The sequence below is a fragment of the Chitinophaga tropicalis genome (genome assembly GCF_009758205.1).
Lineage (GTDB): Bacteria > Bacteroidota > Bacteroidia > Chitinophagales > Chitinophagaceae > Chitinophaga > Chitinophaga tropicalis.
In genome coordinates, this window is the sequence record NZ_WRXN01000004.1 from 346029 (window position 1) to 403699 (window position 57671).

The 57671-nt window shown below is 46.4% G+C and carries 38 protein-coding genes (2 of these 38 cut by a window edge); 18 read left to right on the top strand and 20 right to left on the bottom strand.

Translation table 11 applies throughout. The features are described 5' to 3' along the window. Positions 1-3211: the 5' portion of a SusC/RagA family TonB-linked outer membrane protein gene (locus tag GO493_RS11805; protein WP_157306363.1), read on the bottom strand. The gene continues 68 nt to the left of window position 1, outside the view; 3211 of the gene's 3279 nt are visible here — the first part of the coding sequence; the start codon lies at positions 3209-3211; the stop codon falls past the left edge of the window. 518 nt (positions 3212-3729) lie between these two features. Here GO493_RS11805 and GO493_RS11810 point away from each other — a divergent pair. From GO493_RS11810 to GO493_RS11820, 3 genes are all read left to right on the top strand, one after another. Further along, positions 3730-4143, top strand: coding sequence for an OsmC family protein (locus GO493_RS11810; RefSeq protein ID WP_157306364.1), 414 nt, complete (start codon positions 3730-3732; stop codon positions 4141-4143). Positions 4144-4512: 369 nt separating this feature from the next. Beyond that, the gene (locus GO493_RS11815) at positions 4513-4731 is read left to right on the top strand and encodes a YgaP family membrane protein (RefSeq protein WP_157306365.1); all 219 of its coding nucleotides are present in this window, start codon (positions 4513-4515) and stop codon (positions 4729-4731) included. Between the two features lie 60 nt (positions 4732-4791). Then, complete coding sequence (locus GO493_RS11820) at positions 4792-6729, top strand: glycoside hydrolase family 97 protein (RefSeq protein WP_157306366.1); 1938 nt, start codon at positions 4792-4794, stop codon at positions 6727-6729. A gap of 6 nt (positions 6730-6735) precedes the next feature. Here GO493_RS11820 and GO493_RS11825 read toward each other — a convergent pair whose 3' ends face one another. The 4 genes from GO493_RS11825 to GO493_RS11840 all read right to left on the bottom strand — a co-directional run bounded on the left by GO493_RS11825 (position 6736) and on the right by GO493_RS11840 (position 10732). Continuing rightward, the gene (locus GO493_RS11825; protein ID WP_157306367.1) at positions 6736-7206 is read right to left on the bottom strand and encodes a hypothetical protein; all 471 of its coding nucleotides are present in this window, start codon (positions 7204-7206) and stop codon (positions 6736-6738) included. A 7-nt stretch (positions 7207-7213) separates the two neighbouring features. Continuing rightward, a complete protein-coding gene (locus tag GO493_RS11830) occupies positions 7214-7594 on the bottom strand; it encodes an SRPBCC domain-containing protein (protein ID WP_157306368.1) in 381 nt (126 codons plus the stop codon). 110 nt (positions 7595-7704) lie between these two features. Further along, a complete protein-coding gene (locus GO493_RS11835) occupies positions 7705-10023 on the bottom strand; it encodes a family 20 glycosylhydrolase (RefSeq protein WP_157306369.1) in 2319 nt (772 codons plus the stop codon). Between the two features lie 76 nt (positions 10024-10099). Continuing rightward, positions 10100-10732, bottom strand: coding sequence for a pseudouridine synthase (locus GO493_RS11840; protein ID WP_157306370.1), 633 nt, complete (start codon positions 10730-10732; stop codon positions 10100-10102). A gap of 86 nt (positions 10733-10818) precedes the next feature. Between GO493_RS11840 and GO493_RS11845 the strand changes: the two genes are divergently transcribed. From GO493_RS11845 to GO493_RS11865, 5 genes are all read left to right on the top strand, one after another. Further along, positions 10819-13233 carry a glycoside hydrolase family 127 protein gene (locus GO493_RS11845; protein WP_157306371.1) on the top strand — a complete coding sequence of 805 codons (2415 nt, stop codon included), beginning with the start codon at positions 10819-10821 and terminating at the stop codon, positions 13231-13233. A 4-nt stretch (positions 13234-13237) separates the two neighbouring features. Beyond that, complete coding sequence (locus GO493_RS11850; RefSeq protein WP_157306372.1) at positions 13238-14686, top strand: M61 family metallopeptidase; 1449 nt, start codon at positions 13238-13240, stop codon at positions 14684-14686. Between the two features lie 644 nt (positions 14687-15330). Then, positions 15331-16260 carry a hypothetical protein gene (locus tag GO493_RS11855; protein WP_157306373.1) on the top strand — a complete coding sequence of 310 codons (930 nt, stop codon included), beginning with the start codon at positions 15331-15333 and terminating at the stop codon, positions 16258-16260. 156 nt (positions 16261-16416) lie between these two features. Next, positions 16417-17238, top strand: coding sequence for an MBL fold metallo-hydrolase (locus tag GO493_RS11860; protein ID WP_157306374.1), 822 nt, complete (start codon positions 16417-16419; stop codon positions 17236-17238). A gap of 310 nt (positions 17239-17548) precedes the next feature. Continuing rightward, the gene (locus GO493_RS11865) at positions 17549-18838 is read left to right on the top strand and encodes an acetyl-CoA hydrolase/transferase family protein (RefSeq protein WP_157306375.1); all 1290 of its coding nucleotides are present in this window, start codon (positions 17549-17551) and stop codon (positions 18836-18838) included. 101 nt (positions 18839-18939) lie between these two features. On the opposite strand, the gene GO493_RS11870 is transcribed toward GO493_RS11865, so the two are convergent. Then, on the bottom strand, positions 18940-19347 hold the full coding sequence (locus GO493_RS11870; RefSeq protein WP_157306376.1) for a winged helix-turn-helix transcriptional regulator: 408 nt from the start codon (positions 19345-19347) through the stop codon (positions 18940-18942). 100 nt (positions 19348-19447) lie between these two features. On the opposite strand from GO493_RS11870, the gene GO493_RS11875 reads away from it, so the two are divergent. Then, positions 19448-20146, top strand: coding sequence for a DsbA family oxidoreductase (locus GO493_RS11875; RefSeq protein ID WP_232538818.1), 699 nt, complete (start codon positions 19448-19450; stop codon positions 20144-20146). A 113-nt stretch (positions 20147-20259) separates the two neighbouring features. Here GO493_RS11875 and GO493_RS11880 read toward each other — a convergent pair whose 3' ends face one another. Genes GO493_RS11880 through GO493_RS11895 form a run of 4 tightly spaced genes read right to left on the bottom strand, consistent with a single transcriptional unit; the run spans position 20260 to position 25220 of the window. Next, positions 20260-20760 (bottom strand): RNA polymerase sigma-70 factor, encoded by a 501-nt coding sequence (locus tag GO493_RS11880; RefSeq protein ID WP_157306377.1) that lies wholly within the window; start codon positions 20758-20760, stop codon positions 20260-20262. 2 nt (positions 20761-20762) lie between these two features. Next, positions 20763-21683 carry a DUF4249 family protein gene (locus GO493_RS11885; protein ID WP_157306378.1) on the bottom strand — a complete coding sequence of 307 codons (921 nt, stop codon included), beginning with the start codon at positions 21681-21683 and terminating at the stop codon, positions 20763-20765. A 10-nt stretch (positions 21684-21693) separates the two neighbouring features. Beyond that, positions 21694-24276 (bottom strand): TonB-dependent receptor, encoded by a 2583-nt coding sequence (locus tag GO493_RS11890; RefSeq protein ID WP_157306379.1) that lies wholly within the window; start codon positions 24274-24276, stop codon positions 21694-21696. Positions 24277-24278: 2 nt separating this feature from the next. Continuing rightward, positions 24279-25220 carry a FecR family protein gene (locus GO493_RS11895; protein WP_157306380.1) on the bottom strand — a complete coding sequence of 314 codons (942 nt, stop codon included), beginning with the start codon at positions 25218-25220 and terminating at the stop codon, positions 24279-24281. A gap of 286 nt (positions 25221-25506) precedes the next feature. On the opposite strand from GO493_RS11895, the gene GO493_RS11900 reads away from it, so the two are divergent. The 4 genes from GO493_RS11900 to GO493_RS11915 all read left to right on the top strand — a co-directional run bounded on the left by GO493_RS11900 (position 25507) and on the right by GO493_RS11915 (position 33942). Next, complete coding sequence (locus tag GO493_RS11900) at positions 25507-28359, top strand: TIM-barrel domain-containing protein (protein WP_157306381.1); 2853 nt, start codon at positions 25507-25509, stop codon at positions 28357-28359. Positions 28360-28464: 105 nt separating this feature from the next. Further along, positions 28465-31578 carry a SusC/RagA family TonB-linked outer membrane protein gene (locus GO493_RS11905; protein WP_157306382.1) on the top strand — a complete coding sequence of 1038 codons (3114 nt, stop codon included), beginning with the start codon at positions 28465-28467 and terminating at the stop codon, positions 31576-31578. A gap of 11 nt (positions 31579-31589) precedes the next feature. Then, complete coding sequence (locus GO493_RS11910; protein WP_157306383.1) at positions 31590-33155, top strand: RagB/SusD family nutrient uptake outer membrane protein; 1566 nt, start codon at positions 31590-31592, stop codon at positions 33153-33155. A gap of 22 nt (positions 33156-33177) precedes the next feature. Further along, the gene (locus GO493_RS11915) at positions 33178-33942 is read left to right on the top strand and encodes a hypothetical protein (protein ID WP_157306384.1); all 765 of its coding nucleotides are present in this window, start codon (positions 33178-33180) and stop codon (positions 33940-33942) included. Positions 33943-34151: 209 nt separating this feature from the next. Here GO493_RS11915 and GO493_RS11920 read toward each other — a convergent pair whose 3' ends face one another. The 5 genes from GO493_RS11920 to GO493_RS11940 form a co-directional block, all read right to left on the bottom strand. After that, positions 34152-35639, bottom strand: coding sequence for a RagB/SusD family nutrient uptake outer membrane protein (locus GO493_RS11920; protein WP_198315690.1), 1488 nt, complete (start codon positions 35637-35639; stop codon positions 34152-34154). Positions 35640-35650: 11 nt separating this feature from the next. Further along, complete coding sequence (locus GO493_RS11925; RefSeq protein ID WP_157306386.1) at positions 35651-38773, bottom strand: SusC/RagA family TonB-linked outer membrane protein; 3123 nt, start codon at positions 38771-38773, stop codon at positions 35651-35653. Between the two features lie 324 nt (positions 38774-39097). Continuing rightward, the gene (locus tag GO493_RS11930; protein WP_157306387.1) at positions 39098-40639 is read right to left on the bottom strand and encodes a sialate O-acetylesterase; all 1542 of its coding nucleotides are present in this window, start codon (positions 40637-40639) and stop codon (positions 39098-39100) included. 8 nt (positions 40640-40647) lie between these two features. Beyond that, positions 40648-43539, bottom strand: coding sequence for an exo-beta-1,4-galactosidase (locus GO493_RS11935; protein WP_157306388.1), 2892 nt, complete (start codon positions 43537-43539; stop codon positions 40648-40650). A gap of 1 nt (position 43540) precedes the next feature. Beyond that, positions 43541-45850: a glycoside hydrolase family 31 protein gene (locus tag GO493_RS11940; protein ID WP_157306389.1), complete on the bottom strand. Its 2310-nt coding sequence runs from the start codon at positions 45848-45850 to the stop codon at positions 43541-43543. Between the two features lie 286 nt (positions 45851-46136). Between GO493_RS11940 and GO493_RS11945 the strand changes: the two genes are divergently transcribed. Together GO493_RS11945 and GO493_RS11950 are read left to right on the top strand one after the other, a co-directional pair. Further along, positions 46137-50390 (top strand): hybrid sensor histidine kinase/response regulator, encoded by a 4254-nt coding sequence (locus GO493_RS11945; RefSeq protein WP_198315691.1) that lies wholly within the window; start codon positions 46137-46139, stop codon positions 50388-50390. A gap of 122 nt (positions 50391-50512) precedes the next feature. Then, entirely contained in the window at positions 50513-51037 is a 525-nt protein-coding gene (locus GO493_RS11950) for a GNAT family N-acetyltransferase (RefSeq protein WP_157306391.1), read from the top strand. Positions 51038-51043: 6 nt separating this feature from the next. Here GO493_RS11950 and GO493_RS11955 read toward each other — a convergent pair whose 3' ends face one another. The 5 genes from GO493_RS11955 to GO493_RS11975 form a co-directional block, all read right to left on the bottom strand. Beyond that, on the bottom strand, positions 51044-51640 hold the full coding sequence (locus GO493_RS11955; RefSeq protein WP_157306392.1) for a ClpP family protease: 597 nt from the start codon (positions 51638-51640) through the stop codon (positions 51044-51046). Between the two features lie 7 nt (positions 51641-51647). Beyond that, positions 51648-51905 carry a hypothetical protein gene (locus GO493_RS11960; protein WP_157306393.1) on the bottom strand — a complete coding sequence of 86 codons (258 nt, stop codon included), beginning with the start codon at positions 51903-51905 and terminating at the stop codon, positions 51648-51650. After that, positions 51886-52392 carry an RNA polymerase sigma factor gene (locus GO493_RS11965; RefSeq protein WP_157306394.1) on the bottom strand — a complete coding sequence of 169 codons (507 nt, stop codon included), beginning with the start codon at positions 52390-52392 and terminating at the stop codon, positions 51886-51888. Before GO493_RS11965 ends, GO493_RS11960 begins: the two co-directional genes overlap by 20 nt. Before the next feature lie 367 nt (positions 52393-52759). Then, positions 52760-53143 (bottom strand): hypothetical protein, encoded by a 384-nt coding sequence (locus GO493_RS11970; RefSeq protein WP_157306395.1) that lies wholly within the window; start codon positions 53141-53143, stop codon positions 52760-52762. 102 nt (positions 53144-53245) lie between these two features. Then, the gene (locus GO493_RS11975; protein ID WP_157306396.1) at positions 53246-55225 is read right to left on the bottom strand and encodes a glycoside hydrolase family 19 protein; all 1980 of its coding nucleotides are present in this window, start codon (positions 55223-55225) and stop codon (positions 53246-53248) included. A 144-nt stretch (positions 55226-55369) separates the two neighbouring features. Here GO493_RS11975 and GO493_RS11980 point away from each other — a divergent pair, with 144 nt between their 5' ends. The 3 genes from GO493_RS11980 to GO493_RS11990 all read left to right on the top strand — a co-directional run. Next, complete coding sequence (locus tag GO493_RS11980) at positions 55370-56212, top strand: alpha/beta hydrolase (RefSeq protein WP_157306397.1); 843 nt, start codon at positions 55370-55372, stop codon at positions 56210-56212. 114 nt (positions 56213-56326) lie between these two features. Further along, on the top strand, positions 56327-57577 hold the full coding sequence (locus tag GO493_RS11985; RefSeq protein ID WP_157306398.1) for a PAS domain-containing sensor histidine kinase: 1251 nt from the start codon (positions 56327-56329) through the stop codon (positions 57575-57577). Positions 57578-57593: 16 nt separating this feature from the next. Next, positions 57594-57671, top strand: the 5' portion of a protein-coding gene (locus GO493_RS11990; protein ID WP_157306399.1) for a response regulator. The gene runs 981 nt beyond the window's last position; only the first 78 of its 1059 coding nucleotides appear in the window; its start codon is at positions 57594-57596; its stop codon lies off the right edge, out of view.

Here is a 57671-nt window from a genome sequence, read left to right on the forward strand (position 1 = left end):
GGCTGAGCCAGGAAGAACCAACTGCCGCTTCAGGGTCAAGACCGTGAGGCAGTGATTTGTAGACATAGAGGAGGTTGCGGCCAATCAGGGAGAACTGCAGGCCCTGGAAATGTAACTTGCTTACCAGGCTCTTTGGCATGTTGTATGTCAGCGCTACTTCACGTAATTTAACGTAGCTGTTGTTGAATACAGCAGCGGAGTAGTCGCCGTTACCTTCCCATTCGTATCCGTTGAGGTAGTATTGTGCAGCAGAGATCACTTTAGTGTTTGTTGCTCCTGTAGATGTCACACCATCAAGGATCACACCATCATTATGCGTACCATCTGTAGCAGCTACAAAATTGTTGGTCGCTGCATTTACTACGTTGTAGGCAATACCACCATGTGCTGCATCCCTGTATTTAAGAGTGCTTTTGTACATACCTGCACCGATCTGGTAGTAAGTTGGGAGAGAGATCAGTTTACCACCAAAGCGATAGTCGAGTGTGAAATCGAGCGACAGATTCTTGTAAGAAATGGTGTTGGAGAAACCACCTACTATTTTAGGCATGATGTTGCCTGCGTATTTGTAGTCAGATGTGTTGTTATAGTGAATGCCATCATCATTTACCATGAGGTTGCCCTTATCATCTGTAGCACGGGGGTGTACATAGATGTTACCTAATGCGTCTCCTACCTGGGAGCGGATGATCAGGTAGCCACCATCATAAGAAGCGCTGGTCAGGTTGGTTTCGCTTCCGTTCAGGGAAGAGAGCTTGTTCCTGTTCACAGCAAAGTTGAAGCGGGTATTCCACTGGAAATTTTTCAGTGCAACAGGAGTAGCGCTGATAGCAGCTTCATAACCGTAGTTGGAGATATTTCCTGCGTTCACCAGCATGGAAGAAGCACCATTGGAAGCAGCAGTGCTCATGGTGAGTATCTGGTTCATCACCTTGTTGTTATAGTAGCTGAAATCTACGCTTACTTTGTTTTTCAGCAGTCTTGTTTCCACGCCAAACTCCATTTCCCTTTTCTTTTCAGATTTCAGGGCCTCATTACCGAAACCGGAGTTATTAGGCTGCTGGTACAGCAGATTTGACTGATTGTAAGTAACGGTGTACTGGTTGTACAGTACGTTAGACTGGTACAGGTTAGGGTGGTTACCAACAAAACCGTAAGAAGCTCTCAGCTTGGCATAATCTACCGCTTTAGGCATTTTCACTACATCGGAGAGGATGAAGCCTGCGTTAAAGGAAGGATAGAAATAGCTGTTCACTGCAACAGGCAGCGTGCTGGTAGATTCGTAGCGACCAGTACCTTCAATGTACAGGAAGCTCTTATAGTTCAGGTTCAGCATGCCGAAACCTGCCACGTCCATCTGTTCTGCGCGGATGGAAGAAGAGGACAGCGCATTGGCAGAGTTTACGAGGGAGAACCAGTTTTCAGACACCAGGCCACCCTGAGTGGAGATCGTCTGGTATTTGTAAGTTTGCTTACGGCCGGTGAAACCGCCGGTGATAGTCAGGTCCAGATCTTTAGAGAGTTTTGGATTGTAAATGGCCATCGCGTCTCCGTAGAATACGTTGTTGTTCCTTGATTCGACAGCATACATACCTGTATATCCGAGAGCAGCTGGCTGGGTATTGTGCTGTTCATTGGAAGTGCTCAGGCTGGTGAAGTCGCCCCCTACCCTGCCGCGTACACGCAGGTTATCCAGGATAGAAACGTTCAGTGTAGCGCTGTTGATGAAACGGTTTTGTGTTTCGTTATAGCTGTTACGCAGGTTGTCCCAGAGGTAATCCATCAGCTGAGTAGCCCTGATATTGTAGAGGATCTTCTCATCCTGGTCATAGCTGTTGTTATCGTAGGTTACGTATTTATAACCGTCTGTGGTCCTGTACTTCCTCTTGTAGGTGTTCATATCATCCATACGGCTGAAGAAACCATTATAAGAGCCGAAGACATTGGTTACCACATTGGCGCGGTTATGTACGAAGCTGTTGTTGTAAGTGGACACGAGGTCAACGCTCACTTTGTTGCTCAGCTTCAGTGTACCGTTGAAGTTGAAGTTGTTCTTGTACATATTACTGCCCGGCATGATGCTCTTGTAATCTGTGCGGGTAGCTGACAAACGGAAGGAACCTCTGTCAGTTGCATTGGACATTGCCAGGTTCACTATAGAGTTGTGCCCTGTTTCATAAAAGTCTTTATAGTTGTCAGGGTTAGCGGAATATTTCCTGGTGGTACCATCCCAGTAAGATACTTCGCGGCCATCAAACTTAGGACCGAACTGACCATATGCCCTGTAATAAGGACGAACGGAACCATCTGCGTTAGCATACCATCCGTCTGCGGTATAACCGTTGGCAATGTTGGACCCCATGTCATAGCCAGGACCGTAGTCGTTCTGGTAGTCAGGGCTCAATGCCAGTTTTTCCTGTGTATATATATAGCTAAGATCAACGCCGAGGCCCTTGTTCTTAACACCTTTCTTAGTAGTGATCACTACAACACCGTTAGTGGCTTCAGAACCGTAGAGGGCAGTAGCACTGGCCCCTTTCAGGATAGTAAGGGACTCTATGTCCTCCGGGTTGATATCAAGTGCACCATTACCATCAATCCTGTTGTTGGTAGTACCGAAAGAACCCGAAGTAAGGTTGTTGAAGTTCCTGATGGGCACACCATCTACTACATACAAAGGTTGTGTGCTCAGACCTACGGAAGATACACCTCTCACCTGTACGGATACAGCGCTGGAAGCGCCACCGGGAGCAGATACGATCTTAACACCTGCTGCTTTACCATACAATGCCGAAGCGAAGTTGGTACTACCGGTCTGCGTCAGTTCCTTTGCACTTACCGTGCTTACGGCATAACCGAGGGCGCGGGCTTCTTTCTTGATACCCATTGCAGTTACTACTACTTCATTCAGACCCTTGCTGTCAGGTTCCAGTTTGATATTACCTGTTACTGCATCAACCGGTAATTCCTGTTTCAGATAACCGATGTAAGAAATAACCAGAGTAGCATTAGGTGCTACCTGCAATTTGAACGAACCATCAGGATTAGTGGTAGCTCCATGTGTGGTGCCTTTTTCCTGTACGCTTACGCCTACAAGCGGACTACCTTTCTCATCCAGAATGGTTCCTGAAACAGTCTTTTTTTCCTGGGCTATGGCTGAAAAAGCGCATAGGAGGAACAGGACCGTACATACAATAAACGATCTTTGCATTGAATTGCTTGTTTTTGTTGATAATATGTGTGTTTAAGCAAATACCTTCTCCCGGACGTATGCAGGCGCATATATCCATCATCCCCGTAAGTTCTTCTTATGTTGTTGGCTGAATTATGAAATCATCATAAGCTATTATTGTCCGTTTTTTGATAAAATGCCTCCCTTTTTGCACATGACAAATGCGCAATGACGTGGTACTTGAATACTTACAGCTAGATTAAATGATAGGGATAAAGCTCATTATTCATGAGTAATACTACGAGCAACAGTTTCCAGGTTAAATAGTGCGGGATGTGATGAGAATATCACGGGATAAACTTATAGAAAGTTTTAAGAGAAACAAAACATTTTGTTAAAAAGGAGAAAATTAGATTGGTTTATGGGAAGAAAATACAGATTGAAAAAACGGGGAGAAAAGTACAATAAAAGGTACCATTCGTACATTGATACCCCTTCCATACCAGCCTAAATTTGTGTTATCAAATCATTCAAAACACACAATAAAACACAATAGTATGAAACGCACAGCATCCGCTATCTGGAACGGTACCATTAAAGAAGGTAAAGGCGCTATCTCTACACAAAGCACCGTTCTGAATAATACACAATACTCTTTCAACAGCCGTTTTGCAGATGGAATTGGTACTAATCCGGAAGAGCTGATGGCTGCGGCGCATGCCGGTTGTTTTACTATGAAGCTTACTGTAGATCTTGAAGCTGCCGGGTTTAAGGCAGAGACGCTGGAGACGACTGCGGCTATTACGCTGGATAATGGGGTGATCACGCGTTCGGATCTGGTGACGAAGGCAAAGGTACCTGGGATTAGTAATGAGAAGTTTCAGGAAGTTGCGGCTGGTGCGAAGGCTAATTGTCCGGTGAGTAAGGCTTATAACCTGGAAATTACTTTGCAGGCGGAATTGGTGGGATGAGAGGGGTCAACACTTAATCATATATCCTAAATCAGATCCTCTCCGGTTGCCGGAGGGGATTTTCTTTATAGGTAAGAGCTGCTCCCCCACCAGGAATTAGGGACGGGATTTTTTTATAGGTAAGGGCTGCGTCCTTACCGGGAATTAGGGAGAGGATTTTTGTATAGGGAAGGCTGCACCTTTGGGCGGGTAAATGCTAAAATCGTTTTAGCTGAAAAATCTCGTTTTTCTGAGCTTTTTTTCTCGGAAAATTTCTATTTTAGGCTTTCCATTAGAAGAGTTTATGAAAATCAACCCTATGGGTGACAGCGATCAACTATTTCGGGCAGCACTATTTTTAATTTAGAATTCCACAAAACAGCATTTGTTATGAAAAAAAATGTTGGGTTAGCTGACTGTATTATCAGGACCATCATAGCTATAGTAGCTATTTTCCTGAACTATATTATGATCATCACCGGCACAACAGGTACTGTCACGGTGATTGCGTCTGTGGTCCTATTGCTTACCAGTCTCAGTGATTTTTGCCCTATATACGCTATGTTTGGCATCAGCAGCCGGCAGCAGAAGGCTGGCAACCAGGCCTGATATGTTGATAAAAGCATTTTTTATTCAAAAACGTTATCTTACCTCGTAAAATACACGTTTATGAAGGGAATGCTCCCGCTTATCTTCTGTATAGCCGCTACAGGCGTACAGGCCCAGGAACTGAAACTCAGTTCTCCTGATAATAAGATCTCCATTACCATTAATAACAGTGAATCATTACGATATAGCGTAGCATACAATGGCATATCCGTTATTCACCCTTCCCCACTCGGCTTTTCTTTCAGGAATGAGCCTGATATGGGTAAAGGCCTTATCCTCAGAAACAGTAAACAACATACTGTTAATGAAACCTGGCAGCCTGTAGTAAGGGCGAAGCATGAAACTGTTACCAATCATTATAATGAACTGGAAATACAGCTGATCGAGAAAGATAGCCTTAAACGCCGGATAGATGTTTTTTTCCGGGCTTATAATGATGGTATTGCATTCCGGTATCAGCTTTACAGATCTGAAAAGATCGGGCACAGGGAGCTCACCAAAGAGCTGACTGGCTTTTACATGCCTCAAAATGCCAAAGCATGGATAGAGAATTTAAGATCTTATACTACTTCACAGGAAATGGAATTCAGGCCTTTTCCGCTGGACTCTGTACAACAACATACCATTGCAGGGCTTCCTATGCTGATAGAAGTAGATAAGCAACATTATGCAGCTATCACAGAAGCTAATATTGACAACTACCCGGGATTTTACCTGGGCAGGGCAGATAGCGGGACAGATGTGGTACATCTCGCCACAAAGCTGTCTCCCCTTCCGGGCGAAAAAGAAGATGGTATAAAAGCCCGCTTTGCGGATAAACAGCTTACTCCATGGCGGGTAGTGATGCTTGGGTCCAAACCGGTAGATCTGATCACATCAGAGCTTATTCAGAACCTCAATGAGCCCTGCGCCATTGCAGACCCATCCTGGATCAAACCGGGGATAAGCGCCTGGGACCATTGGTGGAGCGGAGAAGTGAAAATGGAAATGCCGGTTATCAAACAATATATAGACCTCGCTTCGCGTATGGGCTGGCCGTATATGCTGATAGACTGGCAATGGTATGGCCCGTTCAATAAGCCTGAAGCAGATATTACTAAACCCGCCCCGCAGATAAATATGAAGGAAATACTGGAATATGCCAGATCAAAGAATGTACGCTGCTGGTTATGGTTGTATAGCTCAGATGTAAACAGGAACAATAACTTTGAAGCAGCTATGGCACTGTATGAGCAATGGGGCATTACAGGTATCAAAATAGATTTTATGGACCGCGATGACCAGGATATGGTGAACTGGTACAGGGAGATCATCAAAGCAGCTGCAGCACATCATCTCATGGTAGACTTTCATGGAGCATATAAGCCGGACGGCATTACAAGAACATGGCCGAATATGATCACCAGAGAAGGGGTGCTGGGAGAAGAATATTCAAAATTTTCTACCAGGATCAACGCTACGCATAACGTTACACTGCCATTTACAAGGATGCTGGCAGGACAGATGGATTATACGCCGGGCGGCTTCCTGAATGTAACAAAGAAAGAATTTAAAAACCAGAACCCTACAATGGTAATGAACACCCGTTGTGCGGAACTGGCTAAGTTCGTGATCTATGAAAGCCCGTTTATGGTGGACTGTGAACATCCGGACCATATCAAAGATCAGCCGGGAGAGGATTTTCTGAAGATAGTGCCTACTGTATGGGATGACAGTAAAGGTATTGATGGTTATCCGGGAGAATTTATAGTAATGGCGAAACGCAAAGGCAATGACTGGTTCATTGCTGCCATGACGAATGAATCAAAGAGAACAGTAAAGATCGTAACGGACTTCTTGCCGGCAGGCAATTATGAAGTGGAAATATGGCAGGATGCCCGTCAGCCGCAACAACTGAAGCATGAGGTTAAAAAGACGATAAAGGCCGGTGCAGGTATAACTATCAGCATGGCTGAAAGTGGTGGTTATGTGGCACGGTTAAGACCTGTACAACAATAAAAGGTTTTATAACCTTTCTATCTGACGGCGGTAATCATACTGCAGGTCTTCATGCTGGCCGTCAATTGCTTTTTCAATCTTCTTTACCTGTTGTATATACAGTTTGGTGAGTGCGAGGCTCTCTCCTACTTTAATATCAGCTTTCTTCACCTTCATGCAGAAGTAGAGTAACAACTCTATTTCTGCCTGTTTGGAACCGGCATATTTAATATGCTTGTTGGTGATACGCAGAATTTTCCTGAGATGTTTCTTTACAAAGTAAACATTCTCTCTTGGCCGGTCTGCAAAAGCTGTGTCCATTTCAGCTTTTACGGCATCGATATATGCCTGCAGGTCGTGCGATTCAAAGATGAGATAAGTGAGCAGCTCTTTATTCTCTTTCTTGAACTTAGCCAGCCGCAGGGTCATTTCTACCAGCTGCGCCGGCGGCAGTTCCTGTAATTCTTTTTTCAGTTCATTGATAGTAGCGGCCTTCATGCAATAACTATTCGGTATAGAAATCTATCAGGGCGCCGAAGTAGGCGTCATTCCATCCATCAACAATATCTTCATAGGCATCGTCGGGGATGTTGGTATGTTTCAGTTCTACGTCTGTTCCTTTTTTGTTAAGGTGCAGAATAATAGTAACGATAGAGGGCTCTTCCTGTTCTCCGAAATACCATTCCTGCACTATTTTCTTATCTTCTACAAATTCCAGGTTCATACCTGCGATGCTGTCACTCCAGAGGGAGAATTCAGTACCGGGTTCTGTAGACATCTCTGCCGGCTCGCCGGTCCACAGTTGTATGGTAAGCGGGTTGGTGAGCGCTTTATAAAGATCTTCCGGAGGAGCCGGAACGATGAAGTGTTTTTTGTAGTCTTTCATGCGGGCAAAGCTAGCTAATTAAAATATTAGCCTGTGTAAAAAAAATCGCTTTTGCCGATGGCAAAAGCGATTTTTTTGTGAGAGGGTTTGACCTCAGGTCAAACGATCTGTTATTTCCTTTTGAACCAGGTATCAGGAATAGCCTGTATCTTTCCTCCATTCACCCGATATTCCAGTTTCAGCGTATAGCCGCCGCCACCTTCAATAAATTTCACTTCAAAGGGATGTAACCCTTTCTGCAGCGCTATCTGGCCGCTTTTCTGAACAGGGGCATGCCATCCATCGTTATCTATCACCTTATCATTTTCTATATAAAGGTTGGCACCATCATCCGCAGTAAGGAAAAAGCTGTAGATAGCTGTCTCCGGTACATCTATATATCCTTTCAGGGTAGCACCAAAAGGTTTGCCGCCTTTACCCATTCCTTCGGGTATCACTACGTTGGGAATCAGAACGGTGCTATCTGCCGCTTCCGTGAGCCTGGTCACGCTCTTAATAGAACTATTATAGTAACCCAGTTGCAGGCCCGGCTGCAGCCCTTCTACGATAACAGGCTTAAAGAAAGACTGCTGGCGGTAGTTAAGGGTATAGATATCGCTGCGGCTGCCGGAAGGGCTGAAAGATGCCAGTTTGATAGTTCCGGGGCCGGGAATGATATAATTAGCAGGCAGCTCAGCAGATGTTGCTGAGGGAGGCGTACCATCTGTAGTATAGCGGATAGTGATGTCCGGAGCTGGTTTTTCCAGTTTCAGGACCGTTTTGCCCACCAGTACGTTATCGTCAGTGAAGCCATCCAGGTCGGGCAGGCGGTAATGTACGTTCAGCTTATCCAGGCGTTTGTACTGGGTGCTTAAGCGGCCGAGGTAACCGTCATAATTCTCTTTATGCGTCCACAGCACTTCCGCCAGGGCGGTCATACGGGGCATGTACATGAAATCAGCCCGTTTCTCTGAAGGGATATATTCTGTCCAGATGTTAGCCTGGGCGCCGATGATGAACTTAGCCTGTTCAGGTGTAAGCCCTTTGGGCACCGGCTCAAAGTGATATACGTTGGAAATGGAATTGCGGTCAGGGATACCGTCGAAGTACAGCGGGTTGCCCGGTGTCATGATCACCTTGTTACCATGCTGAGCAGCGTGCACCGGTGCGTCAGGTACCCAGCTGCGCCAGTACATGAGGATAGCGGTTTCACTGATGCCGCCTTCCAGGATCTCGTCCCAGCCAATGAGCTTTTTGCCTTTGGAGTTGAAGTATTTCTCCATTCTTTTTACGAAATAGCTCTGCAGCTCTTCTACTGTTTTCAGATTGTTGGCTTTCATTACAGAATCGCAGGAAGGGGCTTTGGCCCAGGTGCTCTTTTCTACTTCATCTGCACCCAGGTGGATATATTTTGAAGGGAAAAGGGCAATTATTTCGGAGAATACGTTCTCTGCAAATTCGTAAGTGGTTTCGTTGCAGGGGCAGATAGGCGTCGTGAATAGTGGTCCCCAGGTAGAGCCACCCACGCAACTCAGATAGGGATAGGATTTGATAGCCGCCATCATGTGGCCCGGCATATCAATTTCCGGGATGATCTCTACATGGCGGGCAGCCGCGTAGGCTATCACATCTTTCATCTGTTCCTGTGTATAAAACCCTCCGTAAAGGGTTTTGCCGTTGCGCCGGATGATATGGGATTTATCTATCTCCATATCAGGGTTATCTGCGGCCTTTTTCATGCATACAGAGTCCTGGTTGTTGAACTCGCGCCATGCCCCTTCTTCCGTCAGTTTGGGGTATTTTTTTATTTCTATACGCCAGCCCTGATCGTCAGTCAGGTGCAGGTGGAACTTGTTCATTTTGTAAAGCGCCAGCAGGTCAATGAACTTCTTCAGGTAATCTACAGAGAAGAAGTGACGGGATACGTCCAGGTGCATACCGCGCCAGCCGTATACCGGGTGGTCGGAGATAGCTGCTGCAGGTATCGCTATTTTAGCCAGTTTTGCATTCTTTACTCCTTCTATAGCAGAAGGCATGAGCTGACGGAGGGTCTGAATGGCACGGAAAACGCCGGTACCTGTCTTAGCGGCGATAACCAGTTGTTTTGCTGTGATGTCCAGTGTGTAATCTTCCTCTCCCGCCAGTTGTTCATTCTGTTTCAGAACAATACTGCCTGCAGCGGCGTTGGTGGTGGTAGCCAGTTGTGCCCCCAATCCCTGCCTGATGAGCGCCTGTAACTGTGTTACTTCGTTCGCAAAAAGCTTCTTATTAGCCTGCAGTACCAGCTTTGTTTTGGTGGTGATGACAAATTCACCCTGCCTTGCTTCCAGTTGCTGAGGATAGGGAATGATGCCGTAACGGGGAGATGTTGTTTCCTGCGCACGGGCGGTAGAGATACCCAGCAATGCGCTGAGCAGCAATACGCCGGTAAGCCTGAATGATTTGAACATAATAAATTCTTTAAGCATGATAAGGAAGGGGCAAAATACCCCGAATATCAGCAGTAAACTGATGCCATATTGATCATTACTGGAGTAATATTGACGTTTGCTCCTGCCAGGACGTTATCTTCAGTTTTTCGAAGAAAGCTGTCTCCTCTATTTCCATGACCTGTCCCGGTTGCAGGCTGCCCAGTTCCAGGTCTTCGATAGACACCCGGATGAGCCGGTGGCAATGGTGCCGGATGGCGGCCATCATCTTCCGGATCTGGCGGAATTTGCCTTCGGTCAGCGTAATGAGCAACCAGCTGTGAGCCAGGTCAGGTCTCAGTTCATGAGCGCGGGGAAAGAGGTTTGCAGGCTTTTCTACCAGTTCCACATGACAGGGGGAGGTGATATAGTCCACCCCTCCTTTTATACGGATAGATACGCCGTTACGCAGCTGTTCCAGCGTTTCCTGGCTGACGATGTTCTTTACCTGTACAAGATAAGTACGTTTATGAGGTGTTTCGCTTTCAAACAGCAGCTTTGTAACTTTCTTGTTGGTGGTGAGGATAAGCAGGCCTTCGGAATGATTGTCCAGCCGGCCAACGGCATGTGTTCCTTCGGGGAAGTTATAGTCCAGGTCTCCCAGTAAATTCACCTTATCAGGACTGATAAACTGTGAGACCATATCATATGGTTTATTGATGACAAAATACCGGTGGCCGCTTTCGTTCATATACTGCTATTGAATCTGCTAAGATATGTGCAAATCTGATTAATATCTTTCTAATTTCTTTTATTAACTATGAATAATTTAGCCATATGCAACCACTTCATACAAAAGCGCTGGGCCTGGTACTACTGGCAGGCCTCTGGCAGACAGGAAAGTCGCAGCTGAAAAAAGATTATCCCATACAGCCTGTAGCATTTACCCAGGTAAATGTAACAGACAATTTCTGGGCACCCAAGATCAGAGTGAATGCGGATGTTACTATCCCTTATACGCTGGAGCAATGCCGGAAGACGGGCAGGATAGATAACTTCAAAAGGGCGGCTCATACTATTCCGGGCGATTCCATGACGGAATATACTTTTGACGATACAGACCTGTATAAAGTGATAGAAGGCGCCTCCTATGGCCTGCAGGTGAAAAAGAACCCGGAGCTGGAAAACTACCTGGACACGCTGATATCTATCATTGGCGCGGCACAGGAAAAGGATGGATACCTGTATACTTTCAGGACTGTCAACTCTTCACATCCGCATCCGTGGATAGGTACGAGGCGCTGGGAGGAAGAAGAAGACCTGAGCCATGAGCTATATAACTCCGGTCACCTGTTTGAAGCGGCCGTAGCGCATTACCAGGCGACCGGCAAGCGGAACCTGCTGGACATAGCTATTAAAAATGCAGACCTGCTGGTGAAGACATTCGGGTTTGGAAAAGAGGAGCGATTTCCTGGTCACCAGATAGTGGAAACCGGGCTGACAAAGATGTACAGGGTTACCGGCAAGAAAGAATACCTGGACCTTGCCAAGTTCTTCCTGGATGTACGTGGTCCGGGGAAAAAGCACAGTGGGGAATATAACCAGTCCTATAAAAAAGTAGTGGACCAGCATGAGGCCGTGGGGCATGCAGTGCGCGCTACCTACATGTATACCGGTATGGCTGACGTAGCTGCACTGACGGGCGATCAGCAATACCTTCGTGCTATAGATGATATCTGGCATGACGTGGTGGAAAAGAAACTATATGTTACCGGTGGTATTGGCGCTACCGGGAATGGAGAGGCTTTCGGTAAACCATATGAACTGCCTAATATGTCAGCCTATGCAGAGACCTGCGCCGCTATTGCCAATGTATACTGGAACAGCCGTATGTTCCTCCTGCATGGAGATGCCAAGTACATAGATATACTGGAGCGTACTTTATATAACGGTTTGCTGAGCGGAGTGTCTCTGAGCGGAGACCGTTTCTTCTATCCCAATCCGCTGGCATCTATGGGTCAGCATCAGCGTAGCGCATGGTTCGGCTGCGCCTGTTGTATTTCCAATATGACACGCTTCCTGCCTTCTATGCCAGGATACATTTATGCACAGAATAAGAATGACCTGTATGTGAACCTCTTTGCCGGCAATACGGCCAACATCACATTACCAGCCGGAAAAGTGCAGATAGTACAGCAGACAAATTATCCGTGGGAAGGAAAGGTAAGCATTGCCGTTACACCAGCAAAAGCTACTGCCTTTGCGTTGCATATCCGTATACCGGAATGGGCGGCAGGTAAACCGGTACCTGGCAACCTGTACTTTGATGCAGACAGCAGCGGGAAGAAGAAGATAAATATCCTGCTGAACGGTGAGCCGTTGAAATACCAGTTAGTGAAAGGTTATGCGGTGATACAACGGACCTGGAAAGCGGGAGATAAGATCAGCTTTGAGTTCCCAATGGAGGTGCAGAAAGTGCTTGCCAACAGCGAAGTAAAAAGCGATGTAAACCGTTTTGCGCTGGAGCGTGGGCCTATCATGTACTGCCTGGAAGGACCGGATAACAAGGATGCTACTGTGCAGAATATAGTGGTAAATAAAAATGCGGCGGTGAATGCAGTATACAAACCTGATATGCTGAACGGCGTGACCGTACTGGAAATGCAGGGAACTTCCTCCAGCAGGCAGCTGAACAGCGATAAGCTGATAAACACAACGCAGGAAGTGACCGCTATCCCCTACTATGCCTGGGCTAACCGCGGACCAAGTGAAATGACAGTATGGATACCATACGAAGCATCAGCTTCAAGGCCTAAGCCAGCACCGACCATCGCATCCAAAGCAAAGATCAGCGCTTCTACTCCTAACAGGAGGATGTATATGGCGTTGAACGACCAGTATGAACCAGCTAACTCAAACGATAATACGGGCGTATATCTTCACTGGTGGCCCAAGCATAACACCCTGGAGTGGGTACAGTATGATTTTGACCAGGAATACAGCGTATCATCATCGCAGGTATACTGGTATGATGACAGTCCGTTTGGAGATTGCCGCATACCGGCTTCCTGGAGGATATTGTACAAACAGGGAGATCAGTGGGTGCCGGTGAAAAACACAACTCCTTATCCCGTTTCAAAAGATAAATACGACAGCGTACAGTTTGAACCGGTGAAAACAAAAGCATTACGACTGGAGATACAACTGCCGGTATCCAATGCTTCCGGTATTCATGAATGGATCGTAAAATAAACACATGAAGCGTTACTGTCTCTTATTCCTATGCGGCTTTATCCAGGCTGCCACAGCCCAGGTGCATTATGAACTGGCTGTTGAACCAGCCAAGAAAAATATACATGTTGACCTGCAGGTAAGCGGATTGAAAAAGGATTCGCTTTTGCTGAAGATGCCTACATGGACGCCCGGTTATTACCAGTTCATGAATTATGCAGAGAAGGTATCTGGTTTTGAAGTGGAAGGTGGCGGCGGCTGGCGGCATGCACAGAAGAATACATGGGTGGTTGATTGTAAAGGGAAAAGTACAGTGCATATATCTTACGACGTGAAGGCTGACAGGAACTTTGTAGCAGGCAACTATGTGGATAGTGCGCATGCGTTCATCTCTCCCGCCGGCGTGTGTATGTATACAGAAGGGAAAGTGACGGTGCATGTAAAGCCTTTTCCAGGGTGGAATAAAATAGCCAGCGGAATGGATACGCTGGCAGACGGGAGCTTCCAGGCCGCAGACTTTGATCAGTTATATGACAGCCCGATACTGGCAGGGAAGCTGGAAACGCTTCCCTCCTTTTCTGTACGCGGTGTACCTCATTATTTTACCGGGTATAACCTGGATGAATTTGACAAGGTGAAATTTACCGGTGATATGAAGAGGATAGTGGAAAGCGCTGTCAATATTATAGGTGATATTCCCTACAAACATTACACGTTCTTAAGCATAGGCCCGGGTATGGGAGGTATTGAGCATCTCAACTCTACTGCCGTATCTTTCTCCGGCGAAGCCCTGGAAGATCCTACCGGCAGGTTACAGATGTACAGTTTCCTGGCGCATGAATATTTTCACCATTACAATGTAAAGCGGATACGTCCTGTTGAGCTGGGACCGTTCGATTATGAGAATGGCAGCAGGACTGAAATGCTGTGGATGTCTGAAGGGTTTACTGTTTATTACGAATATCTTATAGTACGGAGGGCGGGGTTGAGTACCTCTGAGGAATGCCTGCAGCAGTTAAAGCATAACATTGTTGCACACGAGAGGAGGCCGGGGAAGGCTTATCAGTCGCTCGTACAATCCAGCTGGAATACATGGTCAGACGGTCCTTTTGGGGGTGGCGCCAAAAGCATTTCCTACTATGAAAAAGGGCCTATCATAGCATTGCTGATGGATCTGCAGATCAGGCATAATACAAACAATAAAAAGAGCCTGGATGACGTGATGCAGTTGTTGTATAAGCGCTATTACCAGCAGGCAGGAAGAGGGTTTACAGGCAGTGAGTTCAGGGCCGTGTGTGAGGAAGTGGCCGGAGGCTCGCTGGAGGAAATATTCAGTTATGTGTCTACGGTTAAGCCGATTGATTATAACAAGTACCTAGCTTATGCGGGGTTAGTGGCGGATAAAGGTTTTGAGATAAAGCGGGTGTCAAAGCCGGGAAAGCTAGAAACGGCTATTTGTGAGAGTATTTTTTAGGAGGGTTTGGGATATACAATAGTTGTGCAATAAGTGTCAATAAGGGAAAAGTGCTTGTAACAAACGTGGAACATAGTACTATCAGTGGACAATTACTATTTTATCGATATATCCTAAAGACTTTTTTTGGAGAGATTGGGTTACTTATAGCCTCTTACTAACCCTCCCTGTAAATTTTATCAGTCTGACTTATCGTTATGCAGAACCCAACTCCTACTTTCCGGTATTACTAATCCAGTTATTGACTTTCATTTTAATCAGTTGGATTATTTATAAATTCTTTTTAAGAAACATGAAAAAAGTATGACTGATTAAAATTTATTATTTTTTGATAAACTCTCCTGTTACATCATAAGTTAATTCTGACAATGAATGACTACTCCTCTCCGCCTCATGGCAGAGAAAATAGATTGATTAAATAAAAAAGAAGGAGTTAAAAGTCAGAGAAAGAAATTGGGACCCCAACGGTTTGCAAGTCTAAGGTAATTAAATCTAATAAACAAAAAAGATAGTATGAAGTAGTGTGGGACCGGCTAAGATTTTAAACAGGTGTACCCAAAACGATAAAATATAAACTCACCAAATCACTATTTTCAGCTATATACATGAAAATGCTTTGTTTTTAAATTTGCCAAAAAATTGACATGATCAGATCTTCAGTCCTAACAACCTATATACTCATATTGCTACAGGCCTTCGTGGCTTGTACTTCATCTACCGAAAGCAATACTCCGAAGACGAAGTTCTCATTAAGCTTCCGTCAGGATGCCGGGAATGTAGATTCAGCCAGGGTCATTGCTGAATGGAGAGGGCTTATCACTTTAACGGACCCTAATCCGGAATTTGGCTCTGCATTTGAAGTATCGTTAAAAAAACAGGATACTTCCCTGGTATTAGAGATCTCCCCCGAACTGGTGACAGATCATCGCCAAAACCTACAACTGTTTTTAGACTCTTTAGTGAAACACCCCTCTTTATTGTCTCCGGCAGCGAAGGCACAGATAAAAATACACGAGGATGACACGGAGCTCCTGACACTTTTAAAGCTGAAAACACGCGATTCTTTCACCTTTCAACCTCTTCCGGAAACCGCTTACTGGACATACCAACACCAGGAAATTCCCAGCTACGGAGGGCTTAAACAATCCTATGTAAGCACCTATCTGACCTATAAGCTGGCGGATCCAATTCCCTCTCTACAATATACACTGGGATTCAATGATGAAGGAGGAGAAAAAAACGCTGTGCAGAACGCTCTCGCATCCATATTTCAAAGTATGCCTCCTTCTACTATAGATTATTCAATAACTACAGGAAATGCTCCTGTGGATAGTGGCTGGAAAGATCTGACAAATAATTACCGTTTATTTGTTGATTCGAACCAAATTACCCTCAATTGGACTACTATAGACTTTGAGTTCCATACTTTCTCTCCCATATTGGATCAGGATACCCTTATTAAAAGCAACATTGCTAAACTACCTGCGGCAAATCCTGTAATTTATCATGTATTGATGGCGCCGGAGTTATCCCGCGTGCTAAAGTCCTATCAGTTTATCATCGTCATGAATTAAGCCTCCCCCTCAGGATTCAGGTACCAATCCACTGATACCGCTGGACGCTCAAAGAAATGTATTGACGCATGAAGATATACGACATCTTGAGCAGCAATAGCTTTATTATAAATCAACCGATCCGGGCAACGATTTTTTAACTAAGTTTGCAGTGCTATGTCACTGTACATTACTTCATTAAACTCAGGCAGTAACGGGAATTGCTACTACATCGGGAACGATACGGAAGCCGTGCTGGTAGATGCGGGTCTTTCCTGCAGGGAAACAGAGCGCCGCATGAAGCGCCTGGGATTAAGTATGCATACAGTGAAAGCTGTTTTTATCTCACATGAACATACAGACCATATCAAAGGTCTGGAAGTCCTTTCAAAAAAATACAGTTTACCCGTTTATATTACTGAAAGCACCTTAAAAAGCGGTGGTCTTACTTTACAGGAAAATGCGGCATTGCCATTTGAGGCTTATATACCTGTACAGATAGGTAATATTTCCGTGACAGCTTTCCCCAAGTTCCATGATGCCATAGAACCACATAGCTTCCTGTTATCCTGTAATGATATCAAAATAGGTGTATTTACAGATATAGGAATTCCCTGTGAACATCTTATCAAACATTTCCAGCAATGTCATGCTGCTTTCCTGGAAACTAATTATGATGAGCAGATGCTGGAACGGGGACGTTATCCCTGGCATCTTAAAAACAGGATACGCGGCGGGAAAGGGCATCTTTCCAACAGGCAGGCGCTGGAATTGTTTAGGACCCATAAGCCGGCGTTTATGAGCCATCTGCTGCTCTCCCATCTGTCAAAAGATAATAATGATCCTGATATGGTGCAGGAGCTGTTCAGACAGCATGCCGGGCAGACGGAAATCATTGTAGCTTCGAGGTTTAATGAAACGGCTGTGTTCCAGATCAGGCGTGCGGATGATGTTAGTTTGAAAAAAGAGGTTTATACGCAGGGGCAGCTTTGTTTTTGAGAATGATCAGATACTTTTTATGATAGTGAGTAGGGAATTGCTCAAAAAAATTGCTTTTGCCGAAAGCAAAAGCAATTTTTTTGAGGGTGTTTTTTGTGCTGCGCACGGTTTTAAAGAATAAAATTTTTGAGGGCGTTTTGTGTTGGAGTGCGGCTTTAAAAATAAAATTTTAAGGGTGTTTTTTGCGCTGCGCGGCTTTAAAAGCAAAAAGGAGATACCTGGAACTGACCGCTACTACCTTTTTGAATGATCTTCATCATACCCCGCTTTTCTCCGGCACGATAATTTTGCAACATATAAAAAACATTATATGCTGAACACTCAATATATCCCAGCAGAAGAAGCCGTTAAATGCGTAGAATCAGGTAATCGTGTATTTATACATGGTAGTGCCGCCACTCCCATACATCTTGTAAAGGCTCTGCAAGCCAGGCATGCAGAGCTGCGGAATGTAGAGCTGGTCAGTATCACAACGCTGGGAGAGGTAGACTTCAATAATCCTGTTTACCGGAAAAGCTTTTATTTCAATTCCCTTTTCGTCTCCACAGCTACAAGAGCTGTTGCCAATAGTGATCATGGTGATTATGTACCTATTTTCCTCAGCCAGATACCACAGCTGTTCCGTCAGAACATCCTGCCACCGGATGTGGCTATGATACAGGTATCTCCGCCGGATGCACACGGCTACTGCTCTCTCGGTACATCTGTAGACATAGCGAGGGCTGCCGTGGAAGTGGCTAAATATGTAATAGCACAGGTCAACCCGTTAATGCCCCGTACTCATGGAGAAGGATTTATACATGTTTCCAAATTTCACGCTGCCGTATGGCAGGAACAGGCGTTGCCTGAAGTGAATTACGGATCGCAGGTAACAGATGTAACAGTGCAGATAGGACGTAATGTGGCTGAACTGGTGGAAGATGGCGCCGCTTTGCAGCTGGGCATCGGTACTATTCCCGACCAGGTGCTGAAAAACCTGACCAATCACAAAAACCTTGGATTACATACGGAAATGCTGTCTGACGGTGTGATACCACTCATAGAAAAAGGGGTGATCAATAATAGCCGAAAAAAAGTGAATGTTGGTCGCTCGGTAACGGCATTTATGGTAGGTACGCGTAAGCTGTATGATTTCGTAAATGATAACCCGGCCCTGAGGGTAATGGATATAGCATATGTGAATGATACAAGCGTGATCAGGCAGAATTCTAAAGCAACTGCTATTAACAGCGCCATTGAAATAGATCTTACCGGGCAGGTATGTTCTGATTCTATTGGCACTTACCAGTATTCAGGCATAGGCGGACAAATGGATTTTATGCGGGGAGCATCCCTTTCTGAAGGCGGCAAACCTATTATTGCGCTCCCTTCTGTTACCAATAAAGGTATTTCCAGGATAGTACCTTTTCTTAAAGAGGGTGCAGGTGTGGTTACTACCCGCGGACATGTGCACTGGGTGATCACGGAATATGGCAGCGTGAACCTGTTTGGCAAGAGCCTTAAACAAAGAGCAAAAGCGTTGATGCAGATAGCACACCCTGACCATAGGGAAATATTGGACAGGGCGTTTTATGAACGTTTTATAAAGGGCAGGGAGTAAGTGATTTTTCTAAGGGAGGAAATTGCCCGAAAAAGTTGCTTTCGCCAAAGGCGAAAGCAACTTTTTCGAGAGTATTTTTTGCGCCGCGCGTAGCTAAAAGATTATTCTGAAGAGCTATGGCTGACAACACCCTGTTCATTTGTTTCTACAGAATGCATGATCTTCTTACGATGGTTACGCCCCCAACTAGCCATTTCACAGATAATAGGGTCCAGCGTTTTGCCATACTCCGTCATTTCATACTCTACAGTAACAGGTTTGGTATCATAGACCGTTCTTTTCACCAGGTCGTTGATCTCCAGTTCCCGCAATTCTTTTGAGAGCATTTTTGACCCTATTCCTTCTACCTCACGCTGCAGTTCCATAAACCGTTTATTACCAAAACTGAGTGAGCCAAGAATAGCTATCTTCCATTTCCCGTTAAGGAGATCGAGGGTATCATGAATAGCCCTCATATGCGCCGCACAAGCAGCTGCATTTCTTTCTTCCGGCTTGATCTTACTGTTCATAATTTAACCTTGGTTTCCCCAGAGAAAGTACTTTCCTCAGGGATAGTACTTTCAAAAGTAAAGCAAGTTTCTGTAATTTGCAACATTAAATATTACAGTCATGTCCGGTAAAATGAAAGTTGAGATATGGTCGGATATCATGTGTCCGTTCTGTTATATAGGTAAACGCAGGTTTGAAGCAGCTATAGAGCAATTTCCGGGAGCGGAGAATGTAGAAGTGGAATGGCATAGTTTCCAGCTGGACCCTACAATACAGTCAGGTCATGGGGATAATTTATACAGCTATCTGTCTAAACGTAAAGGCATTCCTTATCAGCAAGCGGAGGAAATGAACCGCCAGGTAAGCGCTTCCGCTGCTCAGCTGGGGTTGACCTATAACCTGGATAAAGCAGTAGTGGCTAATTCTTTTGATGCCCATCGCCTGATACAATATGCCAAACAGCATCAATTGGGAGATGAAGCAGAAGAAAGACTGTTCAGGGCTTATTTCACAGAAGGAAAAGATATGAGCGATCATGCGACCCTGGCAGAACTTGCAAAAGAAATAGGACTGGAAGAAGAACCTGTACGGCAGATGCTGGCAGGCAACCAGTTTGCTACTGAGGTAAGAAAAGATATTAATGAAGCTGAGGCCCTGGGTATAAGGGGAGTTCCGTTCTTTGTGTTTGACAGGAAGTATGGCGTATCTGGCGCGCAGCCGTCTGAAGCTTTCCTGCAGGCGCTGACAAAGTCTGTTGAAGAATGGCAGGGAGATGCGTTGAATGGGCAGGTATGTACGCCTGATGGGGAGTGTAGTTAAAACTGCTTTAAAAAAGAATGGTTTTGCCTTCAGCAAAACCATTCTTTTTTAAGATTTAAGAGGTGCTTGTTTTTAAGAAGAGATAAATAAAAGTAAGATCATCTGATAAGGATTTACCAATATCCTTCTCTTACTGCTTTCCATGCCTTTCCCATGTGATTTCCCACTGTCTTTACAGAAATACCCAGCTGGTCTGCAATTTCCTGGTACTTCCTCCCTTCTATTTTACACATCACAAAGATCTTCCTGCACATAGCCGGCAGGGTGTCAATACGTTCCCACAGAGCAGCAATGCGCTGGTTATGGATCACTTCATCATACACTTCATCGGCAGTGGTATCTTCGATAGAAGGAGTTAATTCAACCGGGATGATCTTCCGTGTATTGACCATATCAAGACTTTTATTTTTTACTATCCTGTAGAGATATGCTCCTATATCGCCAATAATATTCAGCGTGTCACGTTTTAACCATATGTCTGAGAAAGCATACTGTACAATATCCCTGGCATCTTCTTCATTTTTTGTGATGCGTAGTGCAACTATACATAGATACCTGTAATGTTTTCTGAATAAGGCTTCAAATTCTTCAGGTGATTTCCAGCTTCCGGACATACTTAATTATTTACAACAACACGACGGGTTATAGTCTTAACACCTGCTACCATAAAATATCCCAATCTTTTTATGCCTCTCTCTTCATTTCTTTCTGTTATATTCCCTGCAGGTAAATAAGACAGAGGGCGGAATACACCACCATCCGATTGTTGCTGGTCAGCAATGGCTTTGTGAAAGGTGAATGCACCTTTCGAAATATTGTAAATGGAAACGGTAACATTTACGGAATTGCTGGTACCAACACGTTTGTTTGATGGCAGTTCAGGAGAAAAGGCCCGTCCACTTGCGGCATAACTATCGTCAACCACAAGAAGCTGATCTTCTTCATCTTCATTTCTGAGCATGTAATAGTCTTTCTGCCAGGGGATGTCCCGGAAATACACCCGGGGATGAAAATAATAGTTCCAGGCGTTATCCTGAAAAACAGTTGCATATCTGCCGGTAATACTATCTATTTCCGGCGCCTCCTTCAGCACTTCTGAGGCAGTAAAAGAAGCTGGGCCTGCCCATGTTGAGTCTATATCTATCGTTAAAGTATAAGTTCTTCCCGGTGTTCCTTTAAAATGTTCGACTATATAATACCCAAAGTAAACGGTATCTCTCCCTCCCACTCCAGGTCTTGTGTCATACCTGGAACTATCCAGATGTAAATTAATAATACTGATCTCACCTCTAATATCTGATTCAATGATATAGACCCTTGCATTAGCTACTCCTTTAACCACCCTCTCAGGATGAATACCAGTGATACCATCATTATACAGGTTGCCGGAAACTTCTGTAATTCTTACCCATTGAGTAGTATCCTTGTTCGTCAGCAATCCTTCGATGGCAAATCCCCTGTCTCCGGGAAATTGAAAATCAGTTTTTTCTCTGCATGCTACTATCAGTAATAGAAATACTATAGGCCAAAATTTCATAAGTATATAATCAGAATTTAAAATTATAACTAACAGACGGAATCAGGTTAAAGATATATAGTTCGTATACCGTTGGAGAGGTACTACCATTTTCACCACCGGGAGTGAACACAATACTGGTAATGTTTTTCCGGTTGTAGGCATTGTATATAGATACGTTCCACTCTCCTTGCCAGTGACGGTGTGGTTTACCTTTAACCGTCAGGGAAAGATCCAACCGGTGGAAATCTTTCAGCTTATAACTGTTACGCAGATTGTAGTAGTTATAAAGTGAACCATTATACAGAAACTGTCCGGCAGGCACGGTTATCCTGGAGCCGGTAGCATAATTGAAGCTCGCGGATACAGAGATCCTTTCACTCAATTTATAACCGATATAACTGCTGATGCGATGAGGGCGGTCATACTGTGTTGCATACCATCTTCCCTCGTTAATTTCATCCATTTTTAACATTGTTTGCGACCATGCGTAACTGATCCAACCAGATAACCGGCCTTTTTCCTTCTTGATCATGGCTTCCAGTCCTCTGGCTCTTCCAGGCCCCAGGTATAGTTCGGAAATTACGTTTGTACTTGATGAAAGATTAGCGTTATCGTGATATTCAGCCTGATTATACAGGTTTTTATAGTAGGCATCAACGGCAAGTTGTAATTGATCTCCGGCGATGGACCAATAAAAACCTCCGGAATAGATATCGGCAGATTGCACAGGCAGGTCTTTACCGGAAGGATACCAGATGGCTGAAGGCCAGCTCAGCAGGCTGTTGGATAACAGGCGCATATGCTGGCGTGTATGTGCATAGGCCAGCTTCAGGGACATATGCGATGTGATCTTATATCCTACGGCAATACGGGGCTCTATCCCTCCATACATGTGAGATTCTTCTCCACCTCTGTTTTTCCAGTGATATCCGGTATCTCCCTTAATATTATAAGAAAAGCTCAGACGGAAGCCATAGTCTATACTGAACCTGTGGGAAGACCAGGAATCAGAAATGTATAAGGCAGGTTCCAGCACAGGTCTGGTAGCAAGCGAAAAGGTATCTGAGGATTGCCGTAATATACCTGTCTGAATACGCTGATAGCCAACATTGAAGCCGAACTCCAGATGATGATTGTTATTGACATAATAGTCATAGTGCTGGCGGAGATCCATCTTCCTGAAACCGGAGCTCCAGGAGTAGCCGGAAGATGTGTTCAGCAGATCACTGTTATAATGATACCGGCTATAAATGAAAGAAGTATTGGAGAACAGGCGTGCATTAAATATATGGTTCCAGCGAAGTGTAGCGGTGGTATTACCCCAGCTTTCCCGGACGGCCTTACTGATATCCGGCGCGTAGAAATCATCATTCCCGGTATAAACGGAAAGGTATAACCTGTCTTTTGCCGAAAGGTGATAGTTACCTTTTACATTCAGATCAAAGAAAGATATACGATTTCCTCTGTGATAACTATTAAAATTACGCAAGAAACTCATTTTATTCAGCCCATAATGCAAGGCATTCAAAGTAGCCCCGGCATAACTGTAACGCCCTGCTACCAGCCAGGAGCCTTTGTCATTTTTCAGAGGGCCTTCTACCATGAGGCGGCTGGAAGTAGTACCAATGCTACCTGTTACTGCCGTTCTTTCCGTATTGCCTTCTTTCAGCCGGATATCGACAACAGAAGAGAGGCGGTCACCGTAACGGGCAGGGATACTGCCCATATATATGTCTGCATTCTTTACCACATCGGGATTAAAAATGGAGAAGAACCCGGCGGCATGAGCAGCATTATAGATGGGCGCTTCGTCCAGCAGGATGAGGTTCTGACCTTCTCCTCCCCCTCTGACGTGCAAGCCACTTAATCCATCTACGGAGGGTTGGACTCCCGGCAGCTGCTGCATGGCCTTCATTACATCTGCTTCTCCCAGCAGAGCGGGAATGGCATTTATCTCCCTGGCATTGAGGGAATGGGCGCCTACTGCCTGTTGTTTAGCCTTACCCCCATCATAACCGGTAATAATGACCTGGCCCAGGCCAGTGGAACGGGGTGTCAGGTAAATATTCATGACCTGGTTGGCTTTGACATTTATCAGTGTATCCAGGCTTTCGTAGCCGATACAGCTGATCCAGATATGCTGCCGGCCGGGGCCGGGGCTGAGGGAGTAGTAACCATAGGCATTGCTGCGCGTACCGGCCTGGGTATCTTTCAATAACACTGTTACCCCTATCAGCAGTTCTCCATTGGCGCTGTCCCTGACAGTACCGCTGAGCGTGTAGCTCTCTGCTATAAATTTCTTTTTAATAATAATCGTATTCCCATTGGCGCTGAATGTAAGTCTGCTGCCATGTAGTAATTGTGTAAGGCATACGGACAGCTTCTCATCTTTCCAGTTTGCGCTGAAAGGTGGGAGTGCATGCAGCCCAGAGACCTCGTAGGCAAATGTGATCTTTTCAGCGGAGCTGATCTTATCGAATATGGCATCCGGGCTTTCGTTGGAAACATTCAATGTGATCCTCCTTTCCAGGACAGGCTGCTGCCCGTACACCTTCAACACAGCACAGAAATACAGGGATACCAGGATAAATATTTTGTTGAATTGCGGCATAGTTACTTAATTCTCTGTTTTTCCAGTTTTACCCCCAGGATATCTTCGAGTGTTTTAATGGCCTGATCAAGGGAAATCTGTCCAAATTCTGCGCTTACAGCCCATTTACTTACAATTTCCGGAGGCACATCTTTTATGCGCAGGCGTACATGATAGCGTTCTCCCAGCTTTGCCAGCACTTCCCTGACAGGAGTGTTTTTAAACATCAGGACGCCTGTTTGCCAGGACAGCCAGTTGGCATCCGTCGTTTCCGACTTCAGCAGGGTGCCGGGAGCGGACCTGTAAGTAGCCTCGTTTCCGGCTGTAAGTATAACATTGTCCCCCCCTTTATTTTCTTTTACCCTGACCTTACCGCTGCTGACAATCACTTTGGCACTGTCATCCTGTTCATCTACCAGGAAGGAAGTACCCAGTACAGTTACTTCAAGTTGTTGGGTTGACACGAAGAAAGGCCGGTGTTCTTCATGGCTAACTTCAAAGAATGCTTTTCCATCCAGTCTGATCTGTCTGTCAGTCGAATATGATATCATAGTTGATGGAGCCAGGGTAACAATACTGCTATCGGGTAATACTATTTTGCGCTGTTCATTTTCGCCGGTCCTTACAGATACCCATTCGGGGGATTTCTCTTGCCCTATATATCCCCATATGGCTGCTCCGGCTAACAGGACTACGGCAGCGGCGGCGCCATAACGGTAGAGTTGTTTCCAGCGGTAGCGGGGGTTAACCATATGAGAATCAGCAAAGTTCTGCCATGCGGTATCTACATTAAAGGCGTCTTCTTTATAATGTGAGGTGATAAATTCCAGGTCTTCCTGTAACAATCCCATTTTCCGGGCATTTTCCGGGTCCTGTTTCAGCCATGCGGCCACCTTTTCCTGCTCTCCGGCGGTTGCTTCGCCGGCGTGGTACCTAGCCAGGCAGTCATCGTCTGGTATGTTCATGAGTGGTCTTTTCTTAATAGTCTGTTCCCTGACAGAAAATCCCTATTGGTTAGGGAAATTTTTCTGAAAAAAAGAAGGATTTAACAAAACGCCCCCCTATTTATATGGATGTACCCACTGAAATTACCCTTCCGGTTAACATTTGAACCCCTAATCTAAAACATTCCCGTCCCCTCACTTTTGGATGTGACAGTTACTTTTGTCGCCACACGTTAGATTGAATTTTGACAAAAGCTATATAATAAACACAGACTGCCAACAAGTAATTAAGACCCATTCCATGGATATGAAGAAAAGACTCTTCCCGATCGCAGTATTTACACTCTGGATGCAGTTCTGCTACGCAGGACAAATAGAAAGGCTGAAAGACGGCTTGCTGGTACGCCTTGACAAACCTGTGGCCGGGGGCGTTAAACAGGTAAAACTGCAGGTGATCACTGACAAAATTATCCGGGTAACTGCCAGTCCGGCGGATTCTATTTCCGGAACACCCAGTCTTATGGCCGTCGTTACTGGCGATCCCGGTGTAAAATGGACGACGGAAGAGAAAGAAGATCAGGTTACACTGAAAACCAATGCTTTAACAGCATCAGTGAATCTCACTACCGGAGAAGTGGTTTTCCGGGACCTAAATGGTAATATAGTATTACAGGAGAAAAAAGGCGGAGGTAAGACATTTACCCAGACCCTTATAGACAACAAACCGCTGTACAGGTTACAACAGGTGTTTGAGTCGCCCGCAGAAGAGGCCCTTTATGGATTAGGCCAGCATCAGACGGGATTAATGAACTACAAAAACCAGGATGTTGACCTTACCCAGTACAACTCTGTTGCTGTAATACCCTTCCTGGTTTCCAGCAAACATTATGGTATACTGTGGGACAATTATTCCATTACCCGTTTTGGCGATGACAGACCTTATGAGGAACTGGGCAGCCTGCAGCTGACGGATAAAGATGGTAAAGAGGGTGCCCTTACAGCTACCTATGCGCTCAGGAATAAACCAGGAACTGTTTTTACCCAACAGCGGGTAACAAAGATAGACTACACCTTCCTGCCGGACCTGAAAAGAATGCCGGCCGGCTACCCGATGGAAAAAGGTATCATCACCTGGGAAGGTAATATAGCTTCTGCAACAGGCGGAGAGGAAAAATTCTACTTAACATCTTCAGGATACATCAGGATCTGGATCAATGACGAATTAAAACTGGACAAATGGAGGGAGGGCTGGAACCCTGGCCCTTCAATTTTCAGACATCAGCTGGAAAAAGGAAAGAAGTATAAGCTCAAAATGGAATGGATCCCGGAATCAGACCAGGCATTTATTTCTGTGAGACACCTTTCTCCTACCCCGGCAACTTTAAAGGATAAAACAGCGTTCACCTCTGAGGCGGGAGAAAAGATAGACTACTATTTTGTGTATGGCAACCAGATGGATGAGGTGATAAACGGCTACCGCACCATCACCGGCAAGGCTACCATTATCCCCAAATGGGCACTGGGATACTGGCAAAGCCGTGAACGGTATAAAACCCAGCGGGACGTGATCAGCACCATGCAGGAATTCCGTAAAAGGAAGATCCCTATTGATAATATAGTAATGGACTGGTCTTACTGGAAAGAAGACGAATGGGGCAGCCAGGATTTTGACCCTGCGCGTTTTCCGGATGCAAAAGGCATGATAGACTCCCTGCATAATATCTATCATGCACACTTTATGATTTCTGCATGGCCTAAGTTCTATAAAGGCATACATAACTACAACCTGTTCGATGAAAAAAACTGGCTGTACAAACAGAGTATCAATGACGGCATAAAAGACTGGATAGGCAAAGGATATGTATCTACATTCTATGATGCTTTCAATCCCGGTGCGCGTAAGCTATTCTGGCAGCTGCTGAGTCAGCATCTGTTCAGCAAGGGAGTGGATGCATGGTGGCTGGACGCTACTGAGCCGGATGTGCTTTCAAATGCTACGATCGACTATCGCAAACAACTGATGAACCCCACTGCACTGGGCCCATCTACACAATATTTCAATACTTACGCGCTGCTGAATGCAAAAGGCATTTACGAAGGGCAAAGGGAAGAAAAGCCCGATCAGCGCGTATTCATTCTTACCCGTTCTGCATATGCAGGCATGCAGCGTTATGCTGCTGCTACCTGGAGCGGGGATATTGCCTCCCGCTTCGACGAGCTGGCAAGGCAGATACCGGCGGGGCTGAATTTCGGCCTGTCAGGCATGCCTTACTGGACAACAGACATCGGCGGGTTCTATGTGGAAGATAAATATGACAAGCCTGATCCGCAGGGTGCGAACCTGCAGGAATGGAGAGAGCTGAACACCCGCTGGTTCCAGTATGGCGCTTTCTGTCCGTTGTTCCGTTCACATGGGCAATATCCTTACCGCGAGCCGTTCAACATTGCACCGGACAACAGTGAGGAATTTAAGTCAATGGTATATTATGACAAACTGCGTTACCGACTGATGCCCTATATTTATTCGCTGGCAGGACAGACGTACCATAATGGTTATACGCCGATGCGCGGGCTGATCATGGATTTTGACAAGGATACTGCTGTACAGCATATCGGAGATCAGTTCATGTTCGGTCCTGCCCTGCTGGTAAACCCGGTGTATACTTATAAGGCGCGCAGCCGTCGTTTGTATCTTCCTGCCAATACAGGCTGGTATGATCTTTACGATGGGAAATATACTGAGGGTGGTAAATATATCACGGCAGATGCACCTCTGGGCAGAATACCGTTGTATGTAAAAGCAGGCAGTATTATTCCTTTCGGGCCGGCATTACAATATACAGCAGAGAAAAAAGCTGATACCATTACACTGTACGTATATACAGGTAGCAATGGTCAGTTTACGCTCTATGAAGATGAAGGGGTGAACTACAACTATGAGAAAGGACAGTACAGCACAATTTCCTTTAATTATAGCGAGGCAAGCAAAACACTTACAATAGGCAAACGGGAAGGCAGCTTCCCCGGGATGTTGCAGGACAGAGCATTCCGTATCATTACGGTGGAGAAATCAGCTCCGGTAGCAACAGATCCGGACAGCAGCAAGGGGACCATGATCAAATACAATGGACAAGAACAAACTATATCACTTAAAAATTAATTCGTCATTTAACACGTTTTGAGACAGTGGCATGGGCATCCATGCCACTGAGTTCACGCTTCAACCATCAAGCAAAAAACATCCCGTAACTAACATTCTAACATTATGAAAACTGCTTACAAAATCAGAGATTTTGTGACTGCATGCATGATCCCGGTATCATGCGGATTAAGCAGCCTGCTGCTGATAGCAATGCTGTTACCCGGCAATGCTGTAGTAGCACAATCAGCCAAGCATGCCTTATCGGGCAAGGTAACCACAGGTAAAGACAATAGTCCGCTGCCAGGGGCCAGCGTCCGTATCAAAGGCACTAACAGCGGCGCTATCACCGATGGTACCGGTAGCTTTAGTCTACAGGTAAGCGACAGTGATTCCCTGGAAGTAACGCTGGTAGGTTATGCCCGCCAGGTGATAGCTGTAAAGGGACGGACCACCATGAACATTACTCTTTCTGAAGGCGCTACAGGACTGGATGAGATCGTAGTAGTGGGTTATGGCACAGAAAAGAAAAAGCTGGTGACCGGCGCTATTGATCACGTGAATACACAACAGCTGGAACAGAACCATGCATTGCGTATTGACCAGGCATTGCAGGGGCAGACACCCGGTGTGCAGATCAGCGCCAACTCTGCCCAGCCGGGCGAGTCCATGAAAGTGCGTATCCGAGGTACAAGCACTGTAGGTAATGCAGACCCACTGTATATTGTGGATGGTGTGCCTACCAATGACATCAGCTATCTGAACGCCAGCGATATCTCTGCTATAGACGTGCTGAAAGATGCAGCATCCGCAGCTATCTACGGTTCAAGGGCAGCTAACGGTGTTGTGCTGGTAACTACCAGGAAAGGCCGTGCGGGCAATATGAGGATTGGTTATGACATGTACTATGGCGTACAGAATCCTTCTCATAAAGTAGCGTTGCTGAATGCACATGACTATGGTGTGATCATGAATGAAATGGCTATCAACTCCGGTAATCCCGCTTATTTCACTGTAGATGAGCTGAACAAACTGGGGAAGGGTACTGACTGGCAGGAAGCTATGTACAACAAGAGAGCGCCTATGCAGAACCATACGCTCAGCCTTTCCGGCGGTAACGACAGGTCTGTGTTCTCTTCCTCTCTTTCTTATACTGCACAGGATGGTGTTATAGGGTTTAAAGATCAGTCCAAATATGAGAGGATATCTTTCCGTATCAATACTGAGCACAAAATGTATAAAGACATTATCGTGTTCGGGCAGAACCTCACCTATGCTCAATCTAATAAGAGAGGTGTAGCTGTTGGCAACATTTACAGCAATACCATGCGCGGTGTTTTTAATGTGAGCCCGCTGTTCCCGGTATATGACACGAGCGGGAATTTTGCAAGGTCTACCTTCATCCCCGAAGAGGTGAACCCTGTAGCCGCCATGTATTACCAGAACCAGAACAAGAACAAGACGGACCGTATTTTCGGTGATGCTTACCTGCAGGTATCTCCTATCAAGGGATTGACATTACGCAGCGACTTCGGTGTTGACCTGCAGTATTCCAATTCAAGGAGCTATCTGCCGGTATATGAGCTGTCTACCAATACTACCAATGAACACTCAAGGGCAACTGAAGGGCGTTACCGTACCGTGAACTGGAACTGGGATAATACCATCAACTACCAGAGAGAGTTCGGTAAACATAACATAGGTGTGCTGTTAGGTATGAACAGCAACCTGACAGAAGCCTCCAGCCTGTACGGCTACAAGCAGGACCTGATAAAAGAAGGCCTGGACAACGCAGTGATAGATAACGGTACTACAGACAGTACACAACGTATCTTTGGTACAGACAGCTCTGCAGCGCTGGTATCTTATTTTGGACGTCTCAGCTATTCTTATGCAGATAAATACATGTTTACGGCGGTATTGAGATCTGATGCATCTTCCCGTTTCGGCGCCAACAACAGAAGAGGTTATTTCCCTTCTTTCTCTGCCGGATGGGTACTTACCAACGAGCCATTTGTAGACCTGAACTGGCTGGATTTCCTGAAGATCCGTGCAGGATGGGGACAGAACGGTAACCTGCCTGTTCCTTACTACCAGTACCTTTCTACCATCTCTTCACAATACCTGGGTTATTACTTCGGATCGGGAGATCAGCCGCTGATAGGCTCTGCTCCGATCAAGATATCTAACCCAGACCTGAAGTGGGAAACTTCAGAGCAGGCCAACATTGGTTTTGATGCGCACCTGTTCAAGGATTTCTCCCTTACAGTAGATGTATACCGTAAAACAACGAAAGACTGGCTGGTGCCGGTAAATATACCTGCCGTTTCCGGCGCTGCCACGACTTACATCAATGGTGGTAACGTACGCAACCAGGGTGTGGAAATTTCACTGGGATACAATCATACATTCCATGACCTGAGCTTTGGCGTGAACGCTAACATGGGCCTGAACCGTAATGAAATAACGGCTATCCCCAACAAGGAAGGTATCATTAACGGCCAGACAGGTGTAACTTTTGCCAGCATGCCGGAATTCTACCGTGCACAGGTAGGTCATCCTATGGGTTACTTCTACGGTTATACGACAGCGGGCATTTTCCAGAATACACAGGAAGTGACCAGCTATGTATCTAAGAACGGTGCGATGCTGCAGCCTAATGCGCAGCCTGGTGATGTACGTTTCAAGGATATAAACGGAGATGGCGTGATAGACAGTAAGGACCAGGGACAGATAGGCAATCCTTATCCTAAGTTCACTTATGGTCTGAACCTGAACCTGGGTTATAAAGGATTTGATTTTGCTGTTGCGCTGTATGGCAGCTACGGTAACCAGATCTGGGATGGTACGCATGACTACTCCCGTCCTACCAGCAACTATACAACAGAGATCCTGGGCCGCTGGACAGGTGAAGGCACTTCCAACAGGCTGCCACGTATAACAGACAACGCTGAGCTGAATCAGAACTGGATCCGCTCATCTGACCTGTATATTCATAGTGCTTCTTTCCTGCGCGTAAAGAGCCTGAACCTGGGTTATGATTTCAAGAGACTGCTGGGGCAGATCCCTTTACAGCAGCTGAGATTATATGTCTCTGCTACCAACCTGTTCACATTCACCAGTTATAAAGGAGTAGATCCTGAAGTGGGTTACGGTCCTGCGGGATGGGCATCCGGTATAGACGTGGGTACATATCCTCAACCTAAAACAGTGATGGTAGGCCTGAATGTAAAATTCTAAAATTTCCACAGATGAAAAAGATATTCGTTTCAATCATAGCTATAGCACTCTTCGCGGCGTGCAGCAAAAATTTCCTGGAACGTTCGCCGGTAGATGAGATCACAGAAGTAGATTTCTACCAGACACCGAAGCAGGCATTACAGGCGCTGGTAGCTGTATATAACCAGCTGAACATCGGAGATTATGACAACATACATCTTGTATCTGAGCTGGCCAGCGACAACTGTTTTGGCGGTGGCGGTACTTCCGACCTTACCTGGAAACAGTGGGACCGTTTCCAGGAAGCGGCCAATATGAACCTGGGCATCTGGCAGAAATACTATACCGGTATTTACAGGGCCAACGTAGTTCTTTCCAAACTGGAAGGCGTGAACTGGGGCGCTGATACTACGCTGAAATCACAGTATACTGCGGAAGCGCGTTTCCTGCGTGCGTATTTCTACTTTGACCTTGTGCGTATGTTCGGGCATGTGCCATTGACCACCAAACCGCTGACCGTAAGCGAATATAACATACCACAGGCTGATCCTGCAGAAGTATACAAACAGATAGCTGAAGACCTGGTATATGCAGCTAACACACTGCCTTCTACTCCTTATGCTGGCATATCCACAGCTGACTATGGCCGTGTTACCAAATGGGCAGCTGAGGCGCTGATAGGCCGTGTATACCTCTACTATACCGGTTACTACAAACAGACCGACCTGGCAGGTGTTGTTTCCAAAACACAGGCCATTACTTACCTGGAAAACATTATCAATACCGCTGGTTACGGACTGGTAGCATCATTCCCCAACCTCTGGCAATCTGCCGGTACTTCCTTTGTTGGTGAAGACAATAAAGAAACCATCTGGTCTATTAAATTCACATATAAAGGCCTGGGCAACTGGGACCAGCACAACGGTAACCGTATGCAGGTAGATATTGCTATCCGCAACCAGGTACTGGGCCCTTACTATAAAGGATGGGGCGCTGGCACTGTGAATACCAAACTGTGGAATGCCTATGAAAGCAGCGATAGCCGTCGTACCAGCACAGCGATCTCTATTGATGGTGAAGGACTGACGGCTTATTCACTGGGCGACCAGGCACAATACACCGGTTATTTCTGGAAGAAATACACTCCTATGACGGCAGGTAATGCTGAAGAAATGGGTGGTAACTTCCAGATAGATAACTACTATGATGATGTAGTGATCCGTTATGCAGATGTGCTGCTGATGGCAGCAGAACTCAACCTGGACGTGGACCTGGGCAAAGCGCAGGGTTATTATGACCAGATACGCGACAGGGCCTATGGTAATACGACCCACCGGAAAACACTGACTGGCGACGCTGCCGGTAAAAACCTGATCATGGAAGAACGCAGACTGGAATTTGCACTGGAAGGACAACGCTACTGGGACCTGCTCCGCCAGGGAACAGATGTGGCTAAAGCAGCTATAGATAACAGCAGCAGCGACGCCCAGTTCAATGTAACTTTCCGTACGGAAACACAGGGGCTGTTCAAGATTCCTGAACAGGAGATCAGTTTGTCTAACGGTGTGTATAAACAAAATACCGGTTGGTCTAATTAATCATTCCACAAAAAACTGCAACATGAAAAAGCTTATCACCTTATCCCTGCTTGCATTATCTACCTGGATGGTATCGTGTACAAAGGAAGATGAAGAAAGTCTTCCCGGTCCGAGCATTGCCCAGTCAGATGTAAAGTTCTCTGTTACTCAGCAGGCAGGACATGACAATATAGTAATGCTGGAAGGTCTTACACAGAATGTTTATTTACATTACTGGGACTTTACCGGGGGTTATTCCAAGAAACAGAAAGACACTATCAACCTGCCATTTGCAGGTACTTATACCATTCATTACAGCGTGTATACACATGGTGGAGTGCTGGGAGACAGTACCAACATAACCGTATCACAGAACGACCCGGATTATTTTTCAAGTCCTATGTGGAATTTGCTGACCGACGCCCAGGCTGGCAAGACCTGGGTATGGGCGATTGATGCTCCTGGGGGCGGTTGTTATGGTAATGGTCCTGGTACTGCGACCAAGCCTGAATGGTGGGTGAATGGTTTGGCTTACCTGACCAGTCAGGGTGTGCAGAATGATGAGATGAAGTTAGATCTGAATGGCGCCAAGAATTTTACTTTTACACATAATGGTGTGAGTACTGCTGCGCGTTTTGACCTGGATACGTTGAATAAGACGTTGAAGATTACGGGGAGTGATATCAGTTTGGGTAAGAAGATCACTTATTCTATTGTGACATTGAATGAGAATGAGCTGACGTTGGTTGAGCAGGGTGATGGCTGGAGGAATTTGTGGTTGTTTAAGAGGAAAGGATACAATTATTAGTTTGCGGGATAAGATGGAAGAACAGAGGGATGGAGCGTGATGCTTCATCCCTTTTATTTTTGAATTAGTGGGGAGAGAACATGCCAAAAAAAATCGCTTTTGCCTTCGGCAAAAGCGATTTTTTTTGGAGGGGCCTGCGGCGCTTTTTATTAAAGTGATTGGGCCTGCGGCCGGCTATTTTTTATGATGGAGATTGAATTTTCGACCGATTAATTGTAGCCGGGATTCTGTGTGTACAGGCCGGGTTTGATCTGTATTTCAGATTGAGGAATAGGATAAATAAACTTATTCGCATCCATATTGATCTGGTAATTCTGTTGTAACCATGGATTCATTACATCCAGGCAACGTCCTGTTCTTACCAGGTCTCCCCAATACTGACCTTCCCATGCCAGTTCATGTCTTCTCTCCCTTTCAATGATCAGCTTAAAATCAGTCTGTGAAGGCGCATCTATTGTTGCCAGGCCGGCCCTTGTGCGGATGCGGTTTACCAGGGTTACAGCTTCTGTTGTTGGCCCGCCGGTTTCGTTCACGGCTTCTGCATACATAAGCATTACATCTTCCGGGCGTAATAAAGGGAAGTTAATACCCCAGTCTGAGCTGCTGAGAATAGAAGATGCCGCTGTAGAATCAAGATATTTCTTAAAGTAATTACGTTTGGTCATTACACCGGAACGGTTACGGTATACAGTATCAAGTATGACGAACTTGCGTTTATCTCCCGTTTCAAAACTATTAATAAGATCGTCAGAAGGGAAACCCTGCATATAGTATGAACCATAGGGGGTAATTTTGGTATCCATATCCAATGGGATCACTTCTCCCGGAACGGGGTTACCAAGTCCTTTACCGCCGGAAAGATATTGTACTTCAAAGAGGGAATATTTATTATCACTTGCGGTCTTAAATATCTCTGCATAGGTAGCGGCAAACTTCCAGCCATCTGCCTGGTTCTCTGCATTGAGTACTTCTTTAAGAGCGGTTACTGCTTTTGCATAATTCTCTGTTTTCAACAGCGGATAACCAGCCATATAGAGATAAGCTTTACCCAGCAAGCCAAGTGCTGCCCATTTTGTAGCCCTTCCTTTATCTGCACCTGTATATGACTTCGGTAATAAGATGGCTGCTTCTGTCAATTCCTTTACAATGAAATTATAGATAGTATCTGCCCCTACCCTGCCGTATGACAGTGCTTCCTGGGAAGAAACCACTTTATCTATGAGCGGTACTCCACCGAAAACTTTTACGAGCTCAAAGTAGGAAAGCGCGCGGAGAAATTTGCATTCTCCTTTCAGCCGGCTTCTTTTAGTAGTATCAGAGAAAGGAATATCATCGATCCTGTCAAGCACCTGGTTGGCACGTTCTATCAGCTCATAGTCGTTCGTCCATGCTGTCTGCAAGGTACCCAGGGCAGGTGTTACTTCAAATGCGGAGATACTGAAATAGTCTCTGGCGGCATCCTGTCTGTCTACATAATAATTGCTGGACCTGCATTCGGAGAGATAGATGTTGTTCACATCGGGGAAGCCCAGGAGTTTATTATACACTCCGCTGACAGCCTGCATTATATCATTCTCTGTTTTATAGAAGCCAGTCTCAGACTGATTGGAGATAGGTACTGTATCCAGAAAATCCTTATTACAGGAAGAAGTGATGATCAGTAATAAGAGTGCTGCGTATATATGTAAACGTTTCATTGTTTTCATTTTTATAAACCTATGTTAATACCAATGCTGTAAGTACGTGCAGTAGGATAGCTGGACCAGTCTGCCAGGTAATCATACTGGAAGGCTTCCGGTGAATAGCCTCCGGTATACTTATCGCTCATCCATAAATTATCAACGCTGAAATAGAGCCTTGCCTGGTTCACACCTTTGATGATACCGGGGCGGAAGGTATATCCGGCAGTCAGATTTTTGATCTTATAGAAGGCGCCGGAGTACAGCCATCTTGTATCGTAAACGCTGGCGGTGGTGGCATCTATGCGGGGAGTCTTACCATCGCCGGGTTGATCGAGAGAGCGGAAGCGGTTCACCCATACTTTTTTAGCGTTGTAGTTGCCCAGGCCTGTAGTGGGACGATCAATGTTCCGGCCAAACATGCTGAAGATCTGGTTACCCCATTGGCCCTGGAAAAGAAGGGAGAGATCAAAGCGTTTATAGCTGAAACGGTTGGTCATACCCCAGGTGTAATTCGGGTCAGGATGACCTACTTCTGTCATGTCTTTCGTATCTATGGTACCATCCTTATTCACATCGCGATAAACGGGATCTCCTAAAATGGTGTTGGTCCTTTTGGGCAGTGATTTCAGCTTGTCTTCCGTATTGTATACACCGATGGCGTCGTATAATACATAAGTGTATAAGGGCCTTCCAACTGCTATTTTCACTGTACTTTCCCAACCGGTATAGATAGGAGTATTGTCGTTATTCAGCTTTTCTACCCTGTTCCTGTTGTAGGAGAAGTTAAGGGATGTTTCCCATGAAAAGTCCTTCCTGGTAATATTCCTGGAGTTCAGGTTTACTTCATACCCCCAGTTCCTTACAGAACCGATATTGGCATTCTCCCTTGCAAAACCGGTGGAGCGGGCTACGGGCACGCTGAGCAGCAGATCGCGGGTAAGTTTGTTATAATAATCGAACGATACGGAAACCCTGTCGTGCAGCACAACGGCGTCAAAGCCAACATCGTTGGAGGTTGTCTTTTCCCAGCGCAGGTTATTGTTGGTGATGCTGGTTACGGAGAAGCCGGTCACCTGAGCCTGTGTTTCCCCGAAAGCGTAGTTGGTGGTTGAGACCAATCCTACGGAAGGATAGTCGCCCCCTATCCTGTCGTTCCCTGCAATCCCCCAGCTATATCTTATCTTAAAATCGTTGAAGATATGTTTGATACCGCTCATGAAAGACTCGTCGCTGATACGCCATCCTACTGATACAGCGGGGAAGTAGCCCCATTTGGAGTTTTGTCCGAAGCGGGAGGAACCATCGCCTCTGAAGCTGACTGACAAAAGATAGCGGCTGTTATAGTTGTAGTTGATACGGCCAAAGAAAGAGGCCAGCGTACGTTTGGACTCTGTCACGTTTGTAGCGGTGGCCGTAGAGGAACCTATATCAAAGGTATAGAGGTTATCGTTGGCAAATTGCTTGTTGGTTTGTGTAGTGGCTGCGTTGTTATTGGATTCTGTGGATGCGCCGGCTACGAAGTTAAATTCATGCTTCTGAATGATGCGGTCGTAGTTGAACAACGACTGGAAGAGGTAATACTGGTTGCGTGCCGTTCTCCTGGTAGCGGTGCTTTGCGATCCTTCTGCCGCCGTTCTGCGGGCTGAAGTAACGGAGGTAGGCTGATAGTATTTATAATCGCTGCTGCTGCTGTTCCAGGCGCCGGTTACGGTAAAGCGTAACCCCTTTGCCAGTGTGGCGTTGAGATAAATGCTGGACAGTAACTTTACGAGTTCTGTCTGGTTAAGTGTTTCTTCCATTACGGATACGGGGCTGATCTGGTCTGCAACCCAGCGGTAAGCTGGTGTGCCTATGGAACCGGACCTCACTCCCACGCCTTTCTCCTGGATGGGCGCTGTACCTGCTACGGAAGGGCCGATACCGCTGCGGCCATCAATACCAGCTCCTTTGTTCCATGAAATAGAAGGTGAGAGCTGCAGGCCTACCTTTACCATATCACTCAGCTTTACTTCCATATTGGAGCGGAAGGTATAGCGCTTATAACCCGTGTTGACAGCAAGGCCGTCCTGGTCAAGGTATTCGCCTGACATGAGGTAGCTTACGCTTTCTGTTCCGCCGGAGGCTGCGAGATTGTATTTCTGCATGTAGGCAGGTTTGAAGAAGGCATCCTGCCAGTTCACATAGTCCAGGCTGTCTGTGCCCAGTTCCCAATAGGGATCGTACATATAAGTAGTATTGGCCAGGGCATGGGTGTTGGCGGTAGTACCGCCTAATTCTGCCGCGCGGAAATTCATGTTATCTGAGGCCTGGTAATTTTTACCCTGTGAACGGCCTCTTGCCACCCAGGAGGAATCTATCAGGTCTTTCTTAAACCGGATCCATTCTCTGGCGCTCATCATATCAACAAATTGTTCTGCTTCCTGTCTGCCAAAGTTTGCAGAGAAGCTGATACGTGGCTTGCCTGACTTACCTTTCTTCGTTGTGACCAGTACCACGCCGTTGGAGCCTCTGGCACCGTAGATAGCTGCGGCAGAAGCGTCTTTCAGGACATCGACAGATTGTATGGTAGCAGGGTCGATATCTCCCAGGTCATCTACCGGCACTCCGTCAACTATATACAGAGGGTCGTTACTTCCCGAGACGGAGGCTGCGCCACGTACCCGGATCTGCAGGGCGGCACCGGGAGTGCCTGATACAGACTGCACCTGTACCCCCGGCATCTGTGCTGCCAGGGCCTGGTCTATCCTTGTGATAGGCCTGTCTTTTATCTGAGCTTCACCAATGGATGCAACAGCGCCCACTACATTCTTTTTAGCTACGCTGCCATAACCGATGACCACTACTTCGTTCAGTCCCTGGTTGTTTTTAGACAAACTGATCAGTAGTTCCGGGCCGGTTACATTTACTTCTTTTGTGTCATAGCCCAGGTAGGTAATGACGAGAGAGGCATTTTCCGGAGCTGCCAAAGAGAACTTCCCGTTCTGGTCTGTAGTGGTACCGGTTTTACCATTCTTTACACGAACGCTTACACCGATAAGAGGCGTCTGGTCCTGAGCGTCCAGGATCTTTCCCACAGTAAGGCTCTTCTGGAAGGCAAAGGTGGGTTGCAGTAGCAGCATAAGCATGCTGACAAGTAATAGTTTCCTCATAACGTTGATTTTTAAAGGAGGGACTTACTGGAATAGAAATAGCCAGGCAATTGCCGCGCAGGCAGTGATGAATAAAATAATAAGCAGTTTTTCGAGCCTCTTTAGCCGGGTTATGCGTTGCTGTTGTTCCATGTTAAGGTCCCCCCTGGTTGATGCGAAATTATTTTTCAGGGGCTTGTGGGGGAATGGAAGAATATACAATTGTATGGAAATATGTACGTGTTATTGATGTGAGGAATTGCTCAAAAGAAAAGGTTTCGCCGAAGGCGAAACCTTTTCTTTTGAGAGAGGAGGCTGGCCTGCGGCCAGCCAGAGATAAACTGGTTAAAAGGTGCGGAACGGAGAAGCGGGAAGATCTGCTCCATTATACAAATTAGCCGGCGGGTTAGGCGCCCAGCCGTATGTGGCAGCGACGGGATGCTTTATATGTTGGTTCGATAAAACAATAGTATTCCCTTCAATATATGCATCGGCGGGAAGGAATTGTTTATCTTCTCCGGCAATGGCAAAACTTTCCAGTTTACTGCCAATAGTTTTCAGACCATCCGCATGATCAAAGAAGAGAACAAGTGTATTACCTGCTGTTTTCATGTGCGTGTAAACAGGCCCGCTGTATTCTATTTTCTCACCATAGACTTTTCCCCGTGCCAGTAAAGCTAACCTGAGTCCTATTGCCTGTTTATTCTTCGGGTGAATATCCCGGGGCTTTTCGGGATTGGCATTATCTATAGCTACTATCATACCACTGTTCTTTATGCTGAGGTTCTGCCGTTGCGCTTCCCTGACCAGTACAACTCCCTTTTCGCTTACGACTGCCGTATCCGGTTTACCATGATTTGCAAGTTGCACATAAAAGAAGGGAAAGTCTCCCTGATGCCATATCTCCCGCCAGTCGGCCACCAGTGTTTCCATCAGGTGGCGGTAAATACCGGGTTTGCTGGTATTGGACTCTCCCTGGTACCAGATGGCCCCGCGAATGGTATATGGCGCCAGTGGAGCTACCATACCATTATATAATACAGAAGGGCTGTGCTGGTCTTTTTCGGGGTCAGGATTCCGGGGTTCCCGGGGTGGATCTTTTTTTTCCGCTTTCGCTGTAATGGCTGCCTGCGACCATTTCTCAAATTCAGCTGCATATTTCTGCCGGGTAAAGCTGCTGGTATCGTAGACAGACTTACGTTTAGCATAGTCATCTAACAGCACTTTGAAATCCGGTTGTTTTTCCAGCGCCGTTCTACGTATCCAGGCTTCTGCGGTACTCCCGCCGTAAGCTGTTGTAACAAGACCGATGGGAACTTTAAGATGCTGTTGCAGGTTCCTGGCAAAGAAATAGGCGGCTGCAGAAAAATGGCCCACGGTAGTGGGAGAACAGATCTCCCACATACCCTTAACATCCTGCTGAACGGTATCTGTTAAGGTAAGTGCTGCATCAAAGACCCTTATTTCCGGGTAGTTTGCAGTAGCTACTTCCTGTTCTTCGTTGTACACACCACACCAGTAACGGTCTTCTCTTGCTACTGTCATATCCATATTAGACTGACCTGAACAAAGCCATACTTCGCCCAGCCATACATCATTTATCTGCAGGGTATTATTCCCTTTTATTGTGATGGTATACGGGCCTCCTGCTTTTACTGTTGACAGCTGTAACTGCCAGCGGCCATTTTTTCCTGTAACGGCACTGACAGTATGCTTGTCCCAGCCGGCAATGACAGTCACCTTTTCACCGGGTTCTGCCCAGCCCCAGAGCTGTACTTTTGTCTGCTGCTGTAAGACCATATGATCGCCAATTACCGAAGGAAGCCGTATGGCAGCCTGCAACGTTGTGATGATACATAATAAAAGTAACATGGATACCAGTTTCATATGTGGATCTATTTATCTGTTTTCTTAGGTTTCAGTTCATCAGGGCTGTCTTTTGTATACATGTTGACGCCTTTTATTGTCTGTGGAGCGAACAGTTCCTGTATGGCGGCAAGCGGAATGTTTGCCGCAGGTTTGAATGCAGCGGAGGACATGTACTGCAGCAGGCTGTAACGCAGCTGTCCTGCTGCATGGCGGGTTTCCAGCTTCCTGTTGAGATCAAGGCTTGTCACTATCAATCTGCCTTTACCTACATTAGCTTCCAGAATCATTCCCAGCCGCCGGTTCAGGAACCAGGTATCTATGCCCTGTAATATGGGTTTATATGTGGCGGGGAAGGAAGACAGTTCCATGAGCTGTGCATCGTTGACCAGTTCCCACCATTGATAGTTGCTATGATATTCTGTCGGGAAATTTTTAAAGGCCGGATGCGCAGGGTCACAGAGGATACCCAGTGTGTGTGGCGGTCGCATCTTGAACCAGGAAGTGTTCCAGAATACAGGTGTGAATGATTGTATCACTTCCCTGCCTTTCTGCACTTTTCCTGCTGCCAGCAGGAGTACTTTACCTCCTTTGTCAAGGCGTTGCTGTGCTGCAGCATCCAGGGTATCGGTGATGTAGACATCGCCTGCGGCCATGTTCAGCGTATCGGGGTATACCCAGAGCGGCCAGTTGTTGATGATAGCTGTTTTATCAAGGCTTACTTCCAGTTGCAATGCTGTTGCTGCAGAGATTCTATTCAGCGGTACGCTGATCTCTCCGAGAGAAATATTATCTCCGAGGGGAATGTTTGTAACCGGTAATATTCCCTTTGCTATTATCTCTCCTTTTTTATTCTTTACGCGCCAGGAAGGGCTGACCTGTTGTAATGGTGCATTTCCAAAATGTGCAGCCACCACTTTTGCAGAAAGTGTATCGCTGCTGGTATATACAAACCTGTCCATCTTTGCGAGCAATACCGTAGGTGCACAGAAGCGGCGGAACTCCTCTGCTGTTACATATCCTTTTTCATCCCAGAAAGCGTTCAGTATGCCTACCAGTGCGGTGCCCTGTCCTGAGTAATCATTCAGGGACAACAGCTGAAAGCCTGCCAGGCCGGGTGTGCGCAAGGTGGCTTCTATTTCAGCTTTGTAGCAGAGCACCTGGAGTTTTCCGGAGGCATTCAGAAAATCTTCTGCCTGTGCGCCCATATGCTGATCAGAGAGATGTTCGCGGAAAAGTTCGAAGTTATGAGCACGGAATACGCCGGTATATTTCTTTATTTCCCTGAAATCGGGGAAGACGCACCATTGTCCCATTTCATGGGTTACATAGGGTACCTTCTGTTCTTTGATCTTATCATAATAATCGAATGAGCTACCTGGCGGACGGGACCATCGCAGTCCGCGTGGGCCTGATTTGACAATGAATTCGCTTTCAGGTACCCAGGGCCAGCTCATACCTACAGAGGCCCCGGTATATAAGCGGCGGCTATCTTTCTGTTTCCAGTAGTTAACGAACTTTCCCAGCCAGGCAGCCTGTTTGCCACCGCGGGGCTCATTACCATAGGCCAGCATACAGAAAGAGGCGTGATTGCCGTATGCTTTTGTGATGCGGTTGGTTTCGTCATAGATGTACTGATCTACCGGCAAGCCATCTCCCAGTGAAGTGCCGTGGTTAGCCCAGCTGGGGCCTTCCGGCTGCAGGTAAAAGCCCGTTTTATCTGCAGCACTGAAAGCTGCCTCCGGCGGGCACCAGGAGTGGAAACGCATATGATTCAGGCCGTATGACTTTGCTATTTTAAAAATGCGTATCCATGCGGATTCATCCATAGGAGGATAACCGGTTAAAGGAAACACGCAGTTCTCTACTGTACCTCTGAGAAAGACAGGACGGCCGTTCACCGTAAAACGGGTACCATCTGCTTTGAAATCGCGCATGCCAAATTGCACCTGTTTGCTTTGCTGTTCTCCGTTATCCCGTATAAGGGTTACAGTCAGATTGTACAAAGCCGGGTTGAACTCGTCCCACAGCTGTATGTCTTTTCCCATGGGATAGCTGATCTCTACAGTTGTAGTATCCTGTTGCAGTGAGAAGGGTATTTCAAGCTGGGGCACCTGCCTGCCGGCGCCGCTGTTAAAGCTGTATGCTTTAAGCCGTACTTTGCCGCCAACAGATGAGGCATTACCCTTTCCTATCTTTAGGCGGACCTTTGCCAGTCCGTTAGCCACATCGGGGAATACCTGCACATCTTCCATCCATACGGTAGCTCCGGCAACGAGTTGTAATTGTCCGACCATACCATTCCAGTTACCTTGTGTATGGTCGGTGATGCTGTGAGAATCCGGTCCTACATTAATATCTTTCGTGCGGTTATCTATCCTGACGGAGATAGTATGTTTTCCAGGGGTAAGCAAAGCAGAGAGATCATATTCATGTGCCGTGCACAGGCTGTTCTGCATGCCTGCGGGATGGCTATCCACCCAAACAGTAGTTTCCCAGTGGGGCCTTTCCAGCTGCAGGATAATACGGCGGCGCTGCCACTGATCGGGGATGTTTACAGTGCGCTGGTACCATGCAGGGCCAACGTAATATTTCACCGGTGTAAGCCAGAAGGGGAACCAGCATTTTTCCGGCTGACGGAACTTTTCCATTGCGGGATTAAAGTACCAGGAACTATCGTAGATGCTGCCCGTCCATTTAGTATGTATGGTGACGTTATCTCCCATGTTATTGGATGTCATAGATCCCGGTAAACGGATGGTACCGGGCAGCTGTTGTGCAAACCATTTTTCGGTAATACCCTTATCTGCCGGATCTTCCCGGAACTGCCATGTGCCCTGCAAGGAAATGGTATCCCGCTGTGTTTGTGCGGATACCTGTAAGCAAGTGAACAGGGAAGATATCAACAATACTTTTTTCATATCAGTTTATTTCTATGGTAGCGGCCCTGGTGGCGCTGATACCAGTAACGTAAATACATTTTTCCTGTGTGTCATAACGCCATGAGCCATCAGTTTTTACTGCGGATGGTGCTTCAGGAGAATGGACTTTCAGTGTGAAAGTTTTCCAGCGGGGCTGGAAGCTGCCTTCCGGTTTGTTTATCTGTATACTACCTCCTTTAATGGAAATATGAGTAACAGCATAGCTGCCCTGCTGGTATTCCAGGCTTTTGCCATCGTCAGTATACAATGCAAAACTGTTGTCGGCTCCCGGGTATACTGCCAATATAATATTGTCCGGCTGATCCTGTCCTGTATATTGTATAACCGGCTGAAAGGGGATGATACTTCCTGTCTTAATGAAGATAGGTAGTTTGTCCAGCGGCGTTAGTACGTTCAGATGCTGATGACCTTCGTAGGTCTTACCTGTCCAGTAGTCTGTCCAGTTTCCATCCGGCAGGTATACCACACGGGTAGAAGCGCCTTTCTGTGTAACGGGGCATACCATAATGCTGTTGCCCAGCATGTACTGGTCGGTGATATTGTATACGTTCTCATCGTCCTGGTATTCCAGTACCAGGGCTCTCATCAGCGGTGTGCCTTTCTGATATTGTTCCCAGGCGGTGCTGTAGAGATATGGTAACAGGCTATAACGCAGTTCATCATATTGTTTGAAGATGGCCAACGCTTCTTTGCCGTAGCGCCATGGTTCTTTGTAGCCGGGGTGGTCCATGCCGAAAAGCATTGCTACGGGACTGAGCATACCGAACTGGCACCAGCGGATGTAGAGTTCAGGATCGGCAGGGTGTTCGAAGCCGCCCATGCAGTGCGCCCAGTATCCAACGCCTGAGAGTCCAATGTTCAGTCCGGCTTTGATAACCGGCTCAAAGTATTGCCATTCACTGGGCCAGTCGCCCGCAAAAATGAACGGATAGCGTTGTATACCTGCATATCCTTCACGGGTATGATTCATACCGCGTGTATGATTGTGGGCTGCAAATTTTTCATAGGCAGCTTTTGCGTATGCTACAGGGAATATGTTGTGCAGGCGGCGGGCTTCGGGGCCGGTGGGGCCGGTCTTGCTGCTTTCGTTTGCAAGTCCGCCAAAGGCGCTGCCTTCATCTGTTTTAAAGAATTTCGCTCCCAGGCCAGCTACTCTCATGGCTGCGTGGTCCCACCACCAGTTAACGGCGGAACTGTCAAAGAAATTGATAAACTCGCCAGGGTTATTGTCTTCCGGGTAGGTATATCCCAGGGTATTGGCGGTATCCAGCAGCCGGAGGTAATTACCGTTGTCCAGTCTTGGACGGATATGTAAGCCTACCATGCTGTAATGCATTGCGTAAAGGCTGTCAAACATCCTGCGGGGCTGGTGGAAGGTTTCCCTCCATTCGTAAGAGGTAGCTCCTTTACCTCCTTTTTTACCAAAGAGGCGCCAGGTGGAGTCAAGAAAAAGGATATCTATGGGGATGCCCTGTTCCCGGAAGCGGCGGGCCAGTTCCAGGACGTAAGTGGTGGAGGTCAGTTCTTCATGTCCCCAGGTGCCGCCGCTGTAGGTGCCTACATGCAGGCCGAAGGCAGAGAAAGGCATCAATGGGGAGCGGCCGGTGAGGGAGGTATATTGTTCCAGGATGCCGGTAAAGCGGGGGCCATAGATAAAATAGTATTCCTGCGGGCCTTCAGTGGCCCGGAAAGAGTAGCTGTGTTTGTTGGTATGGCCCATGTCCCAATCTGAGGCATAGGAGGTATGCAGGAAGATGCCATATCCTTTAGTGCTCATAAAAAAGGGAACGGGGCTGTAGTTGGCAGCCAGGACGTTATAGGCCCCTGTGATATGCGGCATGCCTTTTCCGCGTCCTACTTCCAGGCGGAGTTTTTTTCCCCGCTGGTCCAGGAAGTCCATACGTTCCCCGAAGCCAAAGAAATGTTCGTCCGGCTGGAGGAGGTGGCTGTCTTCCCTGCCTGCGGCAGAGAGTAGTTGTCCGTCGGTAGTATAAACATCTATACCGAAAGGCTGTTTCCTCATCTTCAGTTGCAGGAGTGTTGTTTTGACCAGGAGCTGGTCTTTTTCTTCTGTCACCTGGAGGGATACCGGTTCCCAATTGTAGCGTACCACCATCCATGGTTCTTCCAGGGGAGTTGAATAACTGACTCTGAACATACCCGGTGTGCAAAACTCCAGCCGGGTATTACCGATCTGCAGTACATTTCCGTTCCGTATAAATTCCTGTCCTTTTGCTACAGCCGGCAGTATGCCGGAAAGAACTATAAGCATGAGAAGCCTTCTTAACATAACGTGTTTTAAAATTGACGATTAAAACTATGAACGTGGCGAGTAACGGAAAATGGAAGATTGTAAAAATGCCTGTAAAAATGTAGCGATAACATGTACAAATTGATTTTTTACTGGAAAAATGTGCGGGAAATTGTCCGGCTGACACTATAGGACAGCCGAACCAACGTAATTATATATATTGCTGTTACCAAGATCAATACTTTATAAATTCCATCCGGGCCACCTAACCGGCCGGCAAAGAAACAACGTTATGCAACTACGGCTCCTAACCTTGTGCGGCTGTTTGTCGCTTTTATTATCAGGTATCCTCCCTTCAAGGGCCAATGAAATACCTAGTACTGACCCAGACAACAACATCCGGTTTGAACAGCTGACCACCCATGACGGTCTCTCTCAGAATACAGTTCGCTGTCTGCTACAGGACAGAAAAGGTTTTATCTGGATAGGCACATTAAATGGGCTGAACAGGTATGATGGCCGCCGGTTCATTGTTTACCGGCCAGAATATGGCAATCCTCATTCTATCAGTGACAACAGAATACGGGAACTCCATGAAGATAAACAGGGTATGATATGGGTGAAGACGACGGAAGGCAGGTTCCATTGTTTTGATCCGCGGCTGGAATCTTTTGTGGAGTATCAGCCGGACAGCACTGTATTAAAATATGATTGCTTCAAAGAGTTTAAAAACGGGGATATCTGGTTATATGGCAAAGCTAATGGCTGTTTACGTATCACCAGGAAAAAGGGTGTTTTCCATACCCGGGCATACAATAAAGAACAGTTACTGGGTAATGCTGAGGTGAATTTCATTTATGAAGACCACCAGGGAAATGCGTGGGTGGGCGCCGGGAAAAATCTTTTCCGCTCATCACCTGACCAGGACCTGCAGCTGGTATACCGTGGCAATGAGACCTTTATCAAGGCAATAGCCGATGGCAGGCAGTTATATTTCCTGACCCGCCAACAGGGCATACTGGTATATGACAACACATTCCGTATCATTCCTGTTCCGGGTATACTGCTTACGGGAGGCGCTCTGCTGCCTCACTCACGTTTGCTGCTCAGCACCAGGGAGTCCGGTCTTTATATCAGTGACCTGCGCAGCGGGCAACTACAGCCTGCAGGTAACCTGAAGGGCCGTACTGACCTGCTGTCTGATCAACAGAAAAACATCTGGGTCAATAACCACAAAGGCAGTATCTGGTACTATGATGTACAACGGGAGCTGCTGAAGCAGCTGGACCTGATACCTCCGGCAGTTATGCAGCGGATAGATGAAGAGCGGTATGCTTTTTACAGCGGTGCAGGTAATAATACATGGATCACCACCTATGGTGGAGGTTTGTTCTGTTACAACCGGGCATCCGGGGAATTACAACATTTCATCTCCAAACAGGATAATCCTTCGGGACTCAGTACCAACTACTTACTGAGCATACTGGAAGACCGTACCGGCCTGGTATGGGTAGGTGCAGAGCATACAGGGTTACATAAACTGGTGCCGCAATCGCTGGCGGTGAGCAGGATCTTCCCTGACGATAATACCGGCGGCCGATATGCTGCCAACAGTGTGAAAAGCATCTATGAGGACAGCTATCACCGGCTATGGGTGAGTACCCGGAATGGGGGGCTTCACCTGTATAACAGCCGCCTGGAAAAGATCCGTACCCTGGATCACCTGTTGCCCGGGCAGAGCGCCAACATCTACTGTATGCAGGAGGATGCCAAAGGATACCTTTGGATAGGCACCAAAGGAGAAGGTCTGTACATCGTACATAAAGATTCCCTGCAACGGCCAGCCAGGCATTTTGAGCTGCAGGAGATCCCTATAGCGGAAGGCCGGCCGGGCAGCAACGGGAATAAGCAGATATATGCTATTCTGCAGGATAACCACCAGCGTATGTGGATAGGTACTTTTGGCGGAGGTCTGCACCTTGTTACCTATAACGGAGGCGCTTCTTTCTCTTCCCGTCTGTTCTTCAAGAATGAAATGGTGCCTGTATATGTGCGTTGTTTACTGCAGGACAGGCAAAACCGGATATGGGCCGGTACCAATAACGGATTACTGGTATTTGACCCTGAGAAGCTGTTGCAGAATGAGCAGGAATATACAAGCTATCAATCGGATGTGAATAGCCGGGAGGGGCTGGCCAGTAACGAGATCAAGAGCATCTGCGAAGATCATAAGGGACGTATCTGGGTAGGCACTACCGGCGGTGGCTTTAGCCGGTTTGTACCTGCGGAAGGAGGTAAAGCTGCCAGCTTCTATACTTATACAACAGAAAACGGATTATCGCATGATATTGTGAATGGCATGCAGGAAGACGACAGGGGTAACCTGTGGATAGGTACGGAGAATGGTCTTACCCGCTTTAACCCGGACAACAGCACATTTGAGGTCTTTTATTTTGCCAGCAATACATTAGGTAATCTATTCTCTGAAGCTGCCTGCCTGCGCAGAAGTGACGGACAGCTACTATTGGGAAGTATGAACGGATTTTATGCTTTCTATCCGCAACAGCTGAAGACAGAGCGGAAAGATGCACCTGTATTGCTCACAGGTTTTAACATTGCGGGGAATAATGTATCTACATTACAGGAGTCTATCAGCAATACCAAAGAGATCGTACTCGAGCCGGGGCAGAAAGTATTCAGCCTCACTTTCGCATCACTGGCATTTAAAAATCCGGTAAAGAACAAATACACCTATATACTGGAGAACTATGAAGATGAGTGGAACACGCCTGCCAGTTACAATGTGGCTACCTACCGTAACCTACCGCCGGGAGAATATACATTCCGTGTAAGGGGAACAAATGATGATGGTTCCTGGAGTAAGCAGGAAGCCAGTGTAAGAATAAAAGTACTGCCTCCTTTCTGGCGTTCCAATATTGCATTTGTATTATACCTGCTGCTCATTACCGGGTTGGTACTGGGCATACGCTATGTAACAAGAAGGATACACAGATTACAGCAGGCAGTGGAAGTGGAAAAACAGCTGACTGAATATAAGCTTAATTTCTTCACGGATATTTCTCACGAGTTCCGTACACCGTTGTCACTTATACTGAGCGCTATGGAAGGGCTGCTTCCTGTCAGACAGGGGAATAAGCATCTGCAGATGATGCAGCGGCATGTGCAGCACCTGATGCGGCTGGCAGATCAGCTGCTGGACTTCCGTAAGATACAGTATAAAAAGATGCAGCTGCAGGTGACGCCAACGGAAGTGGTTTCATTTGTTGAGAATATCTGTGATGGCTTTGGCGATCTGGCGGCACAGAAGCAGATCTGTTTATCTTTTGACAGCAATGTGCCCTCCTATACTGTTCCTATAGATACCAACAAGCTGGATAAGATGTTGTACAACCTTCTTTCCAACGCACATAAATTCACTCCTGCCGGCGGTAAGATCAATGTACAGGTAATAACAGATGAGGCATCGCAGACATTGCAGATCAAAGTATCTGATAGCGGCATTACTATTCCGGCAGAACGGCAGCATCTGCTATTCCAGAAATTCACACAGGTGAACTTCTCTCCTACAGGTACCGGTATTGGGTTATCGCTTACCAAAGAGCTGGTTGAATTGCATAAAGGCAGTATTTCTTTCAGCAACAATACAGGCGCCGGCGTGACTTTCACCCTTACGTTGCCTTTGCAGGATGCTGTATATTCTGAGGAAGAAATAGCTGTTGTGCAGATGGAAAATGCTGTTATGCCGGCAGCTTTTATTACAGATACAGAAACAGATGATATCCCGACTCCCAGTACTAAATATAATGTGTTGATCATAGAGGATAATACGGAGATCCGTGGTTATCTTTCCTCCCGTCTCGGTCAATATTTTCATATTCATACTGCGGCTAATGGCCGGGAGGGGCTGGCAGCCGCTGTAGCATTTGCGCCTGACCTGATAGTATGCGATGTGATGTTGCCTGAATTAAGTGGCATTGAAGTAACACAAAAGATACGGGGCGAGTTCCAGACATGTCATATTCCTATTGTACTGCTTACGGCATTGTCTTCCGGGGAGCATCAGTTACAGGGTATTGACGCGGGAGCGGATGCGTATATACCCAAGCCTTTCAGTACACGCTTCCTGCTTACCAATATTATCAGGATCATAGAACAGAGAGAGAAGATCAGGAAAAGGTTTGCCAATGATCCGGGGTTCTTTGCCGTGCATATTTCAGAGAATGAAGCAGACCAGCAGTTTATTGAGAAGATCAATCTTGTGATTGAGAAGAACCTGGATAATTCGCAGTTCTCTGTCGATGAATTTGCAGCGGCAATGAAGCTGGGAAGGACTTTGTTCTACAAGAAGATAAAAGGACTGACGGGGTATTCTCCGAATGAATACATACGGCTGGTGCGGGTAAAGAAGGCGGCTGAATTGCTGAATACCGGGGAGTATACTGTGGCTGAAGTAGCTTATAAGGTAGGGATGAGCGATCCGTTTTATTTCAGTAAATGTTTTAAGAGCCAGTTTGGAGTACCGCCCAGTGTGCATTTGAAGAAGGTGAAGGCGGGGTGAGTGGGATACATATTTCAGTTTAAAAGCCGCCATTTGTTATCAGTGGCGGCTTTCTTTTATCTCAGAACAGAGAGAAGTATAACCGGCTTTCAAGGGATTATAAAATTTTGTACTTTTCCCGCATGGAACAAATGCGCGAAACACTCAGTATATCAGTCATTACAGAAACAGACATTCCTGCTGTAACACAGGTTGTTAACAGTGCTTATGAAGGAGAGCCGGGAAAGAGCTGGACGTCAGAAGGGCACCTGGTAGAGGGGCAAAGAACTACGGAAACTATTTTACGTGATCTTATCAGCAGACCATCTGTAAACATATTCAAATATTCTGATGCACAGGGTGTTATATTGGGTTGTGTGTTGCTGGAAAAGAAAGAGGGTACTTTATATCTCGGTATGTTATCGGTTTTACCTAAAGTACAGGCAGCTGGTATTGGCGCCAGGTTGATACAATTCAGTGAGAGCTTTGCACGGGAGCATCAATATAATTCTATTACTATCACTGTTATAGATAAACGGTATGAGTTGATGGAATGGTACCGGCGGAAAGGTTTTGTGCCTACCGGTAAGCTGGAGCCGTTTTCCAACAAGTCATCATCTGCTATTGATGAGTTCTCTTTTATGGAGATGAGGAAGGAGTTATTGTAGCTTCTTCTATGCATTTGTTATAATGCGCAGATCATCCACATCGCCCAGCACTTCATCTACCAATCCAAAATCCTTAGCTTCCAGGGCAGTCATGAACTTGTCCCGGCGGTAGGTTTCTTCTATTTCTTCTTTTGTATGACCAGAGTGTTTACCCATCATACTGAACACTTTATTCTGCAATCTTTCCTGTTCCTGATAGGCAATGCGTACATCTTCTGTATATCCTTTGGCGCCTCCGCCGGTGGGGTGCATATGGATGGTTGCATGTGGCAGTGCATAGCGTTGTCCTTTGGCGCCTGCTGTAAGCAGGAAGGTGCCCATGCTTCCGGTAAAGCCGACAGCGACTGTAGCAACGGGGGATTTTACCATTTTCATAGTATCGTAAATAGCCATGCCGGCGTATACATGTCCGCCGGGGCTTTGGATATATATTCTTATGGGATAATGGTTCTCGCTGTCGAGATAGAGCAGCTGTGCTACGACCAGGTTAGCTACCTGTTCATCAATAGCGGTGCCCAGAAAAACGATACGTTCTTTCAATAACAGGCTGTAAATATCATATGCGCCCCGTGTAGAGCTGTCTAATACTGTTGGTATCAACATAAAGTTTCTATTTGAAAATGGAAGATATCTTTTCTCTGAAAGATGCGTCCTTCATGAGTAAAGTATGTATGGTATCCAGTTTTTCCCGCAGCTCTTCCCTGGCTGACCAACGTATGAACTGATGTGCTTTTTCCTGTAACTGTACATTCTCTTTCAGCACAGGTGAGAGGATCATTTTTACCTGGAAAAGCAATTTTTCCGGGGATGTCATTTTATCCAGGATGTACCGGTCTGTATCCTGTATTTCATGCAATTGTTTCCTCATAAATATCTGCATGTTTTATTTGTTCCCTCACTTTTTCCAGACATTTGTATTTCTGTACTGTAGCAGAATGGGGTGAGCTGTAATGAAATGTTTCTGCTATCTCCTGCATGGAGCGCTGATCATAGTAAAACGCCTGTAGCAATTGCAGGCATTTTTTTCCTGCCGTGCGCAGATGGTGCAACAGGGGTTTAACCTGCTGTTCTTTATCTTCCGGTATAGAGAGATGATCGTCCAGTGGTACGTACTGTTTATTATTACGATATCTTTTCAGCCATAGCATCCTGGTGATCCCGGCCAGGTAAGCGCTGGCAGATACATGAATATCCAGTGAATTATTCCTGTGTTTTTCCAGGTAAATGATGAGGGCATCATGAAAGAGGTCTTTCGCCGTGTCGAGGTCTCCACCCCGTTGTTGTATCATATGTGCAACCAGGGGAAAGGTCTCTTTATAAATATTAGTGAGCCATTGCGTTTCATTTTGTTCCATGGCAGATGAATTGTTTTATATATAGTGTCTGAAAAGAGGGGAATATCACCCTGAGATCCTGTTTTTTTGTAAATAAATTTACGGTAATCCGGTAATACTATTTTTTTTGGGGCCAATTCAAAAAAGATAAGAATACAATACCAGCAGCAAAAGTTTGCTCTTCTGTAAGAGATTACAGCCAGGAGCCTTATGTTATTAAAAAAGCGGAGGAGGCCAAACGCATTATAGCTAAATACGGCTATCCAAAAATGTTAGATAATATGGCCAGGTAAGCTATTATAGATGGTGTTCTCAAGCGCTCTGGGGTATTGGGGTTACGATTGATAAAAAGGCCTGTACCGAAACAAGACAGGCCTTTTTAATATTATTACTTTACTACTACAGTATCTACTTCAAAAGTATTTTCTCCTGACACAAACTTCAGATAATAGGTGCCGGGCTTAGTTTCTTTCAGTTTGTAGGTTGCTTTCCTTTCAGGGATATCCATAGTACACATACATCCTTTATAGATAGCCTGAACAGTAATGACAAGTGTATTACCACTTTTCTTCTCAGAGAATCTGTTAAACTGTCCGCAGCCGTTGTTCACAGGAAAATAGACAGTTGTAGTACCGTCGTCAGCTTTTTCAAGGCGGCTTACGTTTGCATTTGCATACTTCAGACAATCCTGTTCCGGGGTGTTTTTCCTGCTACAGCCAGCTGATGTGCTTATTGCCATCAGCAACACCAGCACGTTAAATGATCTTATCATAAATTAAATTTTAAACGTTCCTATATCAAAAAGGGAACTGTAACATTAACGCGCAAGAATAGCGTTTGGTTACAGTTCCCTTGTTAAATTATGTGATATGTATTACCTGATCCTTATAATCCTGGCAGTCCCTACCCTGCCGGTTGAGCCGGAAGTTACCTGTAAGATCCAGGTGCCGGAAGGAACGTGACTTACATCCAGGCCAAGCCGCTGTGCTTTTCCTATAGATGGAACTACCTGTTGCAATACCGGCCGGCCGGTAATTATATCCAGCAGGGAAACGAGTAATTTCCCTTTAGCCGGGCTATTTACGGTTACCTGCAGGAGATCGCCACTCACAGGATTGGGATATACTGTCAGTACTTCTGCTTCTGCTTTGACAGCAGAGGCAGTAGCTGTGCAATTGCTGACAAAGGTCCATGGTTTGCCATCACCGGTATTCAGATCCGGCTGATCCCCCTGTGTCCACCATTTTGCCTGGTAGATCTTATTGCCATAAGCTACCTGTGTGCCAGCGGTATAGATACCACCTGTTGTCCAACCCGGAATATTGCCACAAGGCTGGCCGGTACCACCGCCATCACCGCCATTGCCATTACACGTACCTACAACTGCCCAGGTAGTATTGGTACCTGGTACATCTCCGCTCCCAGCCCACCACTGGTTGCGATATACGACACTGTTATACAATACTATGTTACCTGCTGCTGTATATATCCTGGAAGCGTCCCAGGCAGGAAGCCCTGCGCAGCCTTCGAAGGTCTGGCTATTCCATATCGTGAAGTTAGCGGTGGCGGTTACCGAGTCTTTGCCGGTACGCAATCCTACTGCTGTAACGGTATAAGCGCCGTAGGCGGTGGGTGTCCATTGTACGGATGTACCTGCCAGCCGCAAGCCGTTTATTTTGATATATACCTGTGTGATCTCATTACGAGGGTCGTTCTTTGCTACGCTAAGTGTAACAGTTGACAGTGATGTTACGCTGATAATGCCATTGGCGGGCGATGTAAAGGAAAGTCCTGTTACGCTGGCGCATTCTGTTGCGTCTATGGTAAAACGCGCCATGTTAGCGCAACCGCAGTTAGCGGTATTATTGCCACCGTCCAGCTCAAGGCTTACTTGTTTGATACCGGTATAGCGTTGGTAATGCCCGATACGACCCAGTACTTTTGCATTCTCTGTACCGCTGCCACATTCTACTCCGCCGTTAATAATGTTGACGGTAGCGCCGAAGCCTGGTTTCAGGTTACCTGCCTGCTGGGCGGAGGTAGGTGTCCATTTACCTGGGATCATTACATCGTGGCAGGAAAGTTTGGGATACTGAGGTGTCATCCAGAACCAGATACCTGTTTCAAAGGCAATAACACCGTCTGCTATTACCTGTTCAGGATTGGCAAGCAGTACATTTTTGTTACCGAAAATGAATTCACTGGCCTGACCATAGTTGTAATTGTAACTCAGCTGGATGGGGCCGCGGCCGTGATAGGATTTACCCGGTGCTGGTGGGTACAATGTATTTGTTTCATCACGGTAGCCGATGTTGGTAGTGCCTTCATATCCTACTTCTTCGCGGAAGTAAAGTCCCCAGGCGTATTGTCCGCCGGGGGCCGTAGGCCAGCCGCCGGTAGTTTCCTGGGAGATATTTGCGAGGAAGGCCATCAGTTCTCTTTTGCGGGTGGTGAGGTCTCCATCGCCGGCGAAGGTGGCATAATCTACTGTTTCTGTGATGATAGTGGCGGAAGATAATTTAAAATCTGCGTCTTCACGGATCACTACAGATGCGCCGGTGGTTTTGTCTACGCGGGTGAGGCGGTAGGCGTTGGTGGCGCAACGTCTTTCAGTAATGATCTTAATGTTTGACATGCGGCGTACAGCTTCGGTGAAGTTGCTGTAGGAGTAGAAATCCTTTGCAGGTGTGGAGGGCAGGGTACCGCCGCCGGTACGGTCGTCCGGGTTATAGCGGTGCGGGAAGATCACATTCCATTCTGCGCTGCTGATCACATCTGAAATGGACTGGGACCTGATAACGGGAGCTGCCAGCAGGCAGCATAGGAAAAGGAGGATAGCAGTTTTTGCTTTCATAGATAAATGAGGGTTGTGTACCTGGCGGTACGATGATTATTTTGAGTCGTAACAAATATAACCTATACGTGAGATTTTTTTTATTTTTAGAGGGTGTACAGATTTGCTTTTTCGAGGGAAGGCCAGGCTAATAAATTCAATGTTATGAAATCTCTGTTTGGAGTATTACTATTAATGACGCTCTTTCATATGTCTTCATTCTCCCAGATCATTCATTTATGGAACGGGCCCGTACCGGGAGAATCATCTCCTAAAAAGCCCGCTACCCCAACGGCAGATAGCAGTCGCGGGGTAACGAGGCTGACGGATGTCACAGATCCTATCATGCAGGTTTTCACTCCTGACCCTGGCAAGGCTAATGGGGCGGCTGTGGTAGTTTGCCCGGGAGGCGGGTACCAGATACTGGCTATCAACCTGGAGGGGTATGAGATAGCGAAATGGCTGAATGGTCTGGGTTTCACGGCTTTTGTGCTGCAATACCGGGTACCGCAGAAGCAGGAAGGTGCGTTACAGGATGTACAGCGGGCTATCCGTATTGTACGTCATGGCGCCAAAGAATGGAAGCTTTCTCCGGATAAGATCGGGGTGCTGGGATTTTCTGCCGGCGGCAGCCTGAGCGCCAGGGCCAGTACTTTATATAATAAGGAGACCTATCCTAAAACAGACGCGGCGGATGCTGTCAGTGCAAGACCTGATTTTGCCGTGCTGATCTATCCTGCCTACCTGGACCAGGGAGCAAACAGGACCATTACCCCTGAGCTGAAAATAGACAGCCAAAACCCTCCTATGTTCCTTTTTGCCACTGCTGACGATCCTTATGGTAACAGTGCACTGGTAATGGCCGGCGCACTGCGGGACGCCAAAGTACCTGCTGAACTGCATTTTTATGCAAAAGGCGGGCATGGTTATGGTTTACGCCTGGGTAACCCTGCAGCAGACGTATGGCCCTTACTGGCTGCCAGATGGCTGGAGCAGGCTGTTAAATGAGCATAATCAGCTTACGGATTGACCATCGTCATAAGATGCCATAAGCCTGTAAAGGAAATTTACAGGCCATAAAGTATATTTACCGCTGATTCTATCAACGGTAAGTATATGAATATGAAGAAGTGGCTCCATAAGCTGAAAGATATGCTCAACAGCAACAACCTGTATAAGAAAGAATATAATAAGGAATTACAACGCTTTGAAGCACTGTTCAACTTTGCCAGCATCGGGATACTTGTTACCAACGAACTAGGTGAGATAGTGCTGATCAATGACTTTGCCTTAAAGCAATTCGGGTATGAACGGGAGGAGCTGATGGGAGTTACTATTGAGCAGCTGATACCGCAACGTTTCAGGGGCAGGCATGTGGGACACCGTGAGGGTTATAATAACCGGCCGCAGAGCCGGCCTATGGGCATAGGGCTGGACCTGTATGCCAGCCGGAAGGACGGTTCGGAGTTCCCGGTGGAGATCAGCCTCAGCCAGTATAAACATGAAGAAGGATCGTTTGTGATAGCCTATATTAATAATATTACGGAGCGAAAAAAGGCGGAAGAAAAGATCGAGAAATTAAATAATGAGCTGGAACAGAAGATATCAGAACGTACCAGCCAGCTAACCAATGCATTAGAGCAATTAGAGCATTCCAAAGAAGAAGTGATGACGGCTCTGAATAAAGAGAAAGAGCTCAGTGAGCTGAAATCGAGGTTTGTGTCTATGGCATCTCACGAGTTCAGAACACCGCTCAGCACTATCCTTTCATCAGCATTCCTTGTTAATCAATATACTACAGAAGCTGAGCAACCTAAACGCAGCAAACATATCCAGCGCATTATCTCTTCTGTGACCCTGCTTACGGAAGTGCTGAATGATTTTCTTTCAGTGGGAAAGATCGAAGAAGGTGGCGTACAGGTACGCCGTACTAACTTTGATATTGAATCGCATATCAATTCCATTATACAGGAGATGCAGGATATTGTACAGGAGGGGCAGAAAATAGCATACACTCATACGGGGTCTTCACAGGTAATGCTGGACCCTTCACTGCTGAAGCATATTATGCTGAACCTGATCGGGAATGCGATCAAATTCTCTGGAAAACATACTGTTATAAATGTGCATAGTGAGCATACCGGAAATAGTGTAATATTGAAAGTGAAAGATGCCGGTATAGGAATATCCCGTGAGGACCAGCAACATCTTTTTGAGAGGTTCTTCAGGGGTGCTAACGTAAGTAATATTCAGGGTACTGGTCTTGGCCTTCACATTGTGAGCAAGTATGCTGAACTGATGGATGGAAATATTACCTGCAATAGCGAACTGAATAAAGGCACTACCTTTACAGTAACGTTCAGGCAATCATAATTTAAAGGCGCAAGTCATGAATACAATACTGCTGATAGAAGACAATGACGATATCCGCGAGAACACCGCTGAGATCCTTGAACTGGCTAATTAC

What these genes read in the sequence shown, in the direction of transcription:
- GO493_RS11830 (WP_157306368.1), bottom strand. Translation starts at nt 7,594, where the DNA reads ATGAAAGACTACAAAAAACACTTCATCGTTCCGGCTCCTCCGGAAGAT.
- GO493_RS11910 (WP_157306383.1), top strand. Translation starts at nt 31,590, where the DNA reads ATGAAAAAGATATTCGTTTCAATCATAGCTATAGCACTCTTCGCGGCG.
- GO493_RS11900 (WP_157306381.1), top strand. Translation starts at nt 25,507, where the DNA reads ATGAAGAAAAGACTCTTCCCGATCGCAGTATTTACACTCTGGATGCAG.
- GO493_RS11880 (WP_157306377.1), bottom strand. Translation starts at nt 20,760, where the DNA reads ATGTCCGGAAGCTGGAAATCACCTGAAGAATTTGAAGCCTTATTCAGA.
- GO493_RS11820 (WP_157306366.1), top strand. Translation starts at nt 4,792, where the DNA reads ATGAAGGGAATGCTCCCGCTTATCTTCTGTATAGCCGCTACAGGCGTA.
- GO493_RS11925 (WP_157306386.1), bottom strand. Translation starts at nt 38,773, where the DNA reads ATGAGGAAACTATTACTTGTCAGCATGCTTATGCTGCTACTGCAACCC.
- GO493_RS11935 (WP_157306388.1), bottom strand. Translation starts at nt 43,539, where the DNA reads ATGAAAAAAGTATTGTTGATATCTTCCCTGTTCACTTGCTTACAGGTA.
- GO493_RS11980 (WP_157306397.1), top strand. Translation starts at nt 55,370, where the DNA reads ATGAAATCTCTGTTTGGAGTATTACTATTAATGACGCTCTTTCATATG.
- GO493_RS11845 (WP_157306371.1), top strand. Translation starts at nt 10,819, where the DNA reads ATGCAACCACTTCATACAAAAGCGCTGGGCCTGGTACTACTGGCAGGC.
- GO493_RS11890 (WP_157306379.1), bottom strand. Translation starts at nt 24,276, where the DNA reads ATGCCGCAATTCAACAAAATATTTATCCTGGTATCCCTGTATTTCTGT.
- GO493_RS11960 (WP_157306393.1), bottom strand. Translation starts at nt 51,905, where the DNA reads ATGAGGAAACAATTGCATGAAATACAGGATACAGACCGGTACATCCTG.
- GO493_RS11895 (WP_157306380.1), bottom strand. Translation starts at nt 25,220, where the DNA reads ATGAACATACCAGACGATGACTGCCTGGCTAGGTACCACGCCGGCGAA.
- GO493_RS11885 (WP_157306378.1), bottom strand. Translation starts at nt 21,683, where the DNA reads ATGAAATTTTGGCCTATAGTATTTCTATTACTGATAGTAGCATGCAGA.
- GO493_RS11950 (WP_157306391.1), top strand. Translation starts at nt 50,513, where the DNA reads ATGGAACAAATGCGCGAAACACTCAGTATATCAGTCATTACAGAAACA.
- GO493_RS11905 (WP_157306382.1), top strand. Translation starts at nt 28,465, where the DNA reads ATGAAAACTGCTTACAAAATCAGAGATTTTGTGACTGCATGCATGATC.
- GO493_RS11975 (WP_157306396.1), bottom strand. Translation starts at nt 55,225, where the DNA reads ATGAAAGCAAAAACTGCTATCCTCCTTTTCCTATGCTGCCTGCTGGCA.
- GO493_RS11955 (WP_157306392.1), bottom strand. Translation starts at nt 51,640, where the DNA reads ATGTTGATACCAACAGTATTAGACAGCTCTACACGGGGCGCATATGAT.
- GO493_RS11870 (WP_157306376.1), bottom strand. Translation starts at nt 19,347, where the DNA reads ATGAACAGTAAGATCAAGCCGGAAGAAAGAAATGCAGCTGCTTGTGCG.
- GO493_RS11860 (WP_157306374.1), top strand. Translation starts at nt 16,417, where the DNA reads ATGTCACTGTACATTACTTCATTAAACTCAGGCAGTAACGGGAATTGC.
- GO493_RS11965 (WP_157306394.1), bottom strand. Translation starts at nt 52,392, where the DNA reads ATGGAACAAAATGAAACGCAATGGCTCACTAATATTTATAAAGAGACC.
- GO493_RS11985 (WP_157306398.1), top strand. Translation starts at nt 56,327, where the DNA reads ATGAAGAAGTGGCTCCATAAGCTGAAAGATATGCTCAACAGCAACAAC.
- GO493_RS11865 (WP_157306375.1), top strand. Translation starts at nt 17,549, where the DNA reads ATGCTGAACACTCAATATATCCCAGCAGAAGAAGCCGTTAAATGCGTA.
- GO493_RS11810 (WP_157306364.1), top strand. Translation starts at nt 3,730, where the DNA reads ATGAAACGCACAGCATCCGCTATCTGGAACGGTACCATTAAAGAAGGT.
- GO493_RS11940 (WP_157306389.1), bottom strand. Translation starts at nt 45,850, where the DNA reads ATGTTAAGAAGGCTTCTCATGCTTATAGTTCTTTCCGGCATACTGCCG.
- GO493_RS11835 (WP_157306369.1), bottom strand. Translation starts at nt 10,023, where the DNA reads ATGTTCAAATCATTCAGGCTTACCGGCGTATTGCTGCTCAGCGCATTG.
- GO493_RS11875 (WP_232538818.1), top strand. Translation starts at nt 19,448, where the DNA reads ATGTCCGGTAAAATGAAAGTTGAGATATGGTCGGATATCATGTGTCCG.
- GO493_RS11840 (WP_157306370.1), bottom strand. Translation starts at nt 10,732, where the DNA reads ATGAACGAAAGCGGCCACCGGTATTTTGTCATCAATAAACCATATGAT.
- GO493_RS11930 (WP_157306387.1), bottom strand. Translation starts at nt 40,639, where the DNA reads ATGAAACTGGTATCCATGTTACTTTTATTATGTATCATCACAACGTTG.
- GO493_RS11970 (WP_157306395.1), bottom strand. Translation starts at nt 53,143, where the DNA reads ATGATAAGATCATTTAACGTGCTGGTGTTGCTGATGGCAATAAGCACA.
- GO493_RS11850 (WP_157306372.1), top strand. Translation starts at nt 13,238, where the DNA reads ATGAAGCGTTACTGTCTCTTATTCCTATGCGGCTTTATCCAGGCTGCC.
- GO493_RS11915 (WP_157306384.1), top strand. Translation starts at nt 33,178, where the DNA reads ATGAAAAAGCTTATCACCTTATCCCTGCTTGCATTATCTACCTGGATG.
- GO493_RS11920 (WP_198315690.1), bottom strand. Translation starts at nt 35,639, where the DNA reads ATGAAACGTTTACATATATACGCAGCACTCTTATTACTGATCATCACT.
- GO493_RS11855 (WP_157306373.1), top strand. Translation starts at nt 15,331, where the DNA reads ATGATCAGATCTTCAGTCCTAACAACCTATATACTCATATTGCTACAG.
- GO493_RS11825 (WP_157306367.1), bottom strand. Translation starts at nt 7,206, where the DNA reads ATGAAGGCCGCTACTATCAATGAACTGAAAAAAGAATTACAGGAACTG.
- GO493_RS11815 (WP_157306365.1), top strand. Translation starts at nt 4,513, where the DNA reads ATGAAAAAAAATGTTGGGTTAGCTGACTGTATTATCAGGACCATCATA.